The following is a 57671-nucleotide window of genomic DNA, read 5'->3' as shown; positions in this document are numbered from 1 at the left end:
ACAGATTTCTGCCGCGCACGAAGTGGGGCATTTAGACAAAGCCATAGCCGCCTTTACCAAAGTAGGTAAGGAGCTGGGCGTGATCAAATAATACGTATAGTTTATTTATATTTGTACGTATAAGTTAAATTGAACGGTTATGGCAACTACAAAGCTGACATTAAGCGCTGATAAGGAAACTATCCAGTTGGCAAAACGAATTGCTTCGGAGAGTAATATCAGTGTGTCTAAACTGTTTAAGAATTTAGTGACGGAGATAGCAAAAAAGAAGAGTAAGAAAGACCCGCTGTTAGAGAAACTGAAAAGCACCGAAATGCCCGATTGGATTCAGCAGTTAACACTTGTTGATAAGCCAACCCCCGATTTTGATCACAAAGCCGAATACGGGAAGCATTTAGAAGAAAAGTATGGTGCATGAGGTCAGTATTTATTGATTCGGACATATTGCTTGATGCCTTACTAAAGCGGGAGCCTTTTGATATTTGGGCGAAGGGTGTTTTAATGCTGTTAGATAATAGTGAATATACAGGTTGCACATCAGTACACTCGCTGTTAAATACACATTATATAGTAAAGAAACACGTAGGCGAAAAAGCCGCGCGTGCATCAATAAAAGTACTGGCCCAAAAGCTAAGCATACTTACAGAAGATGCCGCTGTTGTTGATCAGGCGATAGCTTCAGCGTTTTCGGATCTGGAAGATGCCGTACAATACTATACAGCCGTGAACGGCAAGGCCGATGTTATCATCACCAGGAATATAAAAGACTATAAAAATTCTGCTATACCTGTTTTAACAGCCGAGCAGTTTTTAAGAACATTATAACAATGCAAGAAACAATAGATAAATACACCTCCGAAATTAAGGCTTTTACACAGGCTAATGCCGAAAAGCTGGAGGAGTTCCGTATAAAATTTCTGGGTACTAAGGGGATCATTAAAGACCTGTTTGAGCAGTTTAAAACTGTTGGTGCCGAAGAGAAACGTACCTTCGGTAAAGTGCTTAACGAGTTTAAGCAACTGGCCGAGGCGCGCTATAACGAATTGAAAGAAGGCTTGGGCGCGCATGATACAACCGGCGATCAGCAGCAGGACCTTACTTTGCCCGGCGAGGGTTTCGCGGTAGGCTCCCGTCACCCGCTATCATTAGTGCGTAACGAGATCATCGATATTTTTAAGCGTTCGGGTTTCGTAGTGGCCGAAGGACCTGAGATTGAAGACGACTGGCACAACTTCTCGGCGCTAAACTTCCCCGAAGAACACCCGGCGAGGGATATGCAGGATACCTTCTTTATAAAAAAGAATAACGGTAAGGATGATATCGCCCTGCGTACGCATACCTCATCGGTACAGGTGCGTATGATGGAGAATGGTAAACCGCCGTTCCGCGCTATTATGCCGGGCCGTGTTTACCGTAACGAGGCTATATCTGCCCGTGCACATTGTTTCTTTCACCAGGTAGAGGGTTTATATGTTGATGAGAATGTATCATTTGCCGACCTGAAACAAACGCTTTTTCACTTTGTGCAGGAGCTTTATGGCGAAGGTACCAAGCTGCGTTTCCGCCCGTCGTACTTCCCGTTCACCGAGCCATCGGCCGAAATGGATATATCATGTACGATCTGTAAAGGTGATGGCTGTAATATGTGCAAATACAGCGGCTGGGTTGAAATTTTGGGCTGCGGTATGGTTGATCCTAACGTGCTCGAAAATTGCGGTATTGATAGTAAGAAATATACCGGCTTTGCCTTTGGTATGGGTATCGAACGTATTACCAACCTGAAATACGTAATTCGCGACCTGCGCCTGTTCTCAGAGAACGATGTTCGTTTCCTGAAACAGTTCCAGACTGATATTATATGAGGAAATTGCTTATATTGGCATTACTGAGCTGTTGTTTTCTGAGTTGCGGAAAGCAAAGCGAAGTAGTGCCGTATGCGCGTGTAGATGTAACGGTACAAATAAACGATCCGCGGTACTCGCTTACACGGGTAGGAGGGTACGCTTTGGTACAGGGCGGCGTAGCCGGTGTTATTGTTTACCGCCGCTCGCAGGATGCCTTTGTGGCGTACGACCGTTGCAGCAGTTATCAGCCCGAAAATAAATGCGCTGTTAATATTGATGAGGTTGATATACAGGTGGTAGACCCATGCAGCGGATCGAAATTTTTGCTTTCCGACGGTTCGCCGGTTAAAGCGCCCGCTTCGCGATCGTTACGCGCGTACATAGCGGTTTCAAATGGGTTTGAGATACATGTTACTAATTAATTGAATGGAAGCCGATAAAATTAAAGACAGCATAAAGCGTGCCGCGCAGGACCTGTTCCGCAAGTTCGGTTACCATAAAACAAGTGTTAACGAAATAGCTAAGAAGGCCAAAATTGCAAAGGCCACTATCTATAAATATTTTGACAGCAAGGAAGCCGTATTACACTCCCTGCTGATGGACTACATACGAGTAAGTGTTGACGAACTGATACACGTTACCACACCAGAAATGGACGAGGAAGAGCACCTGCGCAACCTCATCATGAAAACCTGCCGCCTCTCTTACACCGTGTGTAACGAGTTTATAGGCTGGGAGTTCATCCGCGAATCGGCCAACTCACAGGAGTTTTTAAAGAACCTGTCTAACGAGTTGGAAGACCTGCTGGTATTATCATTTACCCAGCTTACCCACATCCGCAAGCACGAAACTTATCAGCAACGCCTGCGCTTTTTAATTAAATGCAGTAAAAGCATCGTGTTCAGCTTCGCGTTCACCTCGGTAAGTGATGCCGACGTACGCAAGAACTTCGTATCCTTTCAAAAAGAAATATTGCCGTATTTGGTGAAAGCGGCTATTACTGTTTAAGTTGCACCTAAAAGCCTGTCATTCTGAGAATTTTAATTCTTTTTAAATTTTAAAGGTAAAATGACGATGGCTCACACCCCCTCTCCACTGTCATGCTGAGGAACGAAGCATCTATTGCAGATAAGCATAGCGAAGAAGATTCTTCAAACGTTCAGAATGACAGTTTTTTTAACACGTCATGGGTAGATACGAGTCCCGTCGCTTTTTGAAGTTCCTATATAAATCGCGTCATTGCGAGGCTCGAAGCAATCTCTACTTAGGCTAAGCTTGTGCTGTGATTAACGTTAGCCTGCTCTTGGGCGCAGGGCCCCATTACTTTTGAGGGCAAAAGTAACAGACTAAGCGAAGTGATCTCATGAGTACCTATAAAAAACCAATAGCGAATAAACCCTTGTCCAGCAAAAGGCTTCTGTGCCGCACGAGGCATTTTCCCTGCAAAGCTGTCAGAACTTAGGGCTGGAACTTTTGCCCCGCCGCTCGTATCCCACCCGCATGCAACAAGTTCGCTATGCCCGCCTTTGCGCTCCTGGCAGCCAAAATTCTGCCCGTTTTCACCCGAAGCTGTTTGCTGACGGTTGCGAAGTCGAGATTGTTCCATCCGTCCAATCCATAAATATGAAATAAATTTGCTGATACGAATTATTATCAATTCCAACCTATAGTCGTTGCCTATCACCATGGGGCTGAATTATGGTATCAGGTAGTTTTGTAAATGTACCAGCCATTACCAATCTCCCGTACCATAATATAACTGTTGGGGGTCATCTCAGGCACATTCTTCTTATCTTTAATGTAGAGGTAGCCAACAATGTTATCTATCATTCCGCCTATAACAAAATTTATATTATTCGTTTCTCCATCATTTACTCGCACAGTATTTAAAAACAACGACCTGAACTCTTTCTTTTTGGTGTCGATTTTTACTCCTGCTGACAATGCGTCTCTTAATTTTTCAAAGGCTATCTTATTCTTATTAAAGTGCGCGATGATCTGATCGTCTGACGCGAGGGTTAAACCTGTATTGCCCAATTCGTATTCATACTCCTCCCTTGTATTAAAAAGAGATTCACCGCTGTTTTTTGATGATTTCGATGCGATAATATCATTAACTTGTTTAGGGCTGAGAGCTTTGAGCTGTTGGTATATTGTTTCCGTTATACCGGTTACAGCCAAAGCTCTAACAGCACAAGCTTTCCATTGCGTATCGTATTTAAAATGCATGTACAAATCAAATGCCTGTCCATCGTTACCGGTTACAGTAATATTTACAACGGCCGTTTTATTATTTTGAGCAAGTAGCCTGAATTGTTGTTTAGTACCAGTTTTAAAATCGCTGCCATTAGGATGCCCTTTGTATTCATCCATAAAGTATTTACTGATGCCCCGGGGCGATTCTTTTGAAAATATCAGCTTTGCGAGCTGTAAAGGTGAGTATTGCTGAGCGTACGCCTTGGCAACAAAAAAAAATGTTATTATCAATAAAGATATGCGCCTCATATTTTTTATGTTTTTTGTTGCAAGATAAAAATATTATAAGTTACTTTGAAAATAAAAGTACTTTCAAGTGAAAGAAAATCAATTACAAAACGAGCTTACCTCTATCCGCGCATTGATGGAGCGTTCATCAAAGTTTATTTCGTTAAGTGGCCTTTCGGGCGTGCTGGCGGGTATATATGCTTTGATAGGGGCGGCCTGCGCGCAATTTCTTATCTCCACGGAGCGTAGCGCAGCGGTATACGGCGAAAACAGTTACTATCATGATGGTTATGTTAATGGCACTGCGCCATACAGAGGCGGCACCGGTGGCATATTTTCGGTAAATGTTTTTGCACCTTATATTGTGATAGCATTATCGGTGCTAATTTTATCAATCGTATCGGGCATTATCTTAACCCGTCGCAAGGCGAAAAAGAACGGGCAGCCGGTATGGGGTAAAACCAGCAAGTCGTTATTGTTTTATATGGCTACGCCTTTGCTAACCGGCGGGGCGCTAATTATCATCTTCATTATTAGGGGGTATTTGGGCATTGTAGCACCTGCTTCATTAATTTTTTATGGGCTTGCACTTATCGGCGCAAGTAATTTTACCTTTGGCGACGTTAAATACCTCGGTATTTTTGAAATTATTTTAGGCCTGATAGCTGCCCTGCTACCCGGCTATGGTTTATTGTTTTGGGCAATAGGTTTTGGTATACTGCATATTATATACGGCAGTATAATGTACTTTAAATATGACCGGTAAAAACCCTTTTGAAAAGCTCGACAAGGCTTTTGAGAACCGCGTAAGACTGCAAATTATGAGCGTTTTAATGGCTAACGACCGTTACGACTTTAACTCGCTTAAAGAATTGCTGAGCATTACCGACGGTAACCTGGCATCGCACCTTAAAGCTTTAGAAAAGGACGAATATATTGTGGTGAACAAGAGTTTTTTAGGGCGTAAACCCAATACTAATTATGAAGCATCGGCAAAAGGAAAAACAGCTTTTAAACAACACCTCGACGCTATGGAGCAACTGATAAAATTGCAGAAGAAGCTATAGCTCTATTTTTTTGCCTATTAACTTTGAAATACAAAGTACTTTTAATATATAAAATATAAATAATACGATCATGTTTGAACAACCTCAAAAACCAAAAACAACCGACTGGCTTAAGGAGTCGGTAACATTTAAGCTGGTATTTATATGCGTGCTGGCGCTGGTACTGCTTATCCCATCAGTATTTATCCAAAACCTCATCAGCGAACGTGCCGTACGGCAGGAAGAAGTGATCAGTAAGGTATCTGATACCTGGTCGGGCAGCCAGCAGGTGAACGGACCGGTGCTGGTGATTCCCTATAAAAAGAACGAAAACTACATTGATACCTCGCGCAGGCAAACTGTACGCCAGGTGATAGATTACCTGTACATACTGCCCGATGGCCTTAATTACAAAGCCAATGTAAAAGGCGAATTGCTACACAGGGGAATATTTAAGGTAGTAGTATATAATACCGATATTAAGGTATGGGGTAATTTCTCTAAAACCGATATCAGCGCGCTGGGTATTGCCAGCGATCAGCTGATGCTGGATAAAGCCATCATCACTTTCGGCGTATCCGATTTAAAAGGACTAAAAAACAATCCCGTAATAAAGGCTGCCGGGCAGTCGCTCAATTCCGAACCATCATACAGTGATCAATCTGTTTTTGAGAATGGCCTGCAAGCCCGTATTAACCTAACCAATGTGACCGACAATGCCTTTACTTTTAATTACGACCTGCAACTAAAAGGCAGCCAGCAGCTATACTTTTTACACCTGGGTAAGGTAACTGATGTACAGTCTGCCGGTAACTGGGCCACTCCAAGTTTTGATGGCCGTTACCTGCCCGATGACCGTAAGGTTGATAAAAACGGGTTTAGCGCCAAATGGCGAATGTTGTACTATAACAGGCCGTTCCCGCAACAATGGGTAGGCAATAGTCACCTGCTCGATGATAAGAAAAAGCAAGCTGATGCCACCTTTGGTATAAAGCTGCAATTGCCGGTTGATGAGTATCAGAAAACCATGCGCACCAGTAAATATTCGCTGCTCATCATTCTTCTTTCTTTTATCTCGTTGTTTTTAACCGAGCTGATAGGCAAGCAAAAGGTACATGCCTTTAACTATATCCTTATCGGCGCAGCCATGGTGATCTATTATACGCTGCTGCTCTCTTTTTCCGAGCAAATTGGCTTTAATTGGGCCTACCTGGTGGCTTCGGGCGCAACCATAGGTTTAATAAGCGTGTTTATCGCGTCGTTATTAAAAAACAAAAAAGCGGCGGCATTATTCGCGCTTATCCTGTCGGTATTCTACACGTTCATCTTCGTTATTATTCAACTGGAAGACCTTGCGCTCATGGTAGGCAGTGTCGCCCTGTTCATCATCATCGCTATACTCATGTATGTATCCCGCCGTATCGATTGGGATAAGCAATAAGCATTACACCTAACCTTATCACCCGCACCCGGTGGCCATAAGCGCCGGGTGCTTTTTAAAAACAACAAATTAATATCATACATCAATGTACGAAGCTTTTAAATATTCTGTAAGGGTGTGGCTAACAGGTGTGCTATTATCACCGGCCATCATCGCGGTTTTCGGTATAATTCCCCGCAATAATTTTGATAACATCGTATTCATCTTTTTTTTCGGTACCATATTCGGCCTGGTATTATCCATACCAAGCTTCCTGTTATTATTATCCCTCACTGCCATCATAGTTAAGCGGGATTTTAAGCCGTGGTATAAAAAAATTATCCTGTCGTTTACCGGTATTGCCTTAACATTGTTGGCATTTTATCTGTATCAGCAAAACAGGATGCTGCATGGCGAAAATCTTCAATTCGCTATTGTGTACGCATTGGTAATTATAGCCGGAATTTGGTATTACAAATTTCACGGCATTGCCGAGGATCAAATTTCCTGGGATCAACCTTTATAATTTATATATAATCCTTCTGCACACATGAACCTAAATCAATCACCAATTAAAACAGCTTTTATTTACGCCATAAAAGTATGGCTAACAGGTGTGCTTGTACCAGCCGTAATTTTTTCGCTGTATACTGCCATTATAGATAAGATCTCGGATAATTGGCCTATTGAAATGATAATAATAATTATTGTTGGAGGGTTGATATCTATCCCCAGTTTGTTCTTATTATGGTTAGTGGCGGCAATAATCGTCAATGGAAAATATCATATACAATACAAAAAAATGTTTATTTCCATTGCCGGTATATTATTAACCCTACTACCTTTCTTTCTGGTTTTTAGGTTAACCATATTTGATTATGACGTGCTTGTTTTTATTGCGGCGTATGCTACTGTAATTGTATCTGGTATTTGGCTCTACAAATTAGAGAGCGACGATACAATTGCCATAGAAGAACCCCATAACCTCATATAATTTATTTCTACCTCATGAATCTAAACCAATCAGCAGGAAAAACAGCATTTATATACGCCGCGAAAGTATGGTTAACAGGCGTGTTTATATCGCCATTATTTATCCCTTTATATTACGTGTATGACAGCGCCGATTCATCTGAGTTGCTTACCTTAATTGTAATAGGCTTTATTGTAGGCGGAATATTTTCTGTCCCCAGCTTTGCATTGCTATGGTTAACAACTTCATTAATTGTTGTTACCAACTATAAAAAGCAGTACAAAAAAACTGCCCTTACGGTTGCTGGAATATTATTAACGCTGCTGGCCTTTTTCTTATTTCTTGGCTGTGAAGTAACGCAAGAGATTCCAATAAAGATATATATCCCTATATATTCCGTTGTGATAATAACAGGTATCTGGGCTTACAAGTTAAACGATGTTGACAATGTTGAAAGTGCAACAGAAGCCCCCGATTCCGTATATTCAGAAAATCAAGGCCAGTAGCGTTTGGTTCCCGATAGCCCCGTGATCCACTCATACTGCACAAGGCATTAGCCACTTTGGCCGGTATCCGCTACTCCCGGGTTTAGGGTTGCAGAGGTAGTTCTTTTTTCGGTGAGCGAGCTTTGAAAACTTTTAAAGTGGTCAACGCTTTCAATAACAAAATGAAGTTACTTGTAAGGCGTGCGGCGGGACGCCGCGTAATAGTCGTCACTCGGCTGAAGCCGCAGCGACTTAGTGATTTTTTTAAAACAGAAAATCTCTGTGTAACTCCGTTCAAACCTCAGCGCACTTTATGATACGAGCCTTTATCACCATGCAAAAGCACAACCCATTAATACCCACAAAAATGCGGCATCGTAAGGAACGGGTAGCACAAGCCCTGCCTAAGCAGAAACTTTGAAAGTTCCTTGCGCAGCCGCGACTTTTTTCTTTGGTTACTTTCTTTTTTGAGAGAAAAAAGAAAGTAACATCCACTAAGGTTGATTAAAGCACAACCATTCCTAACGAAGAACAAAACGACGATAAATCTTTCGTTCCGCTCAGGATGATCGACTGCGTGATTTATTTGAAAAACAGAAAAATCTCTGTGTAACTCCGTGCAAACCTCAGCGCACTCTGTGGTAAAAAAAATCGCCACACAAAAGCACTACCATTCCTAACGAAGAACAAAACGTCAATAGATCCTGAGCGGAGCGAAGGATGACAGTGAGAAAAATAGCTTTACAACCCCTTCTCTATTGCCTGATACACCACATCCTGTATCCTGCCCCTGATGCGGAGGTTCGATAGCTTGTCGGTAACTTTGGGGTATACCCTGTTGGATAGGAATATATAAACGAGGTTATATTTAGGGTCAACCCATACGCAGGTACCGGTATAGCCGGTGTGGCCAAAGGTTTGGTCGGAAGCCAGCTCTGATGGGTAATGACGGGTAGTGATAGGATCCCAACGGTCGAAACCTAATCCGCGGCGACTAACCGGTGATTGTTTTGATGTAAACATTTCTACTGTTTCGGGTTTCAAATACTGCACACCGCCGTAGCTGCCTTTGTTCAGCATCATTTGCATTAAAATAGCGATATCATTAGCCCCGGCAAACAAACCGGCATGCCCCGATACCCCGCCTGCCAATGCCGCGCCCTGATCGTGCACGTAACCATCTAACAGGGTATGCCTGAAATAGGTATCATCCTCTGTAGGCACTATATGATCTATACTGAAACGGTTGCGCGGTAAAAAGCCCGCGGTTTGCATCCCCAGCTTGTTATAAAACTGATCCTGCACGTAAACATTCAGCGGTTCGGCAGTAATAGTTTCCACTATCTCCTTCATAAAGTACATACTCAGGTCGCTGTATTCGTACTGGCCGCGGGTGCGTAAACCTGTTTTCAGCATGGTGGGCAGCATCACATCTTTATAGTAATCCTTTCGCACAAAATAATTATCGGCCACCTTGGTAGGGTACATTGCTGATGAATCGCTGCTGTGGTCAGTTGGTTTTATACGGTCGTGAAACGGGATGTAAGGCACCAGTCCGGCCTGGTGCAGCATCAATTCGCGCACGGTAATATTGTTCTTGTTAGTAGCGCGTGCCAGCGGAATATAGCTGCCCATGGTTGAATCGAGGCTGATCTTCCCCTCATCATACAAACGCATAACCTCCATGGTGGTGGCGCTTATTTTTGTTACCGATGCCAGATCGAAAATGTCGGTTATCTTATCGGGCATTTCTGCTTCATAGGTATGGTAGCCGTAAGCCTTGTTAAATATCACCTTGCCATCTTTAGCCACCAATACCACGCAACCCGGAGTAGCATGTTGCAGCATGGCTTCTTTAGCGATGTTATCAATACCGGTTAAATTATTCGAGTTAATGCCCGCCGCTTCGGGGATGGTGTATTGCAGCCGCGTTTTTTGTGTAGTAAAACCGGTATTGGCGCTATACCTTGCCGAAAACGTACGACTAAGCTTTTGCGTAACAGGCACCCCGCCGAAAACAGCTTGCGCCATAATTGATGACGATACGGGCGTAACCTGTTCCGACCATAATATCGGGCTGGTAAAATCCTCCAGCAGGGCCAGCGAGTTGCCATTGCCAAAAAGCGCTACCACTACGTTCTTTATTTTTTGGTTGGCCTTAATAAAGCCGAGTACCTGTGGATTATTGAGGTCGATATCGGTTACCTGTATAATAAGGGTGTTATAAAATTTAAGATCGAGCGCCAGCGTGTTGATATTTTTAGGGCCGAGATAATCGGTACCCTTAAATTGCTGCACTTTGGCATACCTGGTAAGCAGGCTATCAAAGGCTAAATTATAAGTATTGGAGAAATTGATGCTGGCTATTTTCGCTTCGTCGAGCTTTTGCAGCGGAACGGTTTGCTGTTCGTTATTAAGCAGTACGATGGAATTTTCTACGGTTGTTTCCTCTTTAAGGTAGGCCATAGCGGTCATGGGCGGGTTTTGCGCGCAGGCCGAGTTAAACAATACAAATAACAACAGCACTAAAGGCACATAACCATACTTATTTTTTCTCATACGTACTAACTAACGATATTTTTTGTTTCTTAATGTTTAACCTGTAGTTTTTATTACAATCAGTAAACCGTAAAGTTATGCCTCTAAATAATTAATTTAGCGCCGAAATAGAAATAGAAGGGAATTTTTTTTAATGCCAGATATCATACAGCTTTTACCTGATGCCGTTGCCAATCAAATTGCCGCCGGCGAGGTGGTTCAGCGCCCTGCATCAGCGGTAAAAGAATTGGTAGAGAATGCCATAGATGCCGGTGCCGATAAAATACAGCTGATACTTAAAGATGCCGGGAAATCACTAATACAAGTTATTGATAACGGCTGCGGCATGAGCCTTACTGATGCCCGCATGAGCTTTGAACGCCACGCCACCTCAAAAATACGCAAGGCCGACGACCTGTTTGCCATACGCACCATGGGTTTTCGCGGCGAGGCTATGGCTTCAATTGCCGCTATTGCGCAGGTGGAGTTAAAAACCCGCCGCCACGAGGACGAACTTGGCACCTGCCTCAACATCGAAGGTTCGGAGGTAATTAGCCAGGAGCCATGTTCAACCAATACAGGTACATCCATCGCTGTAAAAAACTTGTTTTACAATACACCCGCCCGCCGCAACTTTTTAAAAAGCAACCCGGTAGAGATGCGCCACATTATCGACGAATTTCAACGTGTAGCGCTGGCTAATCCGCAGGTGTTTTTAACCATGCACCACGATGGACAAGAGGTGTACCACCTACCTGCATCAGCGTTGAAACAGCGTATTGTACACCTTTTCGGTAACAATTACAACCAGCGCTTAGTACCTGTTGAAGAAGATACCACCATTATAAAGCTGCACGGTTTTGTTGGTAAGCCCGAGTTTGCCCGCAAAACCCGCGGCGAGCAGTTCTTTTTTGTAAATAACCGCTACATCCGCGATGCTTATTTGAATCACGCGGTGCTAACAGCTTTTGAAGAGCTGCTGCCCGATGAAAGCTTTCCCCTGTATGTGTTGTTTATCGATATCGACCCGGCAAAGATCGATATCAACGTACACCCTACCAAAACCGAAATTAAATACCAGGACGAGAAAGCTATTTACGCCATCATCCGTTCGGCGGTAAAACGTTCGCTGGGTAAGTATAATATTACGCCTACTTTAGATTTCGACCAGGAGAACAGTATTGGGCACCTGATCACCGAAAAACCTTTGGATGAAATAGTAGCGCCAACCATCGCCTTCAACCCCGATTTTAACCCCTTCGCGGGCGAAAAACGGGCCGACAGGGAAACATCTTTCATGCGCAATTCGGCCGAAAGGCGTGCTAACCCAATCCCGCAAAACTGGGATACGCTGTACCAGATAGCCAAACGGGAAACCGCCGACGTACAGCACGAACTGCACGAAGAAAAAAGCATTTCGGTCGATGAGCAGGAAGTGAACAAAAGCAGCGAAAGGCAATTGTTCCAGATCCATAACCGCTTTATCCTGTCGCAAATAAAATCGGGCTTTATGCTGATCAGTCAGCAAGCCGCGCACGAGCGCATTTTGTACGAACGCTTTTTACAGCAGCTGCAAAACCATTCGGGCGTGAGCCAGCAGAGCCTTTTCCCGCAATCTGTCACACTAAACAGTGCCGATTTTGAGTTATTAAAGGAGCTTTTGCCCGACATTCGCGCGCTGGGTTTCGATATCCGGGAGTTTGGTAAGAACACCGTGGTAGTTGAAGGTATCCCCGCCGAACTGAACAACGTAGGCGAGCATGAGCTGCTGGAACATTTACTGGAAGGATTTAAAAACAACCAGGCTATTTTAAAGTTAAATAAGCGCGATAACCTTGCCCGTTCGCTGGCGCGCAACGCCGCCATAAAGGCCGGCACCAAATTATCTTTAGAAGAAATGAACTTGCTGATAGACCAGCTTTTTGCCTGTCAAATGCCTAACCTGGCCTTGAACGGTAAGCCTGTAATCAGTACATTTACAATGAACGAACTTTTTGAACGATTTGAAAAATAGCCGACAGGCTTAAACCTGAATAACAAGATGATGCAATCGCCCTTAGCTAATATACCGCCGGTAATAAAAAACCTGCTGATCATCAATATCATATTTTTTATAGCCACATATACCTTACCGGGGTTAGAACTTACAGCGAGGCTTTCTGCATTTTATCCGCTTGCCCCACTTTTTAAAGCCTGGCAGCCTATAACTTATATGTTTATGCATGGCAGCCTGGGCCACATTTTCTTTAATATGCTGGCGTTGGTTATGTTTGGTTCTACCATTGAAAGGGTATTGGGTTTAAAACGCTTTGTTGAGTTTTATTTTATAACCGGTCTTGGTGCCCTGGCGCTGCACATGGCTGTACAAGCCATTGAATTGCACGCGGCTATCGGTAGTTTCAGCATAGCGGGTGTTGACCCCACAGCTATGCTAAGTCAAGACGCGGTTCAAACAGCTACAGATATTTACCGAACACCTATTTTAGGTGCTTCAGGTGCTGTTTTTGGTGTATTGCTTGCATTTGCTTACCTGTTTCCGAATACTGAATTGCTCATTCTTTTTATTCCGGTGCCTGTAAAAGCAAAATATGTTGTTGCAGGCTACATGGCAATAGAACTTTTTTCGGGTTTCGGACGTTTTCAAAATGACTCTGTTGCTCACTTTGCACATATTGGTGGTGCGCTGTTTGGCTTCATCCTGCTTAAAATATGGGGTTACAGAAGTTCAAATAATATGTACTAAATTACCTGTGTATAAACCATGACACTCTGGCAAAACATTACTTATAAAATTCAAAGCACCGGCAGTAAACTGTATTATCTGATCGGTATTAACGTTTTTGTTTTTTTATTGAGTAGCCTTGTCCCGCGTGTTAGCGCATACCTGGCTTTTTCGCCCGATGTGGCCATCCTATCATCCCATTTATGGACACCTGTAAGCTTCATGTTTATGCATGTGGGCATACTGGCTATCATATTCAATATGCTTTGGCTGTACTGGATAGGTACCGTATTTGAAGATTTTTTAGGCTACAAACGCATAGTAGGCTTATACATAATGGGCGGCCTTGCGGGCGCTGCGCTGTATTCGGCCTGTTATTACCTGTTGCCTTTAATAACTCATACTGCTTTTTTAAGTAACGCCGCTATACCGGGCGGCATCGCGGCGCTGCTGGCTATTATAGTAGGTACTGCAACCCTCGCCCCAAATTTTGAAATAAAACTGATACTTTTTGGCAACATTAAATTAAAATGGCTGGTAGTAGTTTACATAGTTGCCGACCTCATTAATTATAGCAGTGCAAACGCGGGCGAAAAGATAGCCCACCTTGGCGGCGCCATACTTGGCTTCGCTTATATTAAAAGCCTGCAAAACGGCACCGATTGGCTCGGCGCCATCAGTAACTTGTTTAAACCACGCCCCAAACTGAAGGTAGTTTCACGGAATTTCGAAAAAAATACAACCTCGTACCCCCCGCAGGAGGAAATTGACCGTATATTGGATAAGATTTTGCAATCGGGCTATGATAGCCTGAACAAGCAGGAAAAGGAAGTATTATCTCGGGCCAGCAAGGATGAAGGATAAAAAAAAGAAGTTACCCTTTATTGATCGTTTCTTTTTATGGATAAACTATCTGTTATGCGGCGCATTGCTTTTAAGTTACCTGGCACCTGTTGTTAACCCCTCAAGCAATTGGATCATCGCGTTTTTCGGGCTGGCTTACCCGCCGCTGCTGCTGCTCAATATCATCTTAATTATTTACTGGGTATTGCGCAAGCGCATGTATTTTGCCTTGTCGCTCATTAGTATACTTATTGGGTATAATGTATTGTTCAATAATATAGGCCTCCGCTTTTCGGGCGAGGGCAAACCGCAGCCAGGCGCCATAAAGGTAATGACCTACAACGTGCACGATTTTAAACCCTTCGGTTACCAAAACGATGTAGCCACCAAGCACAATATGCTTAAGCTGATTGAAGCCCAGCAGCCGGACATTATCACCTTTCAGGAGTTTTATACCCGCGCCCATGGCGAGTATGCCATGATCGACTCTATGAAAAAGTTGATGAACAGCAGCCATTATTATTTTGAGCCTTTCCGTTCAAGCGCGCAGGAGGCTATCGGTATGGCTATCTTCTCAAAATACCCTATAATAAAAACCGGCCTCATTAAGCTGGTGAACGATTTGAGCGATAACCAATGCCTCTATGTAGATGTAAAAAGAAATAACCGGATATTCAGGGTATACAACGTGCACCTGCAATCTATCCGGTTCGATCCTGTCGATTATCGTTACCTCGATACCATATCGCAAAAAGGCAAAACCAGTTTACGCGCCAGCCGTCGTTTAGGCAGCAAACTAAAGCAGGCATTTATTAAACGCAGCAAGCAGGTATTTACCATACGCGAACACACCGCGCAATGCACCTACCCGTTTTACATAGCCGGCGATTTTAACGATACGCCATCATCGTTCGCGGTAAACCAAATGTGTAAAGGGTTAAAAAACGCGTTTCGCGAAAAGGGAGCGGGTTTGGGGCGTACCTACAACGGTAACTTCCCTAACTACCAGATAGATTATATTATGGCAAGTCCGCAGTTTGAAGTGGCGGCTTACCGCATCATCGAGAAAAAATTATCAGACCATTATCCGTTATATACTGAATTATTGTTAAAGTAAACCTCCGGCCAACAGAAGGGCACTTTTATAATATGAGTATAAAAAGTAAGCACCCTTTGGCAAGATTTAGAGGGGGATTCGTAAGTTTGCGCACATGAAACAAAATTTATTTGTTTATAATACCCTTACAAGAAAGAAAGAAGAATTTAAACCGCTGAACGCGCCACACGTGGGCATGTACGTTTGCGGTCCTACAGTTTACAGCGATGCTCACATGGGCAATTGTCGTACCTATATATCATTCGACCTTATTTTCCGTTACCTTACTCACCTGGAGTATAAGGTACGCTACGTACGTAATATTACCGATGCCGGTCACCTTGAAGGTGATGCCGATGAAGGTGAAGATAAAATATCAAAGAAAGCTAAATTGGCCAAACTGGAACCTATGGAGATTGTACAAAAGTACACCGTTGGTTTCCACGAGGTGATGGCGTTGCTTAACATTTTGCCGCCAAGTATTGAACCTACCGCTACCGGCCATATTATTGAGCAGATAGAACTGGTAAAACTTATACTGAAAAGCGGTTTTGGCTACGAGGTTGACGGTTCGGTTTACTTCGATGTGGAGAAATACAACTCTACACAAGATTACGGCATATTAAGCGGCCGTAACCTTGACGATATGCTGAACAATACCCGTGCGCTGGGCGGTCAGCAGGAAAAACATGGCAAGCTTGATTTTGCCCTTTGGATAAAAGCCAAGCCCGAGCACCTGATGCAATGGCCATCGCCATGGGGCAACGGCTTCCCGGGCTGGCACTTGGAGTGCTCGGCCATGAGCCATAAATACCTGGGCGACCAGTTTGATATTCACGGCGGCGGGCTCGATCTGATCCCTACCCACCACACCAACGAGATAGCGCAAAACGTGGCATCGTGCGGTAAAAACCCGGCTAATTACTGGATTCATACCAACATGCTTACTGTTAACGGGCAAAAAATGTCGAAATCATTAGGGAACAGCTTTTTGCCGCACGAGCTTTTCTCGGGCAATAACCACATCCTTAACAAGGCCTACAGCCCCATGATGGTACGCTTCTTTATGCTACAGGCACATTACCGCAGTACGCTCGATTTTGGTAACGAGGCCATGGAAGCATCAGAAAAAGGCTTTAAAAGGCTGATGAACGCTTTCTCATTACTTAACGAGCTTCAACCATCGGGCAGTACCGAGGTGCAGATAGCACCGCTTATTGAGCGTTGCTATGAGGCCATGAACGATGATTTTAACAGTCCGGTACTTATTGCCGAACTTTTTGAGGCTTCGCGTGTTATCAACTCCGTAAAAGATGGCAAGCTGAAAATTGATGCCGAAAATCTGGATCTGCTTAAAAGCATGATGAACACTTTTGTGCTGGATGTGCTGGGTTTAAAAGATGAGCAGGCTGGTAACGATGAGCTGCCAAACGTAATTGACTTTATAGTGAAACTGCGCAACGAAGCCAAAAGCAACCGAGACTACGCCACCTCTGATAAGATACGTGATGGACTGCAAAAAGTAGGCATTCAGCTAAAAGATGGTAAAGAAGGCACCAGTTGGAGCAAAATTTAGAATGGATATGAATTAACACACCATATAATTAATATTACCTTAGTACGTTTAAAAACAGGTTAATCCCTAATACAACCAGGCAATAAATTTGATTTACATTGCCTTGCACACATCACTAACATGAAAAAAATATTATCCGCCGCTGTTATTTTAATAGGAGTAAGTACTGCAACCTTCGCGCAAAAAAAGGCTGCCGAAGTTAAAACTGTTGTTGACGCTGAAGAAAACTTCAACAAAATAGTTGCCCGTAAAGGTATTAAAGATGGTTTTTTAGCCGTTGCCGATGTTGAAGGTATTGTATTTAAACCCGACGCGGTTAAAATAGTAGACTTTTATGCCAATATAGCTAAGCAACCGGGTGTTTTAAAATCAGAGCCTAAGTTTGCCCGCATATCTGCCAATGGCGATCTGGGTTTTACTGCTGGCCCATACACTTACCAAAATGGTAAAAAAGAAGAAGATAAGGTATATGGCGAGTACGTATCCGTATGGCGTGCCGATACCGAAGGCAAACTAAAACTATTGCTTAACTTGGGTATACAACACCCGGAGCCGGAAAAAGAGGTTACTATAGATTTTAAAGAGCCCGATTCAGCTAAAGTGATAGCGGCAAGTAAAGATCCTTTCAACGGTAAAAAGATTATTATTGATACCGATAAATCATTCAACGCGGCGCTTACACGCTCAACCGTTGGTAGCTATAAAGAATTTTTAAGTCCGGAAGGTCGTTATTATTTCCCGGGTTTTGAGCCTATGACCGGTACCGACCGCATTATGCGTTTCGTAGCCAACGAAGCCATCAGCATCACTGCCGAAACCACCAACGCAGGCCGCTCAACCAGTAACGACTTAGCTTACAGCTACGGTAAAGCCCGCATCAAAAAAGGTAACATCGTAAGCAGCTTCAACTACGTACGCATCTGGGAAATTGACAAAGATTTCAAATGGAACATCCTGCTGGAAATATTCTCGGCAGTTGAAAATGAATAATTTGGTCATTGTGTCAATGGGGCATTATTTTGGTCATTAGGCATTGTGTCATTGGTCATTGACTATTGTTCGACGAGAAAGACATAATTTATAATAAGAAAGGGTTCTGATTTTATCAGAACCCTTTCTTTATTTACAACATTGCCAATGACAATATCCAATATCCCATTAATGACCTAATGCCACAATAACTAAAGTAATGACCAAAATAATGCCTAATAAAGCTGTTGAATGATATCATTAGCCGATAAGCCTTCGGCTTCGGCGTGGTAGCTGCGTACTATGCGGTGGCTGAGGATTGGTTTGGCTACGGCCTGCACATCTTCTATATCGGGCGAATACTTGCCGTTGATCACGGCGTGGCATTTGGCTCCAAGCACCAAAAATTGCGATGCCCGCGGGCCCGCGCCCCAGTTAAGCAACCTTTTTATTTGCGGAGTGGCAAACTCGCTGTCGGGACGGGTCTTTGAAACCAGCTTAACGGCGTACTCAAGCACATTATCGGCAATAGGGATGTTGCGTACCAATTGCTGAAAATAAATGATCTGCTGGGCGTTTAACACACGGTGTACTTCTGTTTGTAAAGTACTGGTGGTGTTTTTTACTACCTGAAGTTCCTCGGCAAAGCTTGGGTAGTTTAGCGTTACGTTAAACATAAACCTGTCCAGTTGTGCTTCCGGCAGCGGATAAGTACCTTCCTGTTCTATCGGGTTTTGGGTAGCCAATACAAAAAATGGCTGTGCCAGTTTATGGGTAACACCGGCAGCGGTAACCGCCTTCTCCTGCATAGCCTCTAACAAAGCAGCCTGGGTTTTGGGCGGTGTCCGGTTAATCTCATCGGCCAATATGATGTTTGAAAACACCGGGCCGGGTATAAATTTAAAGTTGCGGTCTTCACCCAATATCTCCGAACCTATAATGTCCGAAGGCATCAGGTCGGGGGTGAACTGTATCCGTTTAAAATCCAGGTCGAGCGCTTGCGCTATAGTTTGTACCAGCAGCGTTTTAGCCAACCCCGGTACACCTACCAGCAGCGAGTGCCCATTGCTGAATATCGATATCAGCACATATTTAATAACCTCATCCTGGCCAATAATTACTTTGCCAATTTCGGCACGTAGTTTCTTGTAGGCCTGCCCAAGGGCATCGGCCGCTTCCACATCAGAGGTATACTGCATATTGTATTATTACGGTTTGGTTTGCGCTGTAATGGCAGCCGATGGCCATCCTTTCAGCTGCGGACAAGATAAGTAGTTTTCGTCAACCCTGATGTAGGTTTCTTTACGTCTTTTTTCAAACCACTCGCTTATGGTGCGGTTCACCTTGGCATCGTAAGTAGCTTCCTTCAGTTTCGGGAAATCTGTTTCCAAACTGGCCTTGTGCGCGTCAGTAACCGTTTTAAGGTATAATATTTTGTATGATTTTTTACCGGTTTCTTTTTCGGTAAATACTTGCGGAGCAGCTGTAGCGCCAACCTTCATAGTATCAACCACCAAGGCTACCTGCGGGTCTAACTTATCGGTAGGGATGTGGGTAGTACGGGTTTGAACGTTATCAAGGTTCAGCATCATACCGCCGTTGTATTTGGTTTCTTTATCGTCAGAGTAATAAGCTGCCGCTGCCGAAAAATCTATCTTTTTATCTTTTTGCAAAATGGTGTAAACGCTATCGGCCATGTGTTTAGCCCTTTCCAAACTGGACTCCGTAGTTACCGGGGCTATCAGTATGTGGCGGGTGTGCACCTGCTCGCCGCGGCGCTCCAGTACCTGTAAAAAGTGGAAACCGTAATCGCTTTCAAACACAGGTGAAATTTCGCCGGCTTTCAATTTAAACGCTACTGCCGAAAACTCTTTTACGAAAGAGCTACGATCTGAAAAACCCAGATCACCACCTTCAGGCGCCGAGCCAGGATCCTGTGAGTATAAACGTGCTAAAGCCGCGAAGTCTTCGCCGTTTTTGATACGGGTACGCAAGTCTTCGGCTTTTTGCTTGTACAATGATTTTTCTTCCTTGGTCAGCTTAGGCTGAAATACGATCTCGCCTACTTCAACTTCTTTGTTATAAGTAGGTAAGCTATCTTTAGGGATGGTTTCGAAATAAGCCTTAACATCCTGCGGGGTAACATTCAGCTTTTCGATGATCTTGCTGCGCATGTTCTGCGCTATCATTTGCTCTTTAATATCACTGCGAATCTCGTCTTTATACTGAATAACGGTACGACCCAGGAAGCCTTCCAGCCTGTCTTGTCCGCCGGCACGTTGTATCATACCGCGCATGCGGCGATCAACCTCGTTATCAACATCTTCATCTTTCACCTGTACACTATCAATTATCGCCTGTTGTACCAGTAGTTTCTGGCTTAACAAGCTTTGCAGTATCTGGCATTTAACATCAGCATTAGGGGCGTTACCCTGTATTAAAAACTGCGCGTATTGCAGTTCAATATCTGATTGCAGTATGGGGCTGTTGCCCACTACGCCGGCAATATTATCCAGCATACGTACTTTCTCTTTAACCGCGGCAGGTTTAACGGTACTGTCCTGCTGTGCTTGCGCGCTGGCAGTGATGAATAAAATCAATGTTAAAACTACTGTCCCTATCTTTCTCATGTATCTTTAAAATGCTAATTATGTTACGGATAGCTGTTCCGTAAAAAGTCCGAATTTCGGTAAAATTTATCAATTATAGCAGCACAAATAAATTACCGGCTATATATTATGCGAATATGCCGATAAAGCATCAAACCGTTTAATTACTTTTGTTAAAAATTGTTAAAGTGAAAGTTGAAAACCCGGCCGCTTTTCGTTTTATACTTGATGACGATATTTACCTGTTAAATACCGACAAGCAAGCCTACGTGCAAACTAAAAGCGAACCCCTAACTGAGCCTGTTACCGAACCCACGGCCGTTGCCGCTCCTGTTGCTGAAGAAGTTAAACAACCCATTGCAGCACCACAACCAATAATTGAAACGCCTAAACCCGTGTTTAAGTACCTCGGCCGCAACAAACAACGCTTTTTAATACTGGTAAATTACGCCGATGCCGATTTTATGCAGGCCGAGCATTTAACCGCGCTGGAAAATACCATAAAACGCAAGACCCTAACCATGGAAGATGTGATAGTGACCAACCTGGCCAAATATCCGGGGGTAACCATCACCGAACTCAGCGCGTTTTTTAAGCCTAAGAAGTTATTGGTACTTGGGCAAACGGCCATGCCGGCAGCAATTGCGCCGCTTACGCTGAACCAGCCGGAAACCATTAACGGCATACCTGCTCTTTTAACTTTTAGTTTTAACGAGATGATGACCAATAACGACTATAAAAAGGCGTTTTGGGAACAAGTGAAAAACTTCTAAATAATACTATGCAGCAATTAGTTTTTGCAACCAATAACCGCCACAAGCTTGATGAAGTGGCCGCTAAAATTAACGGACAAATAACACTGCTTACCCTTAATGATATTGGCTGCGACGATGATATTGAAGAAACCGGCACTACCTTCAGCGCAAATGCCTCAATAAAAAGCTACCACATTTATAACAAGTACCATGTTAACTGTTTCGGCGATGATAGCGGACTGGAAGTTGATGCCCTCAACCATGAGCCCGGTGTATACTCGGCACGTTACGCGGGCGAACATGGCAACCATGCGGCCAATATAAGAAAGGTATTGGAAGGCCTTGGTGATAACCCTAACCGTAAAGCCCGTTTCCGCACGGTAATTTCACTACTATGGAACGGTGAGGAGCATTTTTTTGAAGGAACGGTGGAAGGCACCATTCGCCACGAAGTAAGCGGCGAGGGCGGTTTTGGTTACGATCCTATTTTTCAGCCCGATGGATACGACATCACCTTTGCCGAAATGACCATGGAAGAAAAGAACCTCATCAGCCACCGGGCAAAAGCTATGGATGGGTTGATCGCGTTTTTGAATAAGGTGTAAAATGCTTGTCAGTAAAGATTAAAATGAATCTTGCTTAAGTTCCGAGTATCCCAGTTTTGTAAATCCGATCTCGCTTGAACATCAATCCCGGAACCTCTAATCTCAACCCTTACATCTCCGCTTCAATATCCCGGTATAAATTTTCGGTGCTTGAGGGGCGCTTGAACTTGTTAATGATCTTGCCCTCTTTGGTTATAAAAATGTAGTGGGGAATGCCGCTTACGTTGAATTCTTTAAATAGCGTGGCGTTTTGTTCGGTATTTAAAAAGTAATGTTCGGCTTTAAAAGGGAGCTTCGCTATTATTTCTTTAAAGGTTTGCTCGGGCGATCTGTTACACAGGAAAACAAAGGCCACCTTATCGCCAAATTTTTCTATTAACTGCGGATAATAAGTAAACTCATCGCGACACGGGGCGCACCAGGTTGCCCACAGATCAATATAAATGCCTTTACCCGGATACTTTTTTACCAGCAGCTTTATCATATCAGATTCTGTCGCTTTGGTGTAAGATATATTGACAGGCATTTTTGCACGGAGCACGTTAGCTTTAACATAAGCCGCAACAGCCGGATTATTAATTTTTTTGAGCAATTGCGGTGCTGACGCTTTTATGAAGGGAGAAAGGTAATATCCTTTAATGGTGTTCCCAATGGCAATATCGCTCAGCTCGGGCGGCAGGGTAGCTTTATAGTAATTGCAGGTGATGGAGCAAGTGATAGAATCGGCCGCGTCCATCGCTTTCGGGTTTTTCCTGAACCGGTCTTCAATAACGGCCAGCTCTATTGAATCGCGCTTATCGGTTCTGTTTTCTAAAAACTTGTTAACAAGTTCTGTTTCGTAGGCGTTTAAAACAAGGTGCGGGTTGTTCATGATCCTGGCCTTCATGATCTCTTTTTCTACATATTCCGGTAAAAGATCCTGCATCCGTTCTGCCGCGTAAAAAAATTCGCTGCTCTGATAATTGCTATTCGGAAACTTGATCTTACGGTAATCCAAAGGCTTTCCGCTATTGTTGGCGTTTATAATAGCTTTGGCTATAAGCTTGTAAGATAAATAAGATACCGCCCAGTCGTGTAGGTTGATCTCCGGTTTTCCCGCGTTATTGATGCCTGTATTTTTTAGCGTTAGCGGGGCATCCATAAGTCCTGCATTAGCGTTACCTGCCTTAAGCGAGGGTTTTGCAGTTGCTGCCAGTTTGGTATTCGTGCCTCCTGTTTTAAACTGATCAATAGTTTTCAATAGTGCAGGCACTTCCGCCAATGCAACGTTTAGCTTATCCTCGTCTATGCGGATGGTATCGGCAACTACCAGCTTGCCCAAGCTTTCGTAAAGTCGTGAAATCTCATTTTGTATTTCGGCCCCTTTGCCATAAAAGGGCTTGGTAAAATCGGGTTGATAATGCGGGTTGGGATAGCCCTCATAAGCCTGCGTGATTTTGCGAACAGGTAGCTTTAAATTTAAAGATGCTCCCGGCTCAACAACAGCCATGGTGTAGTATCCGCTCGCTCCCAAAGTAACATAAACACTTTGCGTTTTCAGCACATAAAACGAAAACTGAAACGAGCCATCTGGTTTTATTTTGGCATATACCTTGTCTTCTGCACCTGTTGGCAAATTGTACCGCAACGACAAAAACTTATCTATATAAACCTTCTTATCCAACTTTGTATAACCGGGAATATAACCCTTGATAGTAACATTATCAGGTGTTTGAGCAAAGGCAGAACCAATTGTCAGAATTAGCAACATCCATATGATGTTTAACCTGATCAGTAAAAAGAGGGGTCTATTTTGGGGCATTATATTAGGTTATAATGCCATAAAGATGGGGATTTAATGTGATGATGCAAGGATGCCACATTAATCTTTTAATTGTGGATTGTGCTATAATTAGCGTAAGTCTGCTCTTGGGCGCAGGGCCCTATTACTTTTGAGGGCAAAAGTAACAGACTGAGCGAAGCGATCTCATGAGCACCTATAAAAAACAACAGCGAATAAACCCTTGTCCAGCAAAAGGCTTCTTGCCGCACATGGCCTCTGCGCTGCAAAGCGGGCAGAACTGAGGGCTGGAACTTTTGCCCCGCCGCTCATTCCATCCCCACATGCAACAAGCTCCTATGCCCGCCTTTACGCTCGTTCCCACCACAGTTCTGCCCGCTTTCGCCCGAAGCTGTTTGCTGACGGAGAAGGAGACTTACGAAGTTTTTAAAACTTCGTAAGTCTTACTCTAAAAATCTTGTCATTGCTGAGGTACGAAGCAATCGCGGACTGTACAGAGCGGTTTTGCACAGCTACATGATTGCTTCGTACCTCGCAATAATACAGTTTTACTTCTGCTTCCCAGTTGTATCCTTTTTAACCGGCGGATTAGCGCCCGGTTGTTTTACGTTTGATGTGTCCTTTGGCTGTACCACCGCTGGTAATATTACCGGCGCGGTGTTCAGCGTGCCATCGGCAACACGGTTACGGTTAACGTTGGCTTTTTCCGGATCAATGGTAATTACTTCTTCTTTATCGGCCGGGTCGGTTTTTGTGCTGTCGCGCAAGGCCGGTTTATTTCTTAAGGACGAATCACCACTCATTTTACTGCCGCCTACCTGTTTCAGCGCGGTTTTACCCGGTGGTGGCAATTTGGATGCCGCTGCGGCACGGGCAGCGGCCCTATTGGCCGCTTTTCGCTTGTATGAATTTATGATGGTTTCTTTAGAGAGAGGCCGCTCTTTAGGCTTCCATATAAAGTTTTTCAGCATCCGGTCGTCCTCCTTAAATAGGTGTGGCGGCGCGTAACGCGTTTCGGGTTTGTTCAGGAAAGCCAGTACCGACACCCCGCCGTTCTTCATCTTTAGACGCAGCCTTGTACTTAACGACCGCTCTATACCCTTAATACGTTTGGTGGTGCTATCTCGATTATAATAAATGGTTTCCGAGTTACCATCCACAAACAATACATCCAGCTTACCCGATTTAAAGAAACCCCGCATCTTTTTACCCCCAACCTGGTTAAAGTGTACCGAATCATCTTTCTCTACATTCACCGCGAAGGAGTTGTAGTAGATATCCATATTATCGAGCTTCTTATTCTTCATCTGCAAATCGATGGTATCGCCCGATAGTTGCGAACCCTGCGTCCACAGCATCGGGTTAATGTAGCATCGGATGGTTGAATCGCTGTAGCTAAAGAATATAGAGTCGGCCTTGGCTTGCAGGTCTGTTTTAAAGATCTTGGCATCATGGTAAGCCATAATGGTACGCACACGTGCCGTATCGCTTAGTGTTACCAAAGTTTTGGCATACACCGGGTCGGTCTTCATTTGCTCATTGGCACGGTTAATACTATCCTGCCTGGCCTTTTTAGGGTCAATCTTGGCAACATTCTTCAGGCCCTTTTTAGTAGTATCAATAACAACCGGTTTAGGCTTCCCAAACAATAACGGATTAGTGGCACCGGTATCGCGGCGTATCCCTACCTGCAATGCAGGGTCGAGGTGCTTGGGCGATGTTTTATACACTATAGGCGCGGGCTTCTGTGGCTTTTTGGCGGTGGTATCGCCCATATTGGCCGTTCGCATCTTTTCCTTCAGTGCTTTGAGCTTACCGTAGGTCATTATCTGCGTTTCGAGGGTATCGGCGCTCATATATACCGAATCTACCTTAATTTTTTGCTTTGGCGGTGCAATAGTAATGGTAGGTTTGGCTATCGCTTTGCTTTTGTCCGTGGTTTTAAGCTCGGGCTTTTTAACGGCCTTGGCGGCATCTTTAACCGCAGGTGCAGCAGCTTTGGCGGCATCCGTTATCGCTTTGCCAGTACTGTCTTTTTTAAGCAGCGGCGAATCTTTAACCGTGGTATCGGTCGCGGTGGTATCTTTTTCCTCGGTAATAAAAATAACGTAGGCATTTTCGGTTACCACGGCGCGTTCCTGGCTTTTATAATAAGTACCCAAATCACCCTTCAGCGTAACCTTTTGCTCTGTATCGGTAAAGGTGATGTGTTTAACCGCCCGGCCAAAGCCCACCAGCCTGTCGTAAAACAAGCTATCGCCTTTTAACGATTTTGTGCCCTGTTTATACAGGTTGTTCTTACTGAAAAAAGCCTGCTCGGTAACGGTATTGTATAAACCTTTGTCGGTATACAGGGTATCCTTATCTTTTGCCTTGCCGTAAATATTGGTAGGCCCGTAAAAATAAGCAATACGGGTACCGCTGTTATAGCGCAGGGTATCGGTTTTTATCAGCGCATCGATAGTGTTCAGCACTACATCATACCTGAAATAAGCATCGCGCGATTGCGCGAAGTACCAGCCGTTCTTACTGGTGAGCGTATTGTCTTTATTCACCAGTTTACCCCCGCCGGTATAAGTACCTATACGGGCGGCAGTATTATAAGTAAGGTAATTGGTGGTAAGCGTAGCATCTTTATCTACCATTTTAACGTTATCGGTTAATATGGCAATTTTGGTGTTACCGTTATAGTTCAGCTTATCCGAAAAAATATTAAGCGTATCGCCCTGTGATATGTTCACATTGCTAAAGGCATCAAAGGCGTTATCCTGCGGATAAAAATAGGCACTATCCGACCGCAGGATGGAGTAATCCTGCTGAAAGGTGCCGTTGTAAACTTTTATTACATCTTTACCGTTACGTTTAATGCCCTCGCTGCGGTCGGACTTGATGAGCCGCACCTGCGATTTTTTTTGCTGGGCCATAACCGTCCCTATCACTAATATAAAACAGAAGCTTAAAAGGCATTTTTTCACGTAGGCAAAATTAGTTTTTTGTCGGGCTTATTTAAATTAATAGTTTTGATGTTATGCTCCCCGTTAAAAGCTTTACTGAATTTGTTGTACAAAATAGCCTGTTTACCGCTAACAGCAAAATTTTAGTTGCCGTAAGCGGTGGTATGGATTCGGTTGTATTAACGCATTTATTTAAAGCAGCCGGATATAATTTCGGCATAGCGCATTGCAATTTTCAGCTGCGCGGGGCCGAAGCCATTTCCGATCAGCAGTTTTGTAACCACCTTGCCCAACAACTCGGGGTACCTTTTCATACCACCAATTTTAACACCCAACAATACGCCAGCGATAATAAAATATCAATACAAATGGCTGCGAGGGAGTTAAGATACGAGTGGTTTGAGCAAATAAGGCAGCAATACAATTACGATGCAATAGCGCTTGGCCATCACCAAAACGATACTATTGAAACAATATTGTTGAATCTTACCCGCGGTACAGGCATTGCCGGCCTGCATGGTATTTTACCGCGTAACGGCGTACTGCTGCGCCCCCTGTTGTTTTTAGGGCGCGATGACATTAGCCGTATTATCACCGAAGAAAATTTAACTTACGTGGAAGACAGCTCGAACGCATCTGTAAAGTATGCCCGCAATAAGCTGCGCCACGAGGTGATCCCTAAATTAAAGGAACTGAACCCCAACCTCGAAAGTACTTTTGATAATAATCTGCGCCACTTTCGCGAACTGGAGATAATACTGGAACAACGTGTAACGGAGGTAAAACAACAGGTGTTCCGCTATCACGATGATGAAGTTCACCTGCCGGTAGATGCCGTAAAGGCCTTGCATCCGCAGCATTTGTTATTGTATAAACTGCTGCAACCCTATGGCTTTACAGAGCTTGTGGTTGATGATATTATTTCGTCGTTGGATAAGCACGCAGGCAGGCAGTTTGAATCCACGGTGTTTAAACTGATACTTGACCGCGACAGGCTGATTATCGCCCCAAAAAGCAATACTATATTTAACCCGGTTCAGTTAAATATGGGTGATGTCGAACTCGATTTTGCGGGGTTTAAGCTGAATATATTGCATGATGATACGCCGCTGATTGTAAAAGATAATCCCATGGCCGTATCCATTGATACCGACCTGCTGCAATACCCTTTAACCATTCGCCCATGGCAGCAAGGGGATATTTTTTACCCGCTGGGGATGAAAACGCGTAAAAAACTCAGCGACTTTTTTATTAGCGAGAAAGTGCCTCTGCATAAAAAAGATAGCATCCCGCTGATTGTTAACGGCAACGGTGATATTGTATGGATAGGCGGCTACCGCCCCGATAACAGATATAAAGTGAGCCGTAACACTAAAAAAGTTACTATATTCGAATTGTATAAAGTATCATGAGCGCTAAAGTTGATAAAACCGTATTTGTAGAGAAACAATACCTGGGCAGGGAGTTTATTCCGCTTACCATACGCCTTGTTTTGGCGATGTCGTGCTTTGCGGCTTATATTTTTACCGATGAGCGCGAACGCAACGGAGATCTGCTGATCGTGGTGGGATTCGGTATCATCATTATCTCTATTATTATGGGCTTTTTACTGCATTTTCGTACCAGGGTGCAAAATAAGAGCGTGTATCTCGATGGCCTTTGGACCACTCGTATTGTGAAAATAGACCTCAACAGTATTATCAAGGTAGAAAAAGGTACTTACAGCCGCTACCTGTTCAACAACCCGGTATATAACCTGCACACCAAAGGTACCATCCGCTTTTATGCCGGCGGCAACGATGCCATTCACCTCACCGACCGCGACGGCCTGCTCTATATCATCGGCACCCAACACGCCAACGAGTTTTTACGGGCTATCGAAGGGGAAATGAAATAAAAGTTGCAGGTTGTGTGTTGTAAGTTGTAGGGAGATAAAATGAATGGTTATTCCCTATCAATTTCTTGTCTGTATATTTAGCTACCCGAATTTAAAATCTAAAATCTTGTCATTCGTATGAAACTCCTTTACGCCGCTATGTTAGTTTGCTGTGCCACCCTTTGTAAAGCTCAGATAAAGTTAGCTCCTCAAGATTTCGATAATCTGGTACGCATAGGCGAAATTTATTCGAAAAACGTGATGAATACAGGCGAGGAGTTTGCGAAAAGTATGGATTCATTACGTACTCCGGCTTTAACCAAAATGATTGACGCGCTTATTGCAAATGGTAAACCCGGCCTCGCCTTATTAAGCAAGCAATATCTCGCAAGACCCGATAATGATCAGCTGAAATTATGGTATGTAATACGTGAAATACATTACAACAATGTTAGTGAAACTAAGGCTCCAAGACCTAACGCAGATGTAGCCCGCGAAGTTTTAAACCAAACTATTGATGAACGGTGGCTTCTCGATAATTACTACTACCGGATACATGGAGGTATAGCCATGCTATTTAATACTGAAGATTTAAGTAAGATCAATATAGATATCGAAAGCCTTGGCTTTAAGAATGATACAGAAAAGGCGATCTTTTATCTTAGTATTATGGATGCCTTAGTAGGCGGCCGTTTTAAGGTATTGCAATTTACCAGGAACAACGAAAAGGTTATTGAATTTGCTAATAAGCTGCCAATGTTTAATAATCAACCTTACTATTATTTTACAGCCATTAACATTCCTGATTTTGAATGGATAGGCTACGATAAGAAGGAATCGTACAATGGCAGGCAAATAGGTAATATTTACAGCACACTAACCTTACATTACATAGCTGCCACAGCAACGGCTAACAAAGAAAAAGCCGATGATATATATGCCAACTCTGTATTATCAAAACCCGACCTGTTCAAATACAGCGGAATGGCAGATGTGCTAAAAAAACTTTACGATAAAAAACACAAGCAATAAAGCCCCACAACCTTCAACTTACAACCCACAACTAAAACTACTTCTTCAACCCAATCTCTCTCAACCTTTCATCAAGGTATTCGCCGGCGGTAATATCAGTGTAGAGCTTAGGGTGCTCGGCATCGATGCACGATTCGAGGCTGGTTAAGTCCATGTCTGATTTTGGGTGCAAAAAGAAGGGCACCGAGTAGCGCGAATTCTTCATCAGTTCACGCGGCGGATTAACTACCCTGTGCGTGGTCGATTTCAGTTTGTTGTTAGTTAACCTTTGCAGCATATCGCCTACGTTAACTACCAGGTCCTCGCCATAAGCTTTCACCGGGAACCAGGTATTGTCGCGGGTAAGCAGTTCCAGGCCATCTGCGCTGGCGCCTATCAGCAGGGTGATCAGGTTAATATCTTCATGCGCGCCGGCACGTACGGCATCGTCAGCCAAAGCATCCGGATCAGTTATCGGGAAATAGTGCAGCGTACGCAGTATGGAGTTACCGTTGTGTACTTTATCATCAAAATAAGTTTCGGGCAGGTTTAAATAAACCGCTATGGCACGCAGCAGGTATTTACCTACCGTTTCCAGCTTTTTGTAAACCTCCAGTGTAGTAAGGTTAAACTCGGGCAGTTCATCTACCTTAATATTATCGGGGTATAGTTCTTTAACCGGGTCGTTATCTTCTACGGTTTGGCCTATCTGCCAAAACTCTTTGAGGTCGGGCTTGGTGAAGCCTTTAGCAGTTTCCTTCTCTTTACCGGTGTAACCACGCTGACCGGCAAGTCCTTCAATTTCGTACTTATCTTTCACCTCATCGGGCAACGAAAACAACTCTTTTACCTGCTCGTACAGCTTGTCAATCAGTTGTTTGCTTAAACCATGATTAGTGATGGTTACAAAGCCCGTTTCGTTAAAAGCCTTGCCAATATCGTTAGAAAACTGCTCTTGCTGTGCAAGGCTTCCGTTCACATAATCGTTTAAATCAAGCCTTGGAATGTTTACTGTGCTCATGGTAATACGGTAAAATAGATGTGCGTAGAATGCTTTAAAGGTACAAGTTAAAGTAATTTTAGCAAAGGCATTTGTAACCTTTAAGTGATATAACTGTTAATAAGATATATTGATTTAAACGTTTTGAATTTTATTACGTCAAAACCGGTATAGAGCAATTATACTTACCATTATGAGAGTGTTTAATAAAATATGGGGCCTTGGTTTAATAGCGCTGATGATAGCGCTGGCCTCTCCGAATAAAAGCATGGCGCAGGGCGGATATGTGAGCGATCAGGATTTTTACGATGAACTTGAACCCTACGGTACCTGGGTTGACGATGCCGATTACGGTAACGTTTGGGTACCCGATGTTGACCAGGGTTTTCAGCCTTATGGCACTAACGGCCATTGGGTATTAACTGCCTACGGCAATACCTGGGTATCAGATTACGACTGGGGTTGGGCACCGTTTCACTACGGCCGCTGGAGGTTTGATAACTATTATGGCTGGACATGGATCCCGGGCTACGAATGGGCACCTGCATGGGTGGCATGGCGCCAGGGTGGCGGTTACTACGGCTGGGCGCCTTTATCACCGGGCTTAAGCATTGATATATCTTTCGGTAACTATAACATACCCGATAATTACTGGGTGTGCGCGCCGCAGGCTTATATTAACAGCCCTAATATTTACAATTACTATGTGCCTTACCGCAACAGGGTGACCGTTATACACCAAACTACCTATATTAATAACGTTTATACTTATAATAACAGGAGGTACTACAGCGGTCCACGCACCAGGGATATTGAACGTGCTACCGGCAGACCGGTGAGGGTTTACAATATTAACAATGTAAATCAGCCTACCATACGTGGTACCCGTGGCGAGAACAGCGTAAATATTTACAGGCCAACCATACGCCGTAATGATAACGCGCGCCCTGCAAGGGTGGTTGACGGCGCGGCTTACCAAAGGGAAAACCCTAACCAGCGCATTGCCGACAGAACAAACGGCATTAACCGTAACAACGCGCAAAGGCTGGCCAACGTTGCCCGCAGCGAAAACCCCAACAGCAGTGTGGTGCGTGTAAACAACGACAGGCCCGATATTCGTAACGCAAACCGTGGCGACAGGGGCGACCGTAATAACAATAACGGTAATAATAATGCAAGACCGACTGATAATCGGAACGGCAGGGGCAATACCCCATATGACCAAAACCCGGCCGCTGTAACTAACGAACGTGTACAACGCGATCAAGGCAATCAGATAAGGCAGCAACGCCAGCAACAGAACGACGCGCAAGGGCAACAAACCGATGCACAACGTCAGCAGGCGCAACAGCAACGTGAGCAAGTAAGGCAGCAACGCCAACAGCAGAACGATGCGCAAGGGCAGCAAACTGACGCCCAACGTCAGCAGGCACAGCAACAACGCGAGCAAATAAGGCAACAACGTCAGCAGCAGAACGACGCGCAAGGACAACAAACTGATGCCCAACGCCAACAGGCGCAGCAACAACGCGAACAAATGAGGCAACAGCGCCAACAGCAGAACGATGCGCAAGGGCAACAAACTGATGCTCAACGTCAGCAGGCGCAACAGCAACGTGAGCAAATGAGGCAGCAACGTCAGCAACAGACTGAACAAGCCCAGCAACAGCAGCAGCGCCAGCAGCAAGCCGATCAACAAAAACAACAACGCGATCAGCAGTTGCAGCAACAACGTCAGCAAGCCGAGCAGCAAAAACAACAGCAGCAGGAACAACAAAAGCAACAGGCTCAGCAGCAACAAGAACAACAACGCCGCCAGCAGCAGGAGCAGCAGAAACAACAACAGGAGCAACAACGCCAGCAACAGCAGGAACAACAAAAACAACAGCAAGAGCAGCAACGTCAGCAACAACAGCAGCAGCGCCAACAGGAGCAGCAGCAAAAGCAGCAGGAACAACAACAGCGTCAGCAAGAGCAACGCCAACAGCAGCAGCAACAACAACGTGAGCAGCCTCGCGAAACCCGTCCGTCATCAGGTGGTGGCCGCAGGGGTTAATTGGCGGCAAACAAAAACAACATATTATCCATTTATAAAAGCACAATTATCTTTCAGGTAATTGTGCTTACTTTTATATCATATATGAGAAGATCAGCATTAAAACTAATGGGCGGCTTATTTATGCTGCTATTAACAACAGCGCCGCTATTGAGCCGGGCGCAAAGCACAAAAGGAATTGTTTTTATGGAAGATGCCTGGAACGCCGCCCTCAAAAAAGCCGCTCAACAAAAGAAATACGTTTTTGTAGATGCTTATGCTACCTGGTGCGGACCATGTAAGATGCTAAAGAAAACCACTTTTGTAGATAAAACCGCCGCCGCCTTTTACAATAAGAACTTTGTAAACCTGGCCATGGATATGGAAAAAGGACAAGGCCCCGCCCTTGCCGCGCAATGGGCACTGGAAGCCTATCCAACATTGCTGATATTTGATTCGAAAGGTAAGCTGGTATTAAAATCGGTAGGCTTTATACAAGCACCCGATCTTATAAAATTTGGCAAGCAAGCGTTAGCCGCTAAAAAATCATAAGTAAGGTTCTTCACTATTCAATAAGTTGATTATCATTAAGAGAATCGGTGAAATCACTAAAAATCTGTGTAATCCAAAGAATCAAAAATAAAAAAAGGCCAGAAAACTCTCGCAGTTTCTTGGCCTTACATCTACCTATGAAAAACAAACCCTTTGAGAAGGGATATTAATACATAGCCAAATGCAGTGCCAAAATCATAAACCTGCTTTAAACCTATAATTAAGGCGTTTTTAACTGGTAGCCCAAAAATGAATGTGTAATACATTCCCCATAGGTGGGTGATATTTCTTCGTTTGTGGTTTTTTAAACGAAAGATTAAATGGTATAGCGATGATTTAACCGCTGAGTTCGGGGAGTTTTTGCGCCGAGATACGCGGAGATTCTCTTTTCTGTCATGCTGAGGAACGAAGCATCTATCAATCCAGGATGAGAATGTCGCATAGTAGATTCTTCACTGCGTTCAGAATGACAGGGAGGGGTTGATGCATTAAGATTATCTGTGAAATCATTCTCCCGATGGGTGGCATTCCACTCAAATCGGTGAAATCCCCACTAAAAATCTGTGTAATCCAAAGAAATAAATAAAAAAAGGCCAGAAAACTCTCGCAGTCTCTTGGCCTTACATCTACCTATGAAAAACAAACCCTTTGAGAAGGGATATTAATATATAGCCAAATGCAGTGCCAAATTCTTAAACCTGCTTTAAACCTATAATTAAGGCGTTTTTAACTTGCAGCCTAAAATAGCTGTGTAATACATTCCCCATAAGTGGGTGATATTTCTTCGTTTGTTAAATATTAACTTTAAGCTTATTGTTGATTTAACCGCAGAGGACGGGGAGATTTTCGCAGAGGTACGCAGAGATTTTTTTGAGATTTTTTTCTGCTCTCTTCTGTTGTCATGTTGAGGAACGAAGCATCTATTTCCGCTTGATAAGAATAATGCATAATAGATTCTTCACTGCGTTCAGGATGACAGGGGAAAGTAACGAGCAAAAAGAATCTGTGAAATCATTCTCCCAATCGAAGGCATTTTCACCCAAATCGGTGAAATTCCCACTAAAAATCTGTGTAATCCAAAAGAATAATAAAAAAAAGGCCAGAAAACTCTCGCAGTTTCTTGGCCTTACATCTACCTATGAAAAACAAACCCTTTGAGAAGGGTATTAATACATATTCAAATGTAATGCCAAGTAACAAAAAGCAATTTTATACTTATAATTAAGGTTGTTTTCTACTATGTGGAAATATTGCGGGAAATTAATTCCACAACAGAGAGGTTAAATTTGCTCAATTGAGGAAATTCGGGATTTTAAGCTTTGAAAAAAGCTTATACTAAATACACGGCATCTTCTTCGTTTTTTTTATCTAAAACAACATCCACGTGGTCTTTTATTACGGTAGAGAGGGCTATCCCCGAATAATCGGTAGTTACCGGGAAGCTTTTGTGGTTACGGTCAACTAACACAACGCTACGTACTTTCTTTAGCGGAACGTTCAAAAATACCCCTAAACCGTAGGCCAGCGTTTTACCGCTGTTAAGTACATCGTCTACCAGTATCACTACTTTATCGGTACAGTCGGCTACGTTAAAATTGGTGTTGGCTTTTAGCGTGCTGCTTTGTTTTTCGAGCTCGATAGTGATGAGCGTGCTTTTAAAGGGGGCAATATTATCGAGGATATCTTTTAACCTTTGAGCAAGGGTATTACCGCGCGGCAAAATGCCCGCAATCATTATCTCCTGCTCTTCAAAATTATCTTCCAGTATCTGGTAGGCAATACGATCTATCTTTTGCTGTATTTGCTGGCTGTTTAATATGAGTAGTTTTTTACCCGACATATCGATATATAATTTATGAGCTAAGATACCTTTTATACTATTCCTTACTATACGGAAAATAAACAAAGTTTGCCCCCTCGGGCACAATTACAAATACGCACATATAATCGTGCGGACTTTTATAACTGCCGATAAAGCGTTCTTTAAGCTCTTTTTTGATGATACCACGCTCTACAAATTCTTCGAGGGTGGAGGCGTGGATGGTCCACTCGGAGTTGATCTCATTCTTGTCCAGTATAACTTCGCCAAGACTCAGGTCGTGCTGGTGAGCTGCAAATATGGGATAAGCCGAAAGGTCTTCCACCATTATCTCTACCGCTACTTCACGTATCGATTCGCTGAAAAATTTCAGATCAGTTTCGAGGCTTACCAGCGGACTTTCTTTTTGTTCGCCTGCACCTTCATTTAATAATTCTTCCGGATCCATCTCTTATTTAACAATCGCTAAACTCTTTTATTATTAAACCGCGGCTTCTTCTGCCTCGGGCTGTTGTTCTCTTAATACCAGCAATACTACATTTTCCACATGCTGTGTATGCGGAAACATATCAACCGGCTGTATCTTCACGGTATCGTACTTTTCTTTCAGTACTTGCAGGTCGCGGGCCTGGGTGGCGGCATTGCAGCTCACGTATACTATTTTAGGTGCTTCAATTTCCATTAACCGGGCCACAACATCGGCATGCATCCCCGCACGCGGCGGATCAGTGATGATCACCTCGGGTTTGCCATGTTCTACAACAAACTCGGCCGATAACACATCTTTCATGTCGCCCGCGTAAAATTTGGTGTTGGTGATATTGTTAATGGCCGAGTTCACTTTAGCATCTTCAATAGCCTGGGGCACATATTCAACCCCAACCACCTCTTTTACATGCGCCGCCACAAAATTGGCTATGGTACCAGCCCCTGTGTAAAGGTCATACACCAGTTCGTTGCCGGTAAAACCTGCAAAATCGCGGGTTATTTCGTATAGTTTTAATGCCTGTATCGAGTTGGTTTGATAAAACGACTTAGGCCCTATTCTGAACTTAATGTTGCCGTTTGGCGATGGCATTTCTTCGTAAATATATTCGGGGCCTTTCCAGGCTATCACTTCCTGATCGAAAATGGTATCGTTCTTTTTTTGGTTGATGATATACAGCAGGGAAGTGATCTGCGGAAACTCCGCGTCGATGTAGCCCATCAGGGTATCCACTTCTTCCTGCGTTACGTAAGCAAACACTACTACCACCATTACTTCGCCTGTAGATGAGGTGCGGATGATGAGGTTACGCAACGCGCCGGTGTGCTGCTTTAAATCGTAGAAGCTATAGCCCTGCTTTTTGGCAAACGCGCCAATGCTGTTACGCAACGAGTTTGAAGGTTCGGCTTGCAGGTAGCAATGGTTTACCTCCAGTATCTTATCAAACCTGCCCGGAATATGGAAACCAAGGGCATTCATATCCAGTTGCTCGTTATCGCGACTTTCGCCATCGTACAACCAGCGTTTGTTTGAAAAGGTAAATTCCAGCTTATTACGGTAATATTTATCGGCCGGCGAGGGTACAATGGGCGACATGCGGCTCACATCAATCTTAGCCATACGGCCCAAAGCGTCGGCCACGGCCTTTTGTTTAAAGGTAAGCTGGGCACTGTACGTCATGTGCTGCCATTTGCAGCCGCCGCAGGTGCCAAAGTGTTCGCAAAAAGCCTTAACACGGTGTTCTGATTCTTTTTTCAGCGCGGTTATTTTGCCCTCGCCGAAATTCTTTTTGCTGCGAAAAACCTCCACATCGGCTATATCGCCGGGCACGGCTTTATCAACAAACAGCACAAAATCGTCTGCCTTGCCTACACCCTTGCCTTCTTCGGCAATATCAATTATGGTTACGTTCTCGAAAAACTTACTTTTTTTTGGACCTCTGCTCATCAGCCTGCAAAGGTAAAGCAATTATTTAAAAATTCGAGGGTGTAGGTTTTGATTAGGATTTAGTGCTTTTGCAAAGCGATTAAGATTTTTACCACAGAGCGCACTGAGGTTTGCACGGAGTTACACAGAGAGTTTTCTATTTTTTAAATAAATCATGCAGTCGCTGCGGCTTCAGCCGAGTGAAGACTATTACGCGGCGTCCCGCCGCACACGTTATTGAAAACTTTGACAACTTTTAAAAAGTTGTCAAAGTTGAGTTCAAAGATTACAGCCTGTTAAGAGCGTAGTGTTTTTTATGTAGTAGAGGACTCACCCGATCTACGCATTGCTGGATCACCCTCTCTGAGATTTGCTCAAAGAGGGTGTGAAAAGTTAAAAGTGCCCTGTACACGTAGCAGAGAAGGATGTCGGGCGAAGCCATGGCGTAGGCGAGTTTCGCCGTCGTATAAGTTTTACATACGGGTAACACATTTACCATAAATTGCTGTTAAACTTGCACCGGTAATTACCTAATGTGCTTAGCTAATTTTTTGATGCACAGTATTACTTCAGAACCACTTAAAAAAGAACAGTCATATTAATGAAAATAGGAATTGTTTGTTATCCAACCTTTGGCGGTAGCGGGGTTGTTGCAACAGAATTAGGCAAGGCCCTTGCCGAACGCGGTCATCAGATACATTTCGTAACCTACAATCAGCCTGCACGGCTCGATCTGTTTTCTGAAAACCTTTTTTACCACGAGGTAGCGGTTTCAAAGTACCCGCTGTTTGATTTTCCACCTTATGAACTGGCCCTGGCCAGCAGGTTGGTTGATGTGGTAAGGTTTGAAAAACTGGATATACTGCATGTACACTACGCTATTCCGCATGCTTCGGCGGCGTTTATGGCCAAGCAGATACTGGCTACTTATGGTATCAACATACCGTTTGTTACCACGCTGCACGGTACCGATATTACCCTGGTAGGTAAAGATCGTACTTACAGCCCGGTGGTAACGTTCTCCATCAATAAATCTGATGGGGTAACGGCCGTATCAGAGCATTTGCGTAAGGATACTTTCGAGTTTTTTGATATCGAGAATGAGATAAGGGTGATCCCTAACTTTATTGATCTTAACCGCTTTAGCCTGAAAGCCAAAGACCACTTTAAGAAAGCCATAGCCCCGGCAGGCGAAAAGATACTGGTGCACACCTCCAACTTCCGTAAGGTAAAACGTACCGAAGATGTAGTGAAGATATTTGCGCAGGTAGTAAAAAAGATCCCATCGAAACTGCTGATGGTGGGCGATGGGGGTGAACGCTCTGTTTGCGAGCAGCTGGCGCGCGATTTAGGAATTGCCGATCATGTACGCTTTTTAGGTAAACAGGATGCCATTGAAGAGATATTGTCGGTATCTGATCTGTTCCTGATGCCTTCGCAATCGGAAAGCTTTGGTTTGGCGGCTTTGGAAGCGATGGCCTGTAAAGTACCGGTGATCAGCACCAACGCCGGTGGTTTACCGGAACTGAACGTTGATGGCGAAACCGGCTTTTTACGCGATGTAGGCGACGTTGACGGCATGGCCGAAAGAGCGATCTATATGCTTGAAGACGACGAGCGGTTAGCGCAGTTTAAAGAAAACGCCCTTGCCCGTGCAAAGGTTTTCGACCTGGCTAACATACTGCCGTTGTACGAAAACTATTACCGTGAGGTAATTGAACGCAGCGGTTCGCAGTTATAAATATTAAACCTTTTACTAATATTGCTGTTTAATATTCAAATAATATACAAAAAGCCATGAAAAAGATATTTCAATATGCCCTTGCAGTTTTAGCCGTTACGTTTGTATTGTCGGCTTGCTCAACTACTAAAAACGCTACTTCAAGCCATGTAGCACGCGATAAATTTGTGAATACATGGGTGCTAAATACAGTAACCTACGAAGGTGGTTTGCTTTCAAACGCGGTACAAAACGTATTTGACCAGGCCCCGCCAAGTGCTTTTGTCGGCAGCGTATGGAAACTGACCAACAGCGGTAACGGTATTTATACCCTGGCCGATGGTACATCACAAACCATTTTCTGGTCGGTGTATAACGGCGGCAGTACAGGTACACAGTTTCAGTTTAAAAAGATATACGAAGGTGATAAAGCCAAAAACGTAACCGAAGGTTACCGTTTAGATATCGGCTCGGCAACAGGCTCAACCCTGATACTGAAATCGCCGGTGCCTATTGGTACTCAAACAGGGTATGTGGTTTATTCGTTCACCAAAAAATAATTGATTATTCCTTCGGAATAAAAACAAAAAAGGCTTGCAGGAATTCCTGCAAGCCTTTTTTGTTTAGAAGTAAGAATAAAGACACAAGAATCAGGATTTTTGAATCCTGACTCTTGTGTCTAAACCCCGTGTCATTGCGAGGTACGAAGCAATCTCGTCGCGTTCTTCTGCTTATTTCAAGGCTTTTACTGTAATTAACGTTAGCCTGCTCTTGGGCGCAGTGCCCCATTACTTTTGAGGGCAAAAGTAACAGACTAAGCGAAGCGACCTCATGAGTACCTATAAAAACAAACAGCGAATAAACCCTTGTCCAGCAAAAGGCTTCTTTGCCGCACGAGGCCATTGCCCTGCAAATCGTGCAGAACTTTGGGCTGGAACTTTTGCCCCGCCGCTCATTTCCGTCCCGCATGCAACAAGTTCCTATGCCCGCCTTTGCGCTCATGGGCACCACAGTTCTGCCCGCTTTCACCCGAAGCTGTTTGCTGACGGATAACTTCGTGCCACGCTTGGGTTGCACCGATCTCGAAAAAAGGTACCGTCTTGTTTCTTGATTCCTGAATCTTATCTCTTACTTAGTTGCTGTCGCTGATGCAAATTTCAAACAAACCGGGTTACCCGTATTTACGGGAGCGCCGAATACATTTAATTTACCCGTTGCTTTATCTATTTTAAAGGTGATGATATTATCGCTGTTTTGGTTGGCTACCAGCAGGAAGCCACCGGTAGGGTCGATAACGAAGTTACGCGGACCTTTACCGTAGGTAGATGTGCGGGCAATAAAGGTAAGCATGCCTGTTTCCGGGGCGATGGAATATACTACAATGTCGTTAGCCTCGCCGCGGTTTGATGCGTACAGGAATTTGCCATCGGGCGATACATGGATATCGGCAGCGCCAACGCCGCCTTTAAAACCATCGGCGAGCATGGTGATAGATTGTGTTTGCTTTAGTTTGCCGCCGTTATAATCAAATACAGTAACATTAGCGGTCATTTCCTGTATCAGGTATAAGTGCTTTTTATCCGGACTAAAGTCAAAATGCCTTGGGCCGCTGCCTGCGGTTACGCTAACAGATTCGGGCGATGCCGGTGTTAAAGGTGTTTTGTCTGAACTGTGGTAGCGGAAGAGGTTTAGCTTGTCGGTTCCCAAATCGGTATAGAACAGATATTTGCCATCGGGCGTTAATGCTGACATGTGCGCGTGCGGGCCTTCCTGGCGGCTTTTGTCAACGCCGGTGCCTTTGCCTTGAATGTTTTGTGTAACAGGCTGTATAGAGCCGTCTTTAGCCAGTGGAAGCACGGTAACGTTACCGCTGCTATAGTTGGCTGTAAAAATATTCTTGTTATCCTCATCAACCGAAACAAAGCAGGCCGAAGCGCCGTTGGTTTTTTGCTTGTTGATAAAGGTTAACTGGCCACTTTTTGGGTCGAAGCCGTAGGCGCTTACCTCGCTGTCGTCATTTTCGCTTACCGCGTACACGTATTTATTGTCGTTTGATACGCATAAGTATGATGGGTTGCTTACTTCTACCTCGTTCAGGTACGCCAGCCGTCCGGTTTCCGCATAAAAACGGTATACTGATATGCCCTTGCTTTTACCACTGGTATAACTGCCAACAATAAGGTCGAAAGTTTTTGGGCCTTTCTTTTTATCCTGCGAATAACCAAGCACCGGGGAAAGCAGTGCCAGTATTAATAGTAATTTTTTCATTAACAGATAAATTTAATATTAATGCAAGGTAACAAAATCAACAAAAAAATGCCCCGTTTTGGCGGAGCATTTATGTTATATCAAATGTTTTAATTGTATCACTTCTTTCTCATCCAGGTAGCGCCAGCGGCCGCGTGGAAGGTCTTTTTTGGTAAGGCCTGCGTATACAACGCGGTCAAGCTTTACTACCTCATAACCCAGGTGCTCAAATATACGGCGCACAATGCGGTTTTTACCGCTGTGTATCTGTATACCAATTTCGCGTTTGGTACCACCTTGTACGTAAGAAACCGAATCGGGCTTAATTAAACCATCTTCCAGCTCCAAACCAAAGGCTATTTTGTTAAGGTCGCCCTGTACTAAGTTTTTGCTTAGTTCAACCTGGTAAAGTTTAGTAATGTTACTACGTGGGTGCGATAATTTATCGGCAAGGTCGCCGTCGTTGGTCATCAGCAATAAACCGGTAGTGTTACGGTCTAAACGGCCAATAGGGTAAATGCGTTCTTTGCTGGCTTTATCAACGAGGTGCATTACCGTACGGCGCTCATGCGGATCGTCGGTAGTGGTGATGTAATCTTTGGGTTTGTTCAATAAAACGTAAACGTTCTTTTCGCGTTTCAGGGTTTCGTTGTTGTAACGAACTTCATCCTTCATCGGGTCAACTTTATGGCCCAGTTCAGAAATTACTACGCCGTTTACCGAAACTACGCCTGCTTCAATCAGCTCATCGGCCTTACGGCGAGAGCAGATACCTGCATTGGCTATATAACGGTTAAGCCTGATAAGGCCCGAGTCTTTTGCTTCAACCTTTTTAGGGTTACGGCTGCGCATGGTTTTTCCGGGCGTATCGCTTGCCGGTTTGTCAGATAATCTTGCCGGGCGACCTGTGTCTGTTGCTTTGCTGTATGGCCTGTCTTTAAAACCACCTTCGCGTTTTTTAAAGCCACCGTCTGCATCAGCCGGTCTGCGGTTAAATTTCTTTTCGCCGCTATCGCTGTTACCAAAGCTCTTTTTAGGCCTGTCGAAACTCTGGCTTCTGCCGCGAGATTCAAAAGGTTTCCTGTCGGCACTTTGCTCACCGCCTTCAAAACTTCTTTTTGGGCGGTCGGTATCGCTTGGCCGGCCGGTATACGGTTTGCTGCGCGATGCTGATCCGAAAGGTTTCCTGTCGGCACCTTGTTCACCGCCAAAACTTCTTTTAGGCCTGTCGCCATCTGCTGTTGGCCTGCCGGTGTACGGTTTGCTGCGCGATGTTGATGAAAAAGGCTTTCTGTCGCCTGAGTCACTTCCAAAACTTCTTTTCGGACGGTCATCGGCGCTTTTTGCCCTGCCACTATATGGTTTGCTACCCGTTGACGAGAAAGGTTTCCTTTCGCCCGGTGTATCATTATCAAACTTTTTGCGTGGATTGTAACTATTTGCACTATCAGCGGAAGCAGACTTACCGCGTGAAGAGGTTGATGACCTTTTAGTAGCATCATCACCCCTTGAGTGACTTTTGGGTGATCTTGTGGATTTGTCGTCGCGACTGTTCCGTGGTTTTTTAAATACCATAATTTTTTGTTTAACGCTATCTCAGCGAGGGGAACAAAGGTATGCTAAAAAACTGAATTTTACAACTTTTTATATCGGCTCAAAAACAGTGATTTTCAGCCTTTAAAAGCCGTTTTTTTGGGGCTTAAAAATGGCCCAAAACACTAAGTAAAAGGTAAGTATTTGATAATGTGATTTATATAGCGTACATTTGCGGCAAGTTTTACATATTGTATAATAAATGATAAAAAAAGAAATGACAAAAAAACACTTAATTACGTGCTCCGTAATGCTGGTGGTAGTAATCATTTCAAGTTTTGATCTTTGTGATGCAACGGCTGTTAAACGGTCAAACAGCACTCGTTCTATTTCAAAATTTGTATCAACAAACACAAAAGACGAAAGCGATGAATTAAATTTCGCTGAAGAGTTTTTACCGGTTAACGACGAAAGGGTAACACGCAAAATGCATTATTCATTAAAAATGCATTCTTACTCGAAAGTTCAATCTAACATACTGCATAACAAAGCAGTAAAGTTATTCCCCATTATTGAGCCAATCCTGAAGTACTACGGTATTCCTGACGATTTTAAGTACATTCCGCTGGTTGAAACAGGTTTGCGCGAAGGCACATCGCCGCGGGGCGCTAAAGGATTATGGCAATTTATGCCCGGTACCGCGCGTACCTACGGCCTAAAGGTGAGCAGAAAGAAAGATGAGCGTATGAACGTACGTAAATCAACCATCGCCGCATGTAAGTACATAAAGGAATTATATGGCGAATTTAACAGCTGGACGCTTGCCGCCGCCGCTTACAATAATGGTTCTATTAAATTAGAAAAAGCAATAAACAGGCAAAATGAGGACAATTACTTCCGCATGCGCCTTAACCGCGAAACCGGCTCGTATGTTTACAAGCTGATAGCGATGAAAGAGGTAATACAAAACCCAAAGAAGTACGGTTACAAAGAAGAATACTATAGCTACTCGTTTAAGAGCCTGCCGCTATTAGCATTCAATTAATACCTGCATTATTTACGGAGCACATTTTTGGCCGGTCTTCTGGAATGGAAGACCGGCCTTTTTTATGTATATTTGCAAAAAATATTAGCAAATTGTAGCCCGTATAAAAACCATGCTGCATTTGCCGGGTTAAATACTTGCTTTAGTATTAATATATGAGTGAAAAACATATTGATCTGGGCGACCAGAGCCAGGTTGAGGTTTATGGCGCGCGGGTACATAATTTAAAAAATATTGATGTTACTTTTCCGCGTAACGAGCTGGTAGTTATTACCGGTTTAAGCGGCAGCGGTAAATCATCGCTGGCCTTTGATACCATTTATGCCGAAGGGCAACGCCGTTATATGGAAACATTTTCGGCCTACTCGCGCCAGTTTATGGGCGGCATGGAAAGGCCCGATGTAGATAAGGTATCGGGCTTGAGCCCGGTGATCGCTATTGAACAAAAAACCACCAGTAAAAACCCGCGCTCAACCGTAGGTACAATCACCGAGATATACGATTTTATGCGCCTGCTTTTCGCGCGCGCAGGTGATGCTTACTCATACAGCACAGGCGAAAAAATGGAGCGGATGTCTGAAGATCAGATCATGCGAACCATTTCTGAAAAGTTTGACGGGCAGCCCGTAAATATTATGGCCCCGGCGGTAAAAGGGCGTAAAGGCCATTACCGCGAATTGTTTGAGCAGATCCGCAAGCAAGGTTACCTGAAAGTTTGGATTGACGGCGCCATTGCCGATGTTGAACCCAAAATGCAGGTTGATCGTTACAAAATTCACGATATTGATATTGTGGTTGACCGCCTTGTGGTAAGCGAAAAAGACAGCAAGCGTTTATATACATCTGTACAAGCCGCGTTAAAGCTGGCAAAGGGCATCATCCGCGTGGCCGATAAGGATAATAATGTATCCTATTTCAGTAAATACCTGATGGATCCGGTATCGGGCATATCTTATGATGAACCGCAGCCTAATACCTTCTCATTTAACTCGCCTTATGGCGCTTGCGAAAAATGTAATGGACTCGGTTATATTTTTGAGGTAGATGAAGCATCGGTAATCCCGAACCCTAAATTGAGCATTCAAAATGGTGGCTTGGCCCCTATAGGTGAATACCGCGAAACGTGGATTTTCCAGGTGTTGAAAGCGCTGGCCAAAAAGTTTGAGTTTTCGTTAACCACACCGATAGAAAAACTGGAGCGTGAAAAGCTGGATATCATTCTTAACGGTACCGAAGAAAAAATAACCGTAGCCGTTGAATACAATAAGTGGAACGTGCAAAGCTATACCATCAATTTTGAAGGTATAGTAAAAATGCTGGAAGAACAGCAGGAACGCCGTAACGACGAAGGTATGGACGATATGGAAAACTATCGTGTACTGCGTACCTGCCCAACCTGCGGCGGCGCGAGGCTTAAAAAAGAATCGCTGCATTTTAAGGTAGATAACAAGAATATTTTTGAGCTGGCTACCATGGATATCAATAACCTGCAAGAGTGGTTTGATGGACTGGAAGATCGCTTAAATGATAGGCAGAATGTGATTGCCCGCGAGATCTTAAAAGAAATCCGTGCTCGTATCGGCTTTCTGCTTGATGTTGGGTTGAGCTATTTAACGCTCGACCGTACAGCCAAAACGCTTTCGGGCGGCGAGGCGCAGCGCATTAGGCTGGCTACACAGATAGGCTCGCAACTGATGAACGTAATGTACATTCTGGATGAGCCGAGTATCGGTTTGCACCAGCGTGATAACGAACGTTTGATCAACGCGCTTAAAAACCTGCGCGATCTGGGGAATACCGTACTGGTAGTGGAGCACGATAAGGATATGATACTGGAAGCCGACCATGTAATAGATATGGGGCCGGCAGCAGGCGTACACGGCGGACAAATAGTAGCGCAGGGCACACCTGCCGAACTGATGGCCATGAATACCCTGACAACCTCCTACATTAATGGCAGCCTGCAAATTGCTGTCCCCGAAAAACGCAGGGAAGGCAATGGCAAAACATTAACGATTAAAAATGCCACAGGCCATAACCTTAAAAAGGTAAGTGTTGATTTTCCGTTAGGAAAACTCATTGGTGTTACCGGGGTATCGGGTAGCGGTAAATCGAGCTTGATTACCGAAACGCTGTATCCTATATTGAACCACCATTTCTTCAGGGCTAAAAAAACGCCTTTGCCTTATGGCAGTATTGATGGTTTGCAGCATATTGATAAGGTGATCGAGATAGATCAAACACCGATCGGCCGTACGCCACGCTCAAACCCGGCTACTTATACCGGTGTGTTTTCAGATATCCGTAACCTGTATGTTCAATTACCCGAGGCTCGTATCCGTGGTTATAAACCCGGCCGTTTCTCGTTCAACGTAAAAGGCGGCCGTTGCGAAACCTGCCAGGGTGGTGGTATGAAGGTGATAGAGATGAACTTTTTGCCCGATGTACAAGTGCCTTGCGAAGAATGCGGCGGCAAACGCTACAATCGCGAAACGCTGGAAGTACGTTATCGAGGCAAATCGATCAGCGATGTGCTCGATATGAGCATTGAGGATGCTACACCATTTTTTGAGCACATCCCGGCCATCTACCGTAAAATAAAAACATTGAACGATGTTGGTTTAGGCTATATCACTTTAGGGCAGGCATCTACCACACTATCGGGCGGTGAAGCACAGCGTGTAAAACTGGCAACGGAGCTATCTAAAAAAGATACCGGCAACACCTTCTACATACTTGACGAACCTACAACAGGTTTGCACTTTGAAGATATTAACGTACTGTTAGGCGTTATCAATCAACTGGTTGATAAAGGCAATACCGTACTGGTAATTGAGCATAACCTCGATGTAATAAAAGTAGTTGACCACGTGATAGACCTTGGTCCCGAAGGCGGATCAGGGGGCGGAAAAATCCTTTTCTCGGGTACACCGGAAGGTTTGTGCAAGGTTAAGGATAGCTTTACGGGTAGGTTTTTGAAGAAAGAGATGGGGCTGTAAACATGGAGATAAGATCGTATATTTGTTATACGGTCTTATTGGTAAAGTATTTAAACAATGACAACTATAACAATTGATATTCCGGATGGGCACACCGAAGAGGTGATGGCTCAACTGAAAAAGTTGGGGGTGCAAGTGCGCGAATCCAAACTATCAAAATTGGATAGTTTAACAAAGGAAGATTACAACAAGCATTTCTCAAACCAAGCGAAAGCCAGCAGGAATAATTTGCTTAAACATTTATGACCATAAGCCAACGCGACATCGTTGAGATTGCATTTTATACAGGGACCAAACCAGAGCCATATCCTGCAGTTGTAGTTTCAAAATCAGATATTTTTGAAGCAGAAGGGTTTTTCTACGCCATATTGCTATCAACTAAGAATATTTTTCCTGAATATACTATAGAGGTAACACCGGCAATGATTAATTCTCCACGTAATGACAGGAATGGTTATGCTGTGTGCCACATGATTCAGCAATTTTACCCCGAAGATGTTATCACACGAACCGGAGCATCTTTAAAGATGGCGGCATTTGAAAAGCTTACAGCTAAAGTAAAGGATGTCATTTTTGGATGAAAATCCTTATAATTATATATGTTTATGCAAAGTTAAGGATAGCTTCACCGGTAGGTTTTTGAAGAAGGAGATGGGGCTGTAAGCTATAGGGCTGTTTCAAAAGGCAGTATAGCATAGTGTAAATGTTTATTGTATTCTGTAAATTTGATTATGAGCGCAAAAGAATTTACATCCGAAAGTTTGAACGAACAACAGATGATGATGTTGCGTTTATTAAAAGAGCCGCTTTCTGAAGCCGACTTTAGTCAGATCAGGCGGCTTGCCGTGAAGCTATTGTCCAAAAAGTTGGATGAAAAGGTAGGGCAATGGGAAGATGAAAAAGATATTACTCACGACGATTACGAACAACTAAGCAAAAAACACTTTCGTAGTTCTCCAAAATCTTAATGAAAGTCGTATTAGATTCTAATGTACTGTTAGTTGCTATCGGGAAACGGAGTAATTACCGGACAATTTGGGATGCATTTACAGATGGTAAATATCAATTGGTAGTATCTGACGATGTGTTATACGAATACCAGGAAATATTACAAATCCATTCGGCAAAAGGTGTTGCAGAAATTGTAATGGAAATATTTATTGAATCGCCGGATACTATATTTCAGCATGTATATTACAATTGGAACCTGATAAAGCAAGATCCGGATGATAACAAGTTTTTCGATATAGCTGTAGCTTCCAATGCTGATTATTTGGTTACTAATGATGCGCATTTTAATTCTGTTAAATCGCTGAAATTTCCTAACGTCACAATTATTAGCGCAACTGAATTTTTGGCTATCTTATCAGGTGTCGGATGAACTAAATTGTAATCTTTTTTAATAGGTTAATCTACCTATCTCAAACAATAATCATAAATAGTAACTTTATGATTATATGCTACCGCTGTTAACATCATCACAAATTCGCGAGGCCGACGCGTATACCATAGCTAACGAGCCTATCGCTTCTATCGATTTGATGGAGCATGCTTCAAAAGCTTTCGTGGGCTGGTTTCTCAATCATTTTCCTGATAAAACAAAGGCTATAAGTATATATTGCGGCACAGGCAACAATGGCGGCGATGGCCTGGCTATTGCCCGTATGCTGGCCGAGCATCAATATAAATACCTCAATGTAAAGATCACCCGGTTTTCGGCAAAAGCTACCGGGGACTTTAATACCAATTTGCAGCGCTTGCAGCAAACACCCGTTACTTATACCGAAATCAAGAGCGGCGATGCTTTACCAAGCGAAAATGCTGCCATTATTATAGATGCCCTGTTGGGCAGCGGCTTAAACAAGCCCTTAGATGGTGACTATAAACAATTAGTCGACTATATAAACAACCTGCAAAAAACAGTAGTATCGGTTGACGTACCTACCGGTTTTTTTACCGAAGGGGAAATTGACTCTGACGCGACAGCTATAAAAGCTGACCTGGTGATCACCTTTCAACAAGCTAAGATCAATTTCCTGATGCCGGGTTCGGCCCCGTTTATTAATTGCTGGGAGGCGGTGAATATAGGGCACGATGAAAGTTATCTGCAATCGCTTAATTCGCCATACCAATTTGTTGAACGTAAGGATATCCGTAAAATATTGAAACCCCGTAAAGGCTTTAGTAATAAAGGTACTTACGGTCATGCGCTTATTATTGCCGGTGAAGCCAAAACGATGGGTGCGGCCTTGCTAAGTTCGGCCGGGAGCGCTTATGCAGGGGCCGGATTAACTACGGCCTGTATCCCCGAAAGTGGTTTGATTGCTCTCAATAGTTACCTGCCCGAACTGATGGCCATTACCCGGTCCGGCGATAGTCTGCCGCAAATAGATTGGGATAAGTTTAGCGCGGTAGCCATAGGCCCGGGCTTGGGGAAGGACGAAATCGCGTTAGAACTAATGGCCGATCTGCTGACTAATTATAATAAGCCCATAGTAATTGACGCTGATGGACTGAACCTGTTATCGGCTCATCGTGAATTGTGGACCAACTTGCCCAAAGGAAGTATTCTTAGTCCGCACATGAAAGAGTTTGACCGTTTGTTTGGTGAACATACAGGTTGGTGGGGCCGCCTGCAAACCGCAAAGGAAAAGGCAGCTGAGCACGGTATCTACATTATACTGAAAAATGATTACACTATAACGGCTACGCCGGATGGCAAGCTGTACTTTAATTCGACAGGGAACCCGGCTATGGCAACGGGCGGCATGGGCGATGTACTTACCGGTATACTGGTATCGTTACTGGCACAAAAATATACACCATTAGAGGCTTGTCTGGCAGGTATTTATATACACGGAAAAGCAGGTGATGAATTGGCGGTACCTAACCGCCTGAATGTGGTATTGCCGGGTAAACTCGCGGCACAGCTGCCGGCTACCATGGCAAAATTGATGGCATAAAAAAAGAGGTAGTGAGTATCCCGCAACCTCTTTTTTTCTAACTATTAACTGACCTTATAAAGAACTAAATACTCATTTATTGTCTATAAGACGTGTCGACTTTTAAAACGTTACAGCAAATCGTAAAAAAGATTAAATAAATTTAAAATAAACTTTCATTATTTTTTGAAAGTTTAAAAACTTCTATATATTTGCATCATGGAATTGGCAGAAGCAAAGTTGAAGTTCATTGAAACCTGGGGCAAGCTCGGATCTGAGTGGGGTATAAACCGCACCATGGCCCAGGTACATGCCTTGCTGCTGATCTCTCCGGATGCGCTTACTACTGAAGATATTATGGAAACCCTAAGCATTTCGCGTGGTAATGCCAACATGACCCTGCGCGATTTGATAGGCTGGGGACTGGTAGAAAAACAACATAAAGCAGGTGAGCGTAAAGAATACTTTTTTGCTGATAAAGATGCCTGGAACATTGCCCGCCAGGTAGCCCAGGAACGTAAAAAGCGCGAGCTGGACCCGGTACTGAAAGTATTAAACGAGTTATCAACTTTAAAGGGCGACGAAAAAGACCCCGAATTTAAAACGTTTAAAACATCACTTGCGGGTATAAACAAGTTGGCAGGCAACGTAAACAAAACTTTAGAAACCATGATAAAGGCAGAAGAAAGCTGGTTTTGGGGTTCAATTTTTAAGCTATTTAAATAGCTCTATTTTTTTGTCTATAAATTTCATTATTTACTGAAAATTCAAAAATTACAAACAAATAAATACTTATCATCATGAACTATTTTATTATTACCTACGCGTTCTACATCGTTATCAGTATCGCCCTAACTATTTGGGTAGCAAAAGTTTTATTCAAAAATGGGTTAATCTTCCTGGTGGATATCTTCCACGGGAATACCCCGCTTGCCGACTCTGTGAACAAGCTGCTGGTAGTGGGTTTCTATCTGATCAATATTGGCTACATGAGCCTCGCGCTGAAAGAGGCCGGCAGCATAGCAAGCACCCAAGTGGTGGTTGAGGTGTTGAGCTATAAACTGGGCTGCATCATATTAATACTCGGCGGTATGCACTTCCTAAACCTTATCATATTTTTCAGGCTTCGCAGCAGAGCGCAGCAACAAGTAAAACGTACCGTTTTTGTAGAGAAACAGTAGTAGTCAACCCCATAATCTCATGAATCATGAAAACGCTTAACAACCATATTATACTATACGATGCCGAATGCCCAATGTGCAGCTTGTATACCAAAGCATTTATCAATACCGGTATGCTCGATAGCAATGGCAGGCAGCCTTACCAAACCATGCCCGATAGTTTTTGTCCGCTGATAGACAGGCAACGCGCCGTTAATGAAATAGCGCTTGTAAACACCCAAACGGGCGAGGTGAATTACGGCATAGTAAGTTTGTTTAAAGTTATCGCCAATGCTTTCCCGGTATTTAAGGGATTGTTTAGCTGGAAACCGTTTATATGGTTCATGAGTAAGGGTTACGCTTTTATATCCTACAACAGGCGGGTGATTGTTCCGGGTAACGCGGATGATGATTTTGAAGTGCAGCCTACGTTCAGGTTGATCTATCGTTTGGCTTATCTTTTATTCAGCTGGTTGGTGGTCGGCTTTATTCTTACCGCCTATGCCCCGCTTTTAAAAGGCATGGTACCGGTAGGTAACGAATACCGCGAATACCTGATCTGCGGCGGGCAGATCGTTTTTCAGGGTATCATCATCAGTATGTACGCTGCCCGTAAAAAGTGGGATTACCTCGGTAACATGATGACGATCTCTTTAGCAGGTGCATTGTTGCTGTTGCCTGCGTTGTTGCTCGCGAAGTTTGTGGCCCTGCCTGCTATCGCTTACACGCTTTACTTTTTAGGCGTTGCGGGGTTAATGTTCCTGGAGCATATCCGCCGTACAAAAATATTGGCTTTGGGTTGGTTGATGACCATTACCTGGATGCTGTACAGGTTGGGTATATTGGTTTTAATACTTAAATAGCATCATCATGAAATACAATAAAATTATACTGGCCGGCGGCAGCGGTTATTTAGGCAAGGTACTCGCCGCGCATTTTAGCGGTCAAGCTAACGAAGTGATCATTTTTACCCGCAACCCAAAGGCTGGTAACGGCAATATTAAAATGGTTTATTGGGATGGCACTACGCTTGGTGATTGGGCAAAGCATCTCGAAGATAGTGATGTGCTCATCAACCTTGCGGGTAAAAGTGTGAATTGCAGATACAACGAGGCTAACATGGCCGAAATATTTTCATCAAGGTTGAATGCCACAAGTGTATTGGGCGAAGCACTGAAACAGACTGCTAACCCGCCTGCTTTGTGGATGAACGCTGCATCTGCCACCATATACCGCCATGCCGAAGACCGTCCGCAGGATGAATATACCGGCGACATTGGTACGGGTTTTTCTATAGAAGTTTGTAAACAATGGGAGCAAGCTTTTGCCGAACAGGTAGTGCCCGGCATACGCAAAGTAGCACTCCGTATTAGTGTGGTATTGGGCAAAAATGGAGGTGTGCTGCATTACTACACCAACCTGGCCAAATACGGGCTGGGCGGTATACAAGGCGATGGTAAACAATATTTCAGTTGGGTGCATGAAGACGACCTTGCAAGCAGTATCGATTTCCTGATAGCCCATCAGGAACTGGAAGGCGCATTCAACATAGCTTCGCCCTACCCCATCCAAAATCACGAGATCATGCGGACGATGCGCAAGGCAGTAGGTGTACCCTTCGGTTTGCCTGCCTCAAAATGGATGCTCGGCATAGGCACCCTGCTGTTACAAACCGAAACAGAACTGATACTGAAAAGTCGCTGGGTGCTGCCCGCACGTTTGCTGGATGCCGGGTATATATTTAAAGTGCCTTACATAAAGGATGCTGTTGAAAAAAGTATTTAATCACCTAAACCTTATCATATCATGATAAAACCTAATATTAAGCGAATACTGCTCATCGTTGTGTTGCCGCTCGTGTTCGCGCTTATTGTACACTCTTTATTTAATCTGGAGAGCTTGAATGGACTGTTTACCATCATGTCTGTCAGCTTTATATTTCTGGTGCCTTTCGGTATAGGTGCATTAACTATTTTTCTGTCGGGTATTGAATCGGTGAAGAAAATGAGTTACCGAGTTTTTACACCCTGGATCCCAATCCTTGCCTTCATGTTACTTACTATGCTGGCCTCGATTGAAGGTTGGGCCTGCTGGTTAATGGTGCTGCCGTTGTTTTTAGGTGCTTCGAGCCTTGGCGGAATGGTGGCAGGGCATTATAAATTGAAAAAACACCGCAACGAAAATACTCACATTTCGGTTATTGCCTTGCTGCCATTGCTGGTATCACCTGTTGAACGTTACATCGGCGATCATCCATCGGTATACAAAACCTATACTTATATTGATATTAAGGCTGATAAAAGCCAAATATGGCCAAATGTTACCCGTGTGAGGGCGATAAAAAAAGACGAAGACAAAGGTTGGCTTACCGAAAAGCTGGGCTTTCCGCGCCCCATACGTGCCGAACTCAACTATAATGGCGTAGGCGGTTACCGTAAGGCTATTTTTGATAAAGGGTTGATCTTCCACGAAGAGGTGACCGACTACAAAGACCAGCAGGAAATGAGCTTTACCATAAAAGCGAATCCCTACGAAATACCATCAACTACTATGGATGAGCATGTGGTTATCGGCGGCCGGTATTTTGATGTGATGGATGGCACATATCAGCTTCAGCAACTTAATGCCACTACGTGTCGCCTGCATTTGTACAGCCATTTTAAGCTGACAACCACCTTCAATTTCTACGCCTCGGTTTGGGCCGAATGGATCATGAAAGATATTCAGAACAACATTTTGCAAGTAATAAAGGAGCGGTCGGAGTTGAAGGGTATTATAGCGATGCGGTAATAACACCGACAGGGAGGCTGAAGGAGGACTCCAGTACCTGTCATCCTGAACGCAGTGAAGGATCTTCTTCACCATGCATGTCTGCTACTTGCTGAGAACAGAAGATTTTTCGCTACGTTCGAAATGACAACATGTTTGCCATATCAGCAAACTGAATTGAGAAGCCCCTTCCTTTAAACGAAATGACATTAATACTTGCCCAAACCTTATCACTAAAAAATTAACAAATGAAAACCCTACAACAAAAGATCCGCAAAAATATCATCATCGTTATAGCCGGACTGGCCATCAGCGGTATAACCGCTTTTCCTTTGGAAAATGAACTTAGCTGGTTAACAAGCGTTACCACCTGGGCACCAGTGTTTGTGCAAAATTGGCTGAGTACCATTTACAATGCTATTAAAACTACCAATCAACAATACCCTTATTTAAGTTACGGTACCGATTGGCTCGCTTTTGCGCATTTGGTATTGGCCCTGCTTTTTGTAGGCCCGTTAAAGTATCCGGTACGCAACATATGGGTAATACAATTCGGGATGCTGGCTTGTGTATTGATATTTCCGCTGGCGTTTATTGCAGGGAGTATCAGGGGAATACCATTCTTTTGGCAGCTGATAGATTGCTCTTTCGGCGTGATAGGCATTATACCGTTATACCTTTCCTATAAACAGACCAGAAAGTTGGAACGGTATTATCTTGAAAAAGGATTATCGGTAGCTAAGATCTGATTAGATGGCCTTGATCACCATCATTTGATCCATTGTTGGGTTAACACTACCACCGCGTGGTTCAAGTGTAACCGCAAATGCCTGTGGTACCGCTACTTCCTTCATCTCTTTCATGTCGGCATCCTCGTTATCGGCAAGTGCTGCGTCAAATACACCAAGGTCAACCGGTTTACCGTTAACAATGGCCCATAGCTGGTATTGGTGGTCTTTATCGTTAGCCGGTAGTTTAAGGGTGGCCATATCAATAACCACTTTCTTTTTAACCGGACTCCAGGCCACCATCATAGCCGAAGCCGGTGAATGCGGAGTACCCTGTAGTTTGATGAATTTGTAGGAAGTATCACGGAAAACGCTCAATTGCCTGTCGACCAGGTTTACCCGGTTACTAAAGCGTTGGTTTTGCAGGTTTAATGAGGCAATGGTACTGTTAGAATCTTGCAAACGATTGTATACATTCAACAAAGCAACCACGCTCACAATTAACAGTGCAAGGCAGGCCGCGAAGGCATACTTATAAAAATTAACCGTTTTTGGTGTATTAAATGGTACAACATTATCTTCAACCGGCGTGTGGTCAACCGTACGTCCGGGGAAGTTGTTATCGTCAGAAAAAGTAATGAGAAGACTGTTAAGTACCCTGTCGCGCTGTTTTTCAGTAGGTTCAATGGCATGCGCCGAAGCATAATGTTCAAGGGAAGCTTCAATGGCATCCAGTTCGGCTTTCACCTCCGGATGTTTTGAAGCCATCTCTTCTACCTGTACCTTTTCGGCCTGGGTTAAATCTCCCAGTACGTAAAGCTCCAGTATGCCCGATTCGATATATGCCTTAATGTCTTCCACTTTCTAATTAAAATTTTTTCTGAGTTGCTGTATAGCCATACGTAACCTTGTTTTAATGGTACCCAAAGGCAGCTTCAGTTCATCGGCCGCTTCAACGTGGGTGTACCCCTTAAAATAAACAAGGTCAAGTATTGATTTTTGCTCGGGCTTTAAATTCTGTACCAGATCTTTTAATCCCAGCAGCTCAGGCTTGTAAACCGTATTTTTTTGTTCGTCGATAAAAGTTACGTTATTTTCGAGTTCTTGGTTTTTATTATGGTTCCTAAAATCTTTCGATCTTACTTTATCAATGGAGAGGTTGCGCGCAATATTCACCATCCAGGTAAATAAACGGCCTTTTTCGCTGCTATAGCTCGAAAAAGAATGCCATATTTTTACAAAAGTTTCCTGTAAAACATCTTCGGCGATCGCCTCATCTGTTATTATGCGAGAGATAACACCGAACAACGATGCCGAATACATATCATACAATGCCTCCGCGCCCACCTTTTCGCGGTGGCGCAGTGCAAGTATAAGTTCTTCTTCCGACAATGATATTTTGTGTTTCTTACTCACTGCGGTGAAGATATAAAGAAATATTAGAATTCAAAAAGGTGTTTTTCAGCATGATATGATGAGCGTACTAACGGTCCGCTCTCTACATATCTAAAACCCATCTCAAGGCCTTTTTGTTTGTAAAAATTAAATTGATCCGGATGAATCCAGTCAATAACCGGGTGATGGGCTTTTGTAGGCTGCAAATACTGGCCCAATGTAAGGATATGTACACCGGCATCCAGCAGGTCGGCCATGGCTTCCAACACATCGGCTTCGGTTTCGCCCAAGCCAAGCATAATGCCCGATTTGGTGCGTAATCCCGCTTGCGATATCTGGCGCAGGCACTCTAAACTACGATCGTATTTGGCTTGTATACGTACCTCGCGGGTTAAGCGGCGTACGGTTTCGAGGTTGTGCGATACTACTTCGGGCCTTACCGCAATTACGCGGGCAAGGTTTTCCCAGTTACCACGAAAATCGGGCAGCAGGGTTTCTAAAGTAGTTTCGGGGCTTTCGCGACGGATTGCGTTAATGGTTTCGGCCCAGATGATAGAACCGCCGTCTTTCAGATCGTCGCGGTCAACCGAGGTAATAACGCAATGTTTTACCTGCATCAGTTTAACCGAAGTAGCAACACGATTAGGTTCATCCAAGTCAACTGCTAAAGGCCTGCCTGTAGCAACCGCGCAAAACGAGCATGAACGGGTACAAATGTTACCCAATATCATAAACGTGGCCGTACCTGCACCCCAGCACTCGCCCATGTTAGGGCAATTACCGCTTTCGCAAATAGTGTGCAGCTTATGCTCATCCACTAAACCACGCACATGCGCATACTCTTTTCCAACAGGAAGCCTCACGCGTAACCAATCTGGTTTACGTTGTACTTGTGTGGCAGGAACTACCGGCAATTCGATCATATGTACAAAAGTAAATAAAAACAGCTTAACAGCCTAAAAGCATATAGGCTTACTTGTATGAATATTACAGTTAATTGATATATTAAAAACGAAATACATCAGCTTAAACATAACTTTACACTTCGTTTAATAGTATCAATAAAACCAAAATTTAAATTTACGAGTATAAAGCATTATTATGGCAACTATAGAAACTACTTATCTGGGCGATTTGCGTACCGAGGCTACCCACCTGCAATCGGGCACAAAAATAATTACGGATGCACCTGTTGATAACCAGGGCAGGGGCGAAACCTTTTCACCAACCGACCTGCTGGCGGCATCATTAGGCAGCTGTATGCTCACCATTATGGGCATTGCCGCCCGTACGCATAGCATCGATATTGACAATACGCAATGTTCCATCACTAAAATTATGGCAGCCAATCCGCGCCGGGTATCTGAAGTGGTGGTGAACCTTAAATTCCCGAAAGAATATACCGAAAAAGAACAAAAGATACTGGAACACGCCGCGCTTACCTGCCCCGTATACCTCAGCCTGAATGCCGACTTGATTAAAACGGTTGATTTCGGGTGGTAATTGTTTAGGCGAGAAGAAGTCCGGAAGTCGGAAAGACCGGAAGACCTAAAGTTGAGGGCGGGAAGTTGAGGCGAAATAGCAGTTGGGGGTAGGCTTGTCAACCCTGAGCCTGTCGAAGGGTGCGTAGGTGAAGGCCTCTGCGCGCGATCCTACGAAAGGTACCTGTGGCATATTAAGAACCTGTCATTCTGAACGTAGTGAAGAATCTTCTTCGCTTTAAAGTTCGCCGACAGATGCTTCGTGCCTCAGCATGACAGTTGAAAAGTAATGGAGTCTTTCACGCCCCCACTTTGCATTCATAATTTGTCAGATTCGAAACCAGCAATAACGCGAGTTTTAGCAGCAAACAAAACAAGATAGAACAACAAAAGAGCGACCTGATAATTCAGGTCGCTCTTTTGTATATCTTGAATTTGTAAATAACCGTTTAAGGAAATCACCATTAAAGCAAACTTTCGGACTTCCGGTCTTTCCAACTTCCGGACTCCAAAACTTACTGAACCATCTCCAGCGTTTCATCTACAGAGATGCCGCCGTGTGATTGATCGAGTATGCACTCGCCGTTTTTTATGAGGAGTAGTTGTGGTGATTCGTGGTGAACCTGAAAATCGTGGGCTATCTGTCCGGATAGTTCGCGGTATTTGATCAGGTCTAAAAAGTATAATGGCATGTCTTCGGGCAGGTTTTCCCAATCCAACTCAAAGCGCCTTTTAGCCATCATGCTGA

General features: G+C 43.9%; 58 protein-coding genes (2 of these 58 running past the window's edge). 41 read left to right on the top strand and 17 right to left on the bottom strand.

Annotated elements, in window-relative coordinates:
• The 6 genes in view from kbl to AC07NA_RS17495 are tightly spaced (at most 48 nt apart) and all read left to right on the top strand, a layout consistent with a single transcriptional unit that may run on beyond the window.
• On the top strand, nt 1-91 hold the final stretch of the coding sequence (gene kbl, locus AC07NA_RS17520) for a glycine C-acetyltransferase (protein ID WP_494898894.1). 1100 nt of this gene lie to the left of the window's left edge; 91 of the gene's 1191 nt are visible here — the last part of the coding sequence; its start codon lies off the left edge, out of view; its stop codon occupies nt 89-91.
• Nucleotides 92-139: 48 nt separating this feature from the next.
• Nucleotides 140-418 carry a DUF6364 family protein gene (locus AC07NA_RS17515; protein WP_345210750.1) on the top strand — a complete coding sequence of 93 codons (279 nt, stop codon included), beginning with the start codon at nt 140-142 and terminating at the stop codon, nt 416-418.
• Entirely contained in the window at nt 415-825 is a 411-nt protein-coding gene (locus tag AC07NA_RS17510; protein ID WP_494898893.1) for a PIN domain-containing protein, read from the top strand. The genes AC07NA_RS17515 and AC07NA_RS17510 overlap by 4 nt, the downstream gene beginning before the upstream one ends.
• A 2-nt stretch (nt 826-827) precedes the next feature.
• Entirely contained in the window at nt 828-1862 is a 1035-nt protein-coding gene (pheS, locus tag AC07NA_RS17505) for a phenylalanine--tRNA ligase subunit alpha (protein ID WP_494898892.1), read from the top strand.
• Nucleotides 1859-2266, top strand: a complete 408-nt coding sequence (locus tag AC07NA_RS17500) for a Rieske (2Fe-2S) protein (protein ID WP_345210753.1) — start codon at nt 1859-1861, stop codon at nt 2264-2266. The genes pheS and AC07NA_RS17500 overlap by 4 nt, the downstream gene beginning before the upstream one ends.
• Nucleotides 2267-2270: 4 nt before the next feature.
• Nucleotides 2271-2852 carry a TetR/AcrR family transcriptional regulator gene (locus AC07NA_RS17495; RefSeq protein WP_345210754.1) on the top strand — a complete coding sequence of 194 codons (582 nt, stop codon included), beginning with the start codon at nt 2271-2273 and terminating at the stop codon, nt 2850-2852.
• A gap of 256 nt (nt 2853-3108) precedes the next feature.
• Here AC07NA_RS17495 and AC07NA_RS17490 read toward each other — a convergent pair whose 3' ends face one another.
• Nucleotides 3109-3531 (bottom strand): hypothetical protein, encoded by a 423-nt coding sequence (locus AC07NA_RS17490; protein ID WP_494898891.1) that lies wholly within the window; start codon nt 3529-3531, stop codon nt 3109-3111.
• Nucleotides 3532-3548: 17 nt separating this feature from the next.
• Nucleotides 3549-4349, bottom strand: coding sequence for a hypothetical protein (locus AC07NA_RS17485; protein ID WP_494898890.1), 801 nt, complete (start codon nt 4347-4349; stop codon nt 3549-3551).
• 115 nt (nt 4350-4464) lie between these two features.
• Here AC07NA_RS17485 and AC07NA_RS17480 point away from each other — a divergent pair, with 115 nt between their 5' ends.
• The 6 genes from AC07NA_RS17480 to AC07NA_RS17455 all read left to right on the top strand — a co-directional run bounded on the left by AC07NA_RS17480 (nt 4465) and on the right by AC07NA_RS17455 (nt 8273).
• Entirely contained in the window at nt 4465-5094 is a 630-nt protein-coding gene (locus AC07NA_RS17480) for a hypothetical protein (protein ID WP_494898896.1), read from the top strand.
• Nucleotides 5084-5395 carry a winged helix-turn-helix domain-containing protein gene (locus AC07NA_RS17475; protein ID WP_494898889.1) on the top strand — a complete coding sequence of 104 codons (312 nt, stop codon included), beginning with the start codon at nt 5084-5086 and terminating at the stop codon, nt 5393-5395. Before AC07NA_RS17480 ends, AC07NA_RS17475 begins: the two co-directional genes overlap by 11 nt.
• A 70-nt stretch (nt 5396-5465) precedes the next feature.
• The gene (gene creD / locus AC07NA_RS17470; RefSeq protein ID WP_494898887.1) at nt 5466-6815 is read left to right on the top strand and encodes a cell envelope integrity protein CreD; all 1350 of its coding nucleotides are present in this window, start codon (nt 5466-5468) and stop codon (nt 6813-6815) included.
• Between the two features lie 85 nt (nt 6816-6900).
• Nucleotides 6901-7320 carry a hypothetical protein gene (locus AC07NA_RS17465; protein WP_494898885.1) on the top strand — a complete coding sequence of 140 codons (420 nt, stop codon included), beginning with the start codon at nt 6901-6903 and terminating at the stop codon, nt 7318-7320.
• 24 nt (nt 7321-7344) lie between these two features.
• Entirely contained in the window at nt 7345-7788 is a 444-nt protein-coding gene (locus AC07NA_RS17460; protein WP_494898884.1) for a hypothetical protein, read from the top strand.
• 14 nt (nt 7789-7802) lie between these two features.
• Complete coding sequence (locus AC07NA_RS17455; RefSeq protein WP_494898883.1) at nt 7803-8273, top strand: hypothetical protein; 471 nt, start codon at nt 7803-7805, stop codon at nt 8271-8273.
• Nucleotides 8274-8993: 720 nt separating this feature from the next.
• Here the strand turns inward: AC07NA_RS17455 and AC07NA_RS17450 are convergent.
• On the bottom strand, nt 8994-10811 hold the full coding sequence (locus AC07NA_RS17450; RefSeq protein ID WP_494898882.1) for a serine hydrolase domain-containing protein: 1818 nt from the start codon (nt 10809-10811) through the stop codon (nt 8994-8996).
• Nucleotides 10812-10944: 133 nt separating this feature from the next.
• On the opposite strand from AC07NA_RS17450, the gene mutL reads away from it, so the two are divergent.
• The 6 genes from mutL (at nt 10945) to AC07NA_RS17420 (ending at nt 18017) form a co-directional block, all read left to right on the top strand.
• Entirely contained in the window at nt 10945-12804 is a 1860-nt protein-coding gene (mutL, locus tag AC07NA_RS17445) for a DNA mismatch repair endonuclease MutL (protein ID WP_494898881.1), read from the top strand.
• Nucleotides 12805-12831: 27 nt separating this feature from the next.
• Nucleotides 12832-13533, top strand: coding sequence for a rhomboid family intramembrane serine protease (locus tag AC07NA_RS17440; RefSeq protein WP_494898880.1), 702 nt, complete (start codon nt 12832-12834; stop codon nt 13531-13533).
• 18 nt (nt 13534-13551) lie between these two features.
• A complete protein-coding gene (locus AC07NA_RS17435; protein ID WP_494898879.1) occupies nt 13552-14376 on the top strand; it encodes a rhomboid family intramembrane serine protease in 825 nt (274 codons plus the stop codon).
• Entirely contained in the window at nt 14366-15472 is a 1107-nt protein-coding gene (locus AC07NA_RS17430) for an endonuclease/exonuclease/phosphatase family protein (RefSeq protein WP_494898878.1), read from the top strand. Before AC07NA_RS17435 ends, AC07NA_RS17430 begins: the two co-directional genes overlap by 11 nt.
• Before the next feature lie 94 nt (nt 15473-15566).
• Nucleotides 15567-17027, top strand: coding sequence for a cysteine--tRNA ligase (gene cysS, locus AC07NA_RS17425; RefSeq protein ID WP_345210889.1), 1461 nt, complete (start codon nt 15567-15569; stop codon nt 17025-17027).
• A 120-nt stretch (nt 17028-17147) separates the two neighbouring features.
• Entirely contained in the window at nt 17148-18017 is an 870-nt protein-coding gene (locus AC07NA_RS17420) for a hypothetical protein (RefSeq protein WP_345210888.1), read from the top strand.
• A 215-nt stretch (nt 18018-18232) separates the two neighbouring features.
• Here the strand turns inward: AC07NA_RS17420 and AC07NA_RS17415 are convergent, their stop codons facing one another.
• Together AC07NA_RS17415 and AC07NA_RS17410 are read right to left on the bottom strand one after the other, a co-directional pair.
• A complete protein-coding gene (locus tag AC07NA_RS17415) occupies nt 18233-19195 on the bottom strand; it encodes an AAA family ATPase (RefSeq protein ID WP_494898877.1) in 963 nt (320 codons plus the stop codon).
• A gap of 9 nt (nt 19196-19204) precedes the next feature.
• Entirely contained in the window at nt 19205-20626 is a 1422-nt protein-coding gene (locus tag AC07NA_RS17410) for a peptidylprolyl isomerase (protein WP_494898876.1), read from the bottom strand.
• Nucleotides 20627-20793: 167 nt separating this feature from the next.
• Here AC07NA_RS17410 and AC07NA_RS17405 point away from each other — a divergent pair, with 167 nt between their 5' ends.
• On the top strand, nt 20794-21378 hold the full coding sequence (locus AC07NA_RS17405) for a hypothetical protein (protein WP_494898874.1): 585 nt from the start codon (nt 20794-20796) through the stop codon (nt 21376-21378).
• Between the two features lie 8 nt (nt 21379-21386).
• Complete coding sequence (locus AC07NA_RS17400) at nt 21387-21965, top strand: non-canonical purine NTP diphosphatase (RefSeq protein WP_494898873.1); 579 nt, start codon at nt 21387-21389, stop codon at nt 21963-21965.
• Nucleotides 21966-22074: 109 nt separating this feature from the next.
• Here the strand turns inward: AC07NA_RS17400 and AC07NA_RS17395 are convergent, their stop codons facing one another.
• Entirely contained in the window at nt 22075-23766 is a 1692-nt protein-coding gene (locus tag AC07NA_RS17395) for a TlpA family protein disulfide reductase (protein ID WP_494898872.1), read from the bottom strand.
• A gap of 527 nt (nt 23767-24293) precedes the next feature.
• Nucleotides 24294-26669, bottom strand: a complete 2376-nt coding sequence (locus AC07NA_RS17390) for an OstA-like protein (protein WP_494898871.1) — start codon at nt 26667-26669, stop codon at nt 24294-24296.
• Between the two features lie 104 nt (nt 26670-26773).
• Here AC07NA_RS17390 and tilS point away from each other — a divergent pair, with 104 nt between their 5' ends.
• The 3 genes from tilS (at nt 26774) to AC07NA_RS17375 (ending at nt 29607) form a co-directional block, all read left to right on the top strand.
• On the top strand, nt 26774-28111 hold the full coding sequence (tilS, locus tag AC07NA_RS17385) for a tRNA lysidine(34) synthetase TilS (protein WP_494898870.1): 1338 nt from the start codon (nt 26774-26776) through the stop codon (nt 28109-28111).
• Entirely contained in the window at nt 28108-28596 is a 489-nt protein-coding gene (locus tag AC07NA_RS17380; protein ID WP_494898869.1) for a hypothetical protein, read from the top strand. The genes tilS and AC07NA_RS17380 overlap by 4 nt, the downstream gene beginning before the upstream one ends.
• Nucleotides 28597-28836: 240 nt before the next feature.
• A complete protein-coding gene (locus AC07NA_RS17375; RefSeq protein ID WP_494898868.1) occupies nt 28837-29607 on the top strand; it encodes a hypothetical protein in 771 nt (256 codons plus the stop codon).
• 37 nt (nt 29608-29644) lie between these two features.
• On the opposite strand, the gene AC07NA_RS17370 is transcribed toward AC07NA_RS17375, so the two are convergent.
• Entirely contained in the window at nt 29645-30607 is a 963-nt protein-coding gene (locus AC07NA_RS17370; protein ID WP_494898867.1) for an isopenicillin N synthase family dioxygenase, read from the bottom strand.
• Nucleotides 30608-30779: 172 nt separating this feature from the next.
• Between AC07NA_RS17370 and AC07NA_RS17365 the strand changes: the two genes are divergently transcribed.
• Nucleotides 30780-32642, top strand: coding sequence for a DUF6600 domain-containing protein (locus AC07NA_RS17365; RefSeq protein ID WP_494898866.1), 1863 nt, complete (start codon nt 30780-30782; stop codon nt 32640-32642).
• 84 nt (nt 32643-32726) lie between these two features.
• Nucleotides 32727-33173: a thioredoxin family protein gene (locus tag AC07NA_RS17360; protein WP_494898865.1), complete on the top strand. Its 447-nt coding sequence runs from the start codon at nt 32727-32729 to the stop codon at nt 33171-33173.
• Between the two features lie 1330 nt (nt 33174-34503).
• Here the strand turns inward: AC07NA_RS17360 and AC07NA_RS17355 are convergent.
• From AC07NA_RS17355 to rlmD, 3 genes are read right to left on the bottom strand one after another with little or no spacing between them, the layout of a single operon-like run.
• Entirely contained in the window at nt 34504-35013 is a 510-nt protein-coding gene (locus tag AC07NA_RS17355; protein WP_494898864.1) for a phosphoribosyltransferase family protein, read from the bottom strand.
• Nucleotides 35014-35050: 37 nt separating this feature from the next.
• Nucleotides 35051-35440: a hypothetical protein gene (locus AC07NA_RS17350; RefSeq protein ID WP_494898863.1), complete on the bottom strand. Its 390-nt coding sequence runs from the start codon at nt 35438-35440 to the stop codon at nt 35051-35053.
• A gap of 33 nt (nt 35441-35473) precedes the next feature.
• Nucleotides 35474-36925, bottom strand: coding sequence for a 23S rRNA (uracil(1939)-C(5))-methyltransferase RlmD (gene rlmD / locus AC07NA_RS17345; RefSeq protein ID WP_494898862.1), 1452 nt, complete (start codon nt 36923-36925; stop codon nt 35474-35476).
• 580 nt (nt 36926-37505) lie between these two features.
• Between rlmD and bshA the strand changes: the two genes are divergently transcribed.
• Together bshA and AC07NA_RS17335 are read left to right on the top strand one after the other, a co-directional pair.
• Complete coding sequence (gene bshA / locus AC07NA_RS17340) at nt 37506-38645, top strand: N-acetyl-alpha-D-glucosaminyl L-malate synthase BshA (RefSeq protein ID WP_345210895.1); 1140 nt, start codon at nt 37506-37508, stop codon at nt 38643-38645.
• A gap of 56 nt (nt 38646-38701) precedes the next feature.
• Entirely contained in the window at nt 38702-39184 is a 483-nt protein-coding gene (locus AC07NA_RS17335; protein ID WP_345210896.1) for a hypothetical protein, read from the top strand.
• 568 nt (nt 39185-39752) lie between these two features.
• Here the strand turns inward: AC07NA_RS17335 and AC07NA_RS17330 are convergent.
• Nucleotides 39753-40892 (bottom strand): lactonase family protein, encoded by a 1140-nt coding sequence (locus AC07NA_RS17330; RefSeq protein ID WP_494898861.1) that lies wholly within the window; start codon nt 40890-40892, stop codon nt 39753-39755.
• 75 nt (nt 40893-40967) lie between these two features.
• Nucleotides 40968-42446, bottom strand: a complete 1479-nt coding sequence (locus tag AC07NA_RS17325) for a pseudouridine synthase (RefSeq protein ID WP_494898860.1) — start codon at nt 42444-42446, stop codon at nt 40968-40970.
• Nucleotides 42447-42681: 235 nt separating this feature from the next.
• Between AC07NA_RS17325 and AC07NA_RS17320 the strand changes: the two genes are divergently transcribed.
• The 13 genes from AC07NA_RS17320 (at nt 42682) to AC07NA_RS17260 (ending at nt 54068) form a co-directional block, all read left to right on the top strand.
• The gene (locus tag AC07NA_RS17320; RefSeq protein WP_345210899.1) at nt 42682-43449 is read left to right on the top strand and encodes a lytic transglycosylase domain-containing protein; all 768 of its coding nucleotides are present in this window, start codon (nt 42682-42684) and stop codon (nt 43447-43449) included.
• Nucleotides 43450-43604: 155 nt separating this feature from the next.
• Entirely contained in the window at nt 43605-46448 is a 2844-nt protein-coding gene (gene uvrA, locus AC07NA_RS17315) for an excinuclease ABC subunit UvrA (RefSeq protein ID WP_494898859.1), read from the top strand.
• 57 nt (nt 46449-46505) lie between these two features.
• The gene (locus tag AC07NA_RS17310) at nt 46506-46694 is read left to right on the top strand and encodes a hypothetical protein (RefSeq protein ID WP_494898858.1); all 189 of its coding nucleotides are present in this window, start codon (nt 46506-46508) and stop codon (nt 46692-46694) included.
• On the top strand, nt 46691-47029 hold the full coding sequence (locus tag AC07NA_RS17305) for a type II toxin-antitoxin system PemK/MazF family toxin (RefSeq protein WP_494898857.1): 339 nt from the start codon (nt 46691-46693) through the stop codon (nt 47027-47029). The genes AC07NA_RS17310 and AC07NA_RS17305 overlap by 4 nt, the downstream gene beginning before the upstream one ends.
• A 150-nt stretch (nt 47030-47179) precedes the next feature.
• Nucleotides 47180-47416 carry a DUF8507 family protein gene (locus AC07NA_RS17300; protein ID WP_494898856.1) on the top strand — a complete coding sequence of 79 codons (237 nt, stop codon included), beginning with the start codon at nt 47180-47182 and terminating at the stop codon, nt 47414-47416.
• Nucleotides 47416-47829 (top strand): putative toxin-antitoxin system toxin component, PIN family, encoded by a 414-nt coding sequence (locus tag AC07NA_RS17295; protein WP_494898855.1) that lies wholly within the window; start codon nt 47416-47418, stop codon nt 47827-47829. Before AC07NA_RS17300 ends, AC07NA_RS17295 begins: the two co-directional genes overlap by 1 nt.
• 76 nt (nt 47830-47905) lie before the next feature.
• The gene (locus tag AC07NA_RS17290) at nt 47906-49411 is read left to right on the top strand and encodes an NAD(P)H-hydrate dehydratase (RefSeq protein WP_494898853.1); all 1506 of its coding nucleotides are present in this window, start codon (nt 47906-47908) and stop codon (nt 49409-49411) included.
• Nucleotides 49412-49609: 198 nt separating this feature from the next.
• A complete protein-coding gene (locus AC07NA_RS17285; protein ID WP_494898852.1) occupies nt 49610-50116 on the top strand; it encodes a GbsR/MarR family transcriptional regulator in 507 nt (168 codons plus the stop codon).
• A gap of 74 nt (nt 50117-50190) precedes the next feature.
• The gene (locus tag AC07NA_RS17280; RefSeq protein ID WP_494898851.1) at nt 50191-50571 is read left to right on the top strand and encodes a hypothetical protein; all 381 of its coding nucleotides are present in this window, start codon (nt 50191-50193) and stop codon (nt 50569-50571) included.
• A gap of 26 nt (nt 50572-50597) precedes the next feature.
• Nucleotides 50598-51413 carry a DUF393 domain-containing protein gene (locus tag AC07NA_RS17275; protein WP_494898850.1) on the top strand — a complete coding sequence of 272 codons (816 nt, stop codon included), beginning with the start codon at nt 50598-50600 and terminating at the stop codon, nt 51411-51413.
• A 7-nt stretch (nt 51414-51420) separates the two neighbouring features.
• The gene (locus AC07NA_RS17270) at nt 51421-52335 is read left to right on the top strand and encodes a TIGR01777 family oxidoreductase (protein ID WP_494898849.1); all 915 of its coding nucleotides are present in this window, start codon (nt 51421-51423) and stop codon (nt 52333-52335) included.
• A gap of 21 nt (nt 52336-52356) precedes the next feature.
• Nucleotides 52357-53340: a hypothetical protein gene (locus tag AC07NA_RS17265; protein WP_494898848.1), complete on the top strand. Its 984-nt coding sequence runs from the start codon at nt 52357-52359 to the stop codon at nt 53338-53340.
• 227 nt (nt 53341-53567) lie between these two features.
• Nucleotides 53568-54068 (top strand): hypothetical protein, encoded by a 501-nt coding sequence (locus AC07NA_RS17260; protein WP_494898846.1) that lies wholly within the window; start codon nt 53568-53570, stop codon nt 54066-54068.
• Here AC07NA_RS17260 and AC07NA_RS17255 read toward each other — a convergent pair whose 3' ends face one another.
• The 3 genes from AC07NA_RS17255 to lipA are packed head-to-tail and all read right to left on the bottom strand — an operon-like array spanning nt 54069 to nt 56365.
• Nucleotides 54069-54908, bottom strand: coding sequence for an anti-sigma factor (locus AC07NA_RS17255; protein ID WP_494898845.1), 840 nt, complete (start codon nt 54906-54908; stop codon nt 54069-54071).
• 3 nt (nt 54909-54911) lie between these two features.
• Complete coding sequence (locus tag AC07NA_RS17250) at nt 54912-55463, bottom strand: RNA polymerase sigma factor (RefSeq protein ID WP_345210912.1); 552 nt, start codon at nt 55461-55463, stop codon at nt 54912-54914.
• 23 nt (nt 55464-55486) lie between these two features.
• The gene (gene lipA / locus AC07NA_RS17245) at nt 55487-56365 is read right to left on the bottom strand and encodes a lipoyl synthase (protein ID WP_494898844.1); all 879 of its coding nucleotides are present in this window, start codon (nt 56363-56365) and stop codon (nt 55487-55489) included.
• Between the two features lie 178 nt (nt 56366-56543).
• On the opposite strand from lipA, the gene AC07NA_RS17240 reads away from it, so the two are divergent.
• Nucleotides 56544-56945: an OsmC family protein gene (locus tag AC07NA_RS17240; protein WP_494898842.1), complete on the top strand. Its 402-nt coding sequence runs from the start codon at nt 56544-56546 to the stop codon at nt 56943-56945.
• Between the two features lie 493 nt (nt 56946-57438).
• Here the strand turns inward: AC07NA_RS17240 and ytxJ are convergent, their stop codons facing one another.
• Nucleotides 57439-57671: the 3' portion of a bacillithiol system redox-active protein YtxJ gene (ytxJ, locus tag AC07NA_RS17235; RefSeq protein ID WP_345210916.1), read on the bottom strand. It continues 97 nt past the right edge of the window; the window shows 233 of its 330 coding nt (coding positions 98-330); the start codon falls outside the window, past its right edge — the gene reads right to left on this strand; the stop codon is at nt 57439-57441.

The sequence above is a fragment of the Mucilaginibacter sp. GW821-FHT07G05 genome (genome assembly GCF_059418565.1).
Note: the sequence above shows the minus strand (reverse complement) of the source record. Positions and strands in the feature narration are given on the sequence as shown.

What these genes read in the sequence shown, in the direction of transcription:
- AC07NA_RS17440 (WP_494898880.1), top strand. Translation starts at nt 12,832, where the DNA reads ATGATGCAATCGCCCTTAGCTAATATACCGCCGGTAATAAAAAACCTG.
- AC07NA_RS17415 (WP_494898877.1), bottom strand. Translation starts at nt 19,195, where the DNA reads ATGCAGTATACCTCTGATGTGGAAGCGGCCGATGCCCTTGGGCAGGCC.
- AC07NA_RS17265 (WP_494898848.1), top strand. Translation starts at nt 52,357, where the DNA reads ATGATAAAACCTAATATTAAGCGAATACTGCTCATCGTTGTGTTGCCG.
- AC07NA_RS17300 (WP_494898856.1), top strand. Translation starts at nt 47,180, where the DNA reads ATGAGCGCAAAAGAATTTACATCCGAAAGTTTGAACGAACAACAGATG.
- AC07NA_RS17485 (WP_494898890.1), bottom strand. Translation starts at nt 4,349, where the DNA reads ATGAGGCGCATATCTTTATTGATAATAACATTTTTTTTTGTTGCCAAG.
- AC07NA_RS17325 (WP_494898860.1), bottom strand. Translation starts at nt 42,446, where the DNA reads ATGGTATTTAAAAAACCACGGAACAGTCGCGACGACAAATCCACAAGA.
- AC07NA_RS17380 (WP_494898869.1), top strand. Translation starts at nt 28,108, where the DNA reads ATGAGCGCTAAAGTTGATAAAACCGTATTTGTAGAGAAACAATACCTG.
- AC07NA_RS17295 (WP_494898855.1), top strand. Translation starts at nt 47,416, where the DNA reads ATGAAAGTCGTATTAGATTCTAATGTACTGTTAGTTGCTATCGGGAAA.
- AC07NA_RS17320 (WP_345210899.1), top strand. Translation starts at nt 42,682, where the DNA reads ATGACAAAAAAACACTTAATTACGTGCTCCGTAATGCTGGTGGTAGTA.
- AC07NA_RS17240 (WP_494898842.1), top strand. Translation starts at nt 56,544, where the DNA reads ATGGCAACTATAGAAACTACTTATCTGGGCGATTTGCGTACCGAGGCT.
- AC07NA_RS17335 (WP_345210896.1), top strand. Translation starts at nt 38,702, where the DNA reads ATGAAAAAGATATTTCAATATGCCCTTGCAGTTTTAGCCGTTACGTTT.
- AC07NA_RS17355 (WP_494898864.1), bottom strand. Translation starts at nt 35,013, where the DNA reads ATGTCGGGTAAAAAACTACTCATATTAAACAGCCAGCAAATACAGCAA.
- AC07NA_RS17280 (WP_494898851.1), top strand. Translation starts at nt 50,191, where the DNA reads ATGAACTATTTTATTATTACCTACGCGTTCTACATCGTTATCAGTATC.
- AC07NA_RS17270 (WP_494898849.1), top strand. Translation starts at nt 51,421, where the DNA reads ATGAAATACAATAAAATTATACTGGCCGGCGGCAGCGGTTATTTAGGC.
- AC07NA_RS17490 (WP_494898891.1), bottom strand. Translation starts at nt 3,531, where the DNA reads ATGGTGATAGGCAACGACTATAGGTTGGAATTGATAATAATTCGTATC.
- AC07NA_RS17360 (WP_494898865.1), top strand. Translation starts at nt 32,727, where the DNA reads ATGAGAAGATCAGCATTAAAACTAATGGGCGGCTTATTTATGCTGCTA.
- AC07NA_RS17260 (WP_494898846.1), top strand. Translation starts at nt 53,568, where the DNA reads ATGAAAACCCTACAACAAAAGATCCGCAAAAATATCATCATCGTTATA.
- bshA (WP_345210895.1), top strand. Translation starts at nt 37,506, where the DNA reads ATGAAAATAGGAATTGTTTGTTATCCAACCTTTGGCGGTAGCGGGGTT.
- AC07NA_RS17390 (WP_494898871.1), bottom strand. Translation starts at nt 26,669, where the DNA reads ATGGCCCAGCAAAAAAAATCGCAGGTGCGGCTCATCAAGTCCGACCGC.
- AC07NA_RS17400 (WP_494898873.1), top strand. Translation starts at nt 21,387, where the DNA reads ATGCAGCAATTAGTTTTTGCAACCAATAACCGCCACAAGCTTGATGAA.
- AC07NA_RS17460 (WP_494898884.1), top strand. Translation starts at nt 7,345, where the DNA reads ATGAACCTAAATCAATCACCAATTAAAACAGCTTTTATTTACGCCATA.
- AC07NA_RS17420 (WP_345210888.1), top strand. Translation starts at nt 17,148, where the DNA reads ATGAAAAAAATATTATCCGCCGCTGTTATTTTAATAGGAGTAAGTACT.
- AC07NA_RS17465 (WP_494898885.1), top strand. Translation starts at nt 6,901, where the DNA reads ATGTACGAAGCTTTTAAATATTCTGTAAGGGTGTGGCTAACAGGTGTG.
- AC07NA_RS17375 (WP_494898868.1), top strand. Translation starts at nt 28,837, where the DNA reads ATGAATACAGGCGAGGAGTTTGCGAAAAGTATGGATTCATTACGTACT.
- AC07NA_RS17450 (WP_494898882.1), bottom strand. Translation starts at nt 10,811, where the DNA reads ATGAGAAAAAATAAGTATGGTTATGTGCCTTTAGTGCTGTTGTTATTT.
- AC07NA_RS17410 (WP_494898876.1), bottom strand. Translation starts at nt 20,626, where the DNA reads ATGAGAAAGATAGGGACAGTAGTTTTAACATTGATTTTATTCATCACT.
- AC07NA_RS17500 (WP_345210753.1), top strand. Translation starts at nt 1,859, where the DNA reads ATGAGGAAATTGCTTATATTGGCATTACTGAGCTGTTGTTTTCTGAGT.
- lipA (WP_494898844.1), bottom strand. Translation starts at nt 56,365, where the DNA reads ATGATCGAATTGCCGGTAGTTCCTGCCACACAAGTACAACGTAAACCA.
- AC07NA_RS17395 (WP_494898872.1), bottom strand. Translation starts at nt 23,766, where the DNA reads ATGCCCCAAAATAGACCCCTCTTTTTACTGATCAGGTTAAACATCATA.
- AC07NA_RS17480 (WP_494898896.1), top strand. Translation starts at nt 4,465, where the DNA reads ATGGAGCGTTCATCAAAGTTTATTTCGTTAAGTGGCCTTTCGGGCGTG.
- creD (WP_494898887.1), top strand. Translation starts at nt 5,466, where the DNA reads ATGTTTGAACAACCTCAAAAACCAAAAACAACCGACTGGCTTAAGGAG.
- pheS (WP_494898892.1), top strand. Translation starts at nt 828, where the DNA reads ATGCAAGAAACAATAGATAAATACACCTCCGAAATTAAGGCTTTTACA.
- AC07NA_RS17305 (WP_494898857.1), top strand. Translation starts at nt 46,691, where the DNA reads ATGACCATAAGCCAACGCGACATCGTTGAGATTGCATTTTATACAGGG.
- AC07NA_RS17285 (WP_494898852.1), top strand. Translation starts at nt 49,610, where the DNA reads ATGGAATTGGCAGAAGCAAAGTTGAAGTTCATTGAAACCTGGGGCAAG.
- AC07NA_RS17370 (WP_494898867.1), bottom strand. Translation starts at nt 30,607, where the DNA reads ATGAGCACAGTAAACATTCCAAGGCTTGATTTAAACGATTATGTGAAC.
- cysS (WP_345210889.1), top strand. Translation starts at nt 15,567, where the DNA reads ATGAAACAAAATTTATTTGTTTATAATACCCTTACAAGAAAGAAAGAA.
- AC07NA_RS17515 (WP_345210750.1), top strand. Translation starts at nt 140, where the DNA reads ATGGCAACTACAAAGCTGACATTAAGCGCTGATAAGGAAACTATCCAG.
- AC07NA_RS17365 (WP_494898866.1), top strand. Translation starts at nt 30,780, where the DNA reads ATGAGAGTGTTTAATAAAATATGGGGCCTTGGTTTAATAGCGCTGATG.
- uvrA (WP_494898859.1), top strand. Translation starts at nt 43,605, where the DNA reads ATGAGTGAAAAACATATTGATCTGGGCGACCAGAGCCAGGTTGAGGTT.
- AC07NA_RS17475 (WP_494898889.1), top strand. Translation starts at nt 5,084, where the DNA reads ATGACCGGTAAAAACCCTTTTGAAAAGCTCGACAAGGCTTTTGAGAAC.
- AC07NA_RS17310 (WP_494898858.1), top strand. Translation starts at nt 46,506, where the DNA reads ATGACAACTATAACAATTGATATTCCGGATGGGCACACCGAAGAGGTG.
- AC07NA_RS17330 (WP_494898861.1), bottom strand. Translation starts at nt 40,892, where the DNA reads ATGAAAAAATTACTATTAATACTGGCACTGCTTTCCCCGGTGCTTGGT.
- AC07NA_RS17510 (WP_494898893.1), top strand. Translation starts at nt 415, where the DNA reads ATGAGGTCAGTATTTATTGATTCGGACATATTGCTTGATGCCTTACTA.
- AC07NA_RS17430 (WP_494898878.1), top strand. Translation starts at nt 14,366, where the DNA reads ATGAAGGATAAAAAAAAGAAGTTACCCTTTATTGATCGTTTCTTTTTA.
- AC07NA_RS17290 (WP_494898853.1), top strand. Translation starts at nt 47,906, where the DNA reads ATGCTACCGCTGTTAACATCATCACAAATTCGCGAGGCCGACGCGTAT.
- mutL (WP_494898881.1), top strand. Translation starts at nt 10,945, where the DNA reads ATGCCAGATATCATACAGCTTTTACCTGATGCCGTTGCCAATCAAATT.
- AC07NA_RS17275 (WP_494898850.1), top strand. Translation starts at nt 50,598, where the DNA reads ATGAAAACGCTTAACAACCATATTATACTATACGATGCCGAATGCCCA.
- AC07NA_RS17350 (WP_494898863.1), bottom strand. Translation starts at nt 35,440, where the DNA reads ATGGATCCGGAAGAATTATTAAATGAAGGTGCAGGCGAACAAAAAGAA.
- AC07NA_RS17495 (WP_345210754.1), top strand. Translation starts at nt 2,271, where the DNA reads ATGGAAGCCGATAAAATTAAAGACAGCATAAAGCGTGCCGCGCAGGAC.
- AC07NA_RS17455 (WP_494898883.1), top strand. Translation starts at nt 7,803, where the DNA reads ATGAATCTAAACCAATCAGCAGGAAAAACAGCATTTATATACGCCGCG.
- tilS (WP_494898870.1), top strand. Translation starts at nt 26,774, where the DNA reads ATGCTCCCCGTTAAAAGCTTTACTGAATTTGTTGTACAAAATAGCCTG.
- rlmD (WP_494898862.1), bottom strand. Translation starts at nt 36,925, where the DNA reads ATGAGCAGAGGTCCAAAAAAAAGTAAGTTTTTCGAGAACGTAACCATA.
- AC07NA_RS17435 (WP_494898879.1), top strand. Translation starts at nt 13,552, where the DNA reads ATGACACTCTGGCAAAACATTACTTATAAAATTCAAAGCACCGGCAGT.